This window comes from Gottfriedia sp. NPDC057948, from assembly GCF_042887255.1.
Lineage (GTDB): Bacteria > Bacillota > Bacilli > Bacillales > Bacillaceae_G > Gottfriedia.
On sequence record NZ_JBHVPN010000002.1, the window covers coordinates 120,566 to 178,236 of the forward strand.

Annotated in this window: 52 protein-coding genes (1 of these 52 cut by a window edge); 46 read left to right on the plus strand and 6 right to left on the minus strand. The window is 34.1% G+C overall.

All coding sequences use genetic code 11. From position 1 onward, the window contains the following. Nucleotides 1–719: 719 nt before the first annotated feature. A complete protein-coding gene (locus ACFVRR_RS04545; protein ID WP_387325227.1) occupies nucleotides 720–2,033 on the plus strand; it encodes an HD domain-containing protein in 1,314 nt (437 codons plus the stop codon). A gap of 129 nt (nucleotides 2,034–2,162) precedes the next feature. On the opposite strand, the gene ACFVRR_RS04550 is transcribed toward ACFVRR_RS04545, so the two are convergent. Next, complete coding sequence (locus ACFVRR_RS04550; protein WP_098232055.1) at nucleotides 2,163–2,348, minus strand: 2-hydroxymuconate tautomerase; 186 nt, start codon at nucleotides 2,346–2,348, stop codon at nucleotides 2,163–2,165. A 164-nt stretch (nucleotides 2,349–2,512) separates the two neighbouring features. Between ACFVRR_RS04550 and ACFVRR_RS04555 the strand changes: the two genes are divergently transcribed. Together ACFVRR_RS04555 and ACFVRR_RS04560 are read left to right on the plus strand one after the other, a co-directional pair. Beyond that, a complete protein-coding gene (locus tag ACFVRR_RS04555; RefSeq protein WP_387325231.1) occupies nucleotides 2,513–3,181 on the plus strand; it encodes a site-2 protease family protein in 669 nt (222 codons plus the stop codon). Between the two features lie 10 nt (nucleotides 3,182–3,191). Continuing rightward, the gene (locus tag ACFVRR_RS04560) at nucleotides 3,192–3,704 is read left to right on the plus strand and encodes a YwhD family protein (protein WP_387325234.1); all 513 of its coding nucleotides are present in this window, start codon (nucleotides 3,192–3,194) and stop codon (nucleotides 3,702–3,704) included. Between the two features lie 285 nt (nucleotides 3,705–3,989). Here ACFVRR_RS04560 and ACFVRR_RS04565 read toward each other — a convergent pair whose 3' ends face one another. Then, nucleotides 3,990–6,008: a transglycosylase domain-containing protein gene (locus tag ACFVRR_RS04565; protein WP_387325236.1), complete on the minus strand. Its 2,019-nt coding sequence runs from the start codon at nucleotides 6,006–6,008 to the stop codon at nucleotides 3,990–3,992. A 312-nt stretch (nucleotides 6,009–6,320) separates the two neighbouring features. Between ACFVRR_RS04565 and speE the strand changes: the two genes are divergently transcribed. The 5 genes from speE to ACFVRR_RS04590 all read left to right on the plus strand — a co-directional run bounded on the left by speE (nucleotide 6,321) and on the right by ACFVRR_RS04590 (nucleotide 11,291). Further along, nucleotides 6,321–7,148, plus strand: coding sequence for a spermidine synthase (speE, locus tag ACFVRR_RS04570; RefSeq protein ID WP_025671010.1), 828 nt, complete (start codon nucleotides 6,321–6,323; stop codon nucleotides 7,146–7,148). Between the two features lie 12 nt (nucleotides 7,149–7,160). After that, nucleotides 7,161–8,033 carry an agmatinase gene (gene speB, locus ACFVRR_RS04575; RefSeq protein ID WP_069033703.1) on the plus strand — a complete coding sequence of 291 codons (873 nt, stop codon included), beginning with the start codon at nucleotides 7,161–7,163 and terminating at the stop codon, nucleotides 8,031–8,033. 183 nt (nucleotides 8,034–8,216) lie between these two features. Beyond that, nucleotides 8,217–9,338, plus strand: a complete 1,122-nt coding sequence (locus ACFVRR_RS04580) for a PepSY-associated TM helix domain-containing protein (protein ID WP_387325240.1) — start codon at nucleotides 8,217–8,219, stop codon at nucleotides 9,336–9,338. Nucleotides 9,339–9,618: 280 nt separating this feature from the next. Next, nucleotides 9,619–10,041 (plus strand): MerR family transcriptional regulator, encoded by a 423-nt coding sequence (locus ACFVRR_RS04585; protein WP_097974833.1) that lies wholly within the window; start codon nucleotides 9,619–9,621, stop codon nucleotides 10,039–10,041. A 23-nt stretch (nucleotides 10,042–10,064) separates the two neighbouring features. Next, nucleotides 10,065–11,291 (plus strand): MFS transporter, encoded by a 1,227-nt coding sequence (locus tag ACFVRR_RS04590; RefSeq protein ID WP_387325242.1) that lies wholly within the window; start codon nucleotides 10,065–10,067, stop codon nucleotides 11,289–11,291. Between the two features lie 116 nt (nucleotides 11,292–11,407). On the opposite strand, the gene ACFVRR_RS04595 is transcribed toward ACFVRR_RS04590, so the two are convergent. Next, nucleotides 11,408–11,662 (minus strand): hypothetical protein, encoded by a 255-nt coding sequence (locus ACFVRR_RS04595; protein WP_387325244.1) that lies wholly within the window; start codon nucleotides 11,660–11,662, stop codon nucleotides 11,408–11,410. A 431-nt stretch (nucleotides 11,663–12,093) separates the two neighbouring features. Between ACFVRR_RS04595 and ACFVRR_RS04600 the strand changes: the two genes are divergently transcribed. From ACFVRR_RS04600 to ACFVRR_RS04620, 5 genes are all read left to right on the plus strand, one after another. Beyond that, the gene (locus ACFVRR_RS04600) at nucleotides 12,094–12,531 is read left to right on the plus strand and encodes a YwiB family protein (protein WP_165346951.1); all 438 of its coding nucleotides are present in this window, start codon (nucleotides 12,094–12,096) and stop codon (nucleotides 12,529–12,531) included. Then, complete coding sequence (gene argS / locus ACFVRR_RS04605; protein WP_387325247.1) at nucleotides 12,528–14,198, plus strand: arginine--tRNA ligase; 1,671 nt, start codon at nucleotides 12,528–12,530, stop codon at nucleotides 14,196–14,198. Before ACFVRR_RS04600 ends, argS begins: the two co-directional genes overlap by 4 nt. A 322-nt stretch (nucleotides 14,199–14,520) precedes the next feature. Further along, entirely contained in the window at nucleotides 14,521–15,867 is a 1,347-nt protein-coding gene (locus ACFVRR_RS04610; protein WP_387325249.1) for a DUF5667 domain-containing protein, read from the plus strand. Nucleotides 15,868–16,049: 182 nt separating this feature from the next. Then, nucleotides 16,050–16,778 (plus strand): RNA polymerase sigma-I factor, encoded by a 729-nt coding sequence (gene sigI / locus ACFVRR_RS04615; RefSeq protein WP_335477861.1) that lies wholly within the window; start codon nucleotides 16,050–16,052, stop codon nucleotides 16,776–16,778. A 2-nt stretch (nucleotides 16,779–16,780) separates the two neighbouring features. Next, on the plus strand, nucleotides 16,781–17,851 hold the full coding sequence (locus tag ACFVRR_RS04620) for an anti-sigma factor domain-containing protein (RefSeq protein WP_387325252.1): 1,071 nt from the start codon (nucleotides 16,781–16,783) through the stop codon (nucleotides 17,849–17,851). A 164-nt stretch (nucleotides 17,852–18,015) separates the two neighbouring features. Here ACFVRR_RS04620 and uvsE read toward each other — a convergent pair whose 3' ends face one another. Next, entirely contained in the window at nucleotides 18,016–18,972 is a 957-nt protein-coding gene (uvsE, locus tag ACFVRR_RS04625) for a UV DNA damage repair endonuclease UvsE (protein ID WP_387325254.1), read from the minus strand. Between the two features lie 43 nt (nucleotides 18,973–19,015). Further along, on the minus strand, nucleotides 19,016–20,209 hold the full coding sequence (gene cls, locus ACFVRR_RS04630) for a cardiolipin synthase (RefSeq protein ID WP_387325256.1): 1,194 nt from the start codon (nucleotides 20,207–20,209) through the stop codon (nucleotides 19,016–19,018). Nucleotides 20,210–20,423: 214 nt separating this feature from the next. Here cls and ACFVRR_RS04635 point away from each other — a divergent pair, with 214 nt between their 5' ends. The 6 genes from ACFVRR_RS04635 (at nucleotide 20,424) to ACFVRR_RS04660 (ending at nucleotide 31,519) form a co-directional block, all read left to right on the plus strand. Beyond that, nucleotides 20,424–22,532 carry a (Fe-S)-binding protein gene (locus tag ACFVRR_RS04635; protein WP_387325257.1) on the plus strand — a complete coding sequence of 703 codons (2,109 nt, stop codon included), beginning with the start codon at nucleotides 20,424–20,426 and terminating at the stop codon, nucleotides 22,530–22,532. 169 nt (nucleotides 22,533–22,701) lie between these two features. Continuing rightward, nucleotides 22,702–23,883 (plus strand): acetyl-CoA C-acetyltransferase, encoded by a 1,182-nt coding sequence (locus tag ACFVRR_RS04640; RefSeq protein ID WP_387325259.1) that lies wholly within the window; start codon nucleotides 22,702–22,704, stop codon nucleotides 23,881–23,883. Nucleotides 23,884–24,287: 404 nt separating this feature from the next. Beyond that, nucleotides 24,288–25,418 carry an acyl-CoA dehydrogenase gene (locus tag ACFVRR_RS04645; protein WP_387325261.1) on the plus strand — a complete coding sequence of 377 codons (1,131 nt, stop codon included), beginning with the start codon at nucleotides 24,288–24,290 and terminating at the stop codon, nucleotides 25,416–25,418. 129 nt (nucleotides 25,419–25,547) lie between these two features. Beyond that, nucleotides 25,548–28,787, plus strand: coding sequence for a fused isobutyryl-CoA mutase/GTPase IcmF (gene icmF, locus ACFVRR_RS04650; protein ID WP_387325263.1), 3,240 nt, complete (start codon nucleotides 25,548–25,550; stop codon nucleotides 28,785–28,787). A gap of 267 nt (nucleotides 28,788–29,054) precedes the next feature. Next, nucleotides 29,055–29,603 (plus strand): DNA-directed RNA polymerase subunit delta, encoded by a 549-nt coding sequence (gene rpoE / locus ACFVRR_RS04655; protein ID WP_387325264.1) that lies wholly within the window; start codon nucleotides 29,055–29,057, stop codon nucleotides 29,601–29,603. A 314-nt stretch (nucleotides 29,604–29,917) separates the two neighbouring features. Next, the gene (locus ACFVRR_RS04660) at nucleotides 29,918–31,519 is read left to right on the plus strand and encodes a CTP synthase (RefSeq protein WP_025671028.1); all 1,602 of its coding nucleotides are present in this window, start codon (nucleotides 29,918–29,920) and stop codon (nucleotides 31,517–31,519) included. 70 nt (nucleotides 31,520–31,589) lie between these two features. Here the strand turns inward: ACFVRR_RS04660 and ACFVRR_RS04665 are convergent, their stop codons facing one another. Continuing rightward, a complete protein-coding gene (locus ACFVRR_RS04665) occupies nucleotides 31,590–32,114 on the minus strand; it encodes a DUF2529 family protein (protein WP_387325267.1) in 525 nt (174 codons plus the stop codon). 201 nt (nucleotides 32,115–32,315) lie between these two features. On the opposite strand from ACFVRR_RS04665, the gene ACFVRR_RS04670 reads away from it, so the two are divergent. From ACFVRR_RS04670 to ACFVRR_RS04800, 27 genes are all read left to right on the plus strand, one after another. Next, a complete protein-coding gene (locus tag ACFVRR_RS04670; RefSeq protein WP_025671030.1) occupies nucleotides 32,316–32,693 on the plus strand; it encodes a response regulator in 378 nt (125 codons plus the stop codon). Between the two features lie 294 nt (nucleotides 32,694–32,987). Then, the gene (locus ACFVRR_RS04675; RefSeq protein WP_069033722.1) at nucleotides 32,988–33,842 is read left to right on the plus strand and encodes a class II fructose-bisphosphate aldolase; all 855 of its coding nucleotides are present in this window, start codon (nucleotides 32,988–32,990) and stop codon (nucleotides 33,840–33,842) included. Nucleotides 33,843–34,280: 438 nt separating this feature from the next. Further along, a complete protein-coding gene (locus ACFVRR_RS04680) occupies nucleotides 34,281–35,579 on the plus strand; it encodes a UDP-N-acetylglucosamine 1-carboxyvinyltransferase (protein ID WP_335448680.1) in 1,299 nt (432 codons plus the stop codon). A 72-nt stretch (nucleotides 35,580–35,651) separates the two neighbouring features. Continuing rightward, nucleotides 35,652–36,617: a class II fructose-bisphosphatase gene (glpX, locus tag ACFVRR_RS04685; RefSeq protein ID WP_056469239.1), complete on the plus strand. Its 966-nt coding sequence runs from the start codon at nucleotides 35,652–35,654 to the stop codon at nucleotides 36,615–36,617. A 354-nt stretch (nucleotides 36,618–36,971) separates the two neighbouring features. Further along, the gene (gene rho / locus ACFVRR_RS04690) at nucleotides 36,972–38,246 is read left to right on the plus strand and encodes a transcription termination factor Rho (RefSeq protein ID WP_387325271.1); all 1,275 of its coding nucleotides are present in this window, start codon (nucleotides 36,972–36,974) and stop codon (nucleotides 38,244–38,246) included. Nucleotides 38,247–38,405: 159 nt separating this feature from the next. Further along, entirely contained in the window at nucleotides 38,406–38,651 is a 246-nt protein-coding gene (locus ACFVRR_RS04695; RefSeq protein WP_025671035.1) for a type B 50S ribosomal protein L31, read from the plus strand. Nucleotides 38,652–38,861: 210 nt separating this feature from the next. Next, nucleotides 38,862–39,476, plus strand: a complete 615-nt coding sequence (locus tag ACFVRR_RS04700; protein WP_387325274.1) for a thymidine kinase — start codon at nucleotides 38,862–38,864, stop codon at nucleotides 39,474–39,476. 229 nt (nucleotides 39,477–39,705) lie between these two features. Beyond that, the gene (gene prfA, locus ACFVRR_RS04705; RefSeq protein WP_025671037.1) at nucleotides 39,706–40,773 is read left to right on the plus strand and encodes a peptide chain release factor 1; all 1,068 of its coding nucleotides are present in this window, start codon (nucleotides 39,706–39,708) and stop codon (nucleotides 40,771–40,773) included. After that, a complete protein-coding gene (prmC, locus tag ACFVRR_RS04710; protein WP_387325277.1) occupies nucleotides 40,773–41,633 on the plus strand; it encodes a peptide chain release factor N(5)-glutamine methyltransferase in 861 nt (286 codons plus the stop codon). The genes prfA and prmC overlap by 1 nt, the downstream gene beginning before the upstream one ends. 137 nt (nucleotides 41,634–41,770) lie before the next feature. Beyond that, complete coding sequence (locus ACFVRR_RS04715; protein ID WP_387325280.1) at nucleotides 41,771–42,676, plus strand: ATP-grasp domain-containing protein; 906 nt, start codon at nucleotides 41,771–41,773, stop codon at nucleotides 42,674–42,676. Next, nucleotides 42,673–43,530 carry an ATP-grasp domain-containing protein gene (locus ACFVRR_RS04720; protein WP_387325283.1) on the plus strand — a complete coding sequence of 286 codons (858 nt, stop codon included), beginning with the start codon at nucleotides 42,673–42,675 and terminating at the stop codon, nucleotides 43,528–43,530. Before ACFVRR_RS04715 ends, ACFVRR_RS04720 begins: the two co-directional genes overlap by 4 nt. A 183-nt stretch (nucleotides 43,531–43,713) precedes the next feature. Then, nucleotides 43,714–44,520: a stage II sporulation protein R gene (spoIIR, locus tag ACFVRR_RS04725; RefSeq protein WP_387325285.1), complete on the plus strand. Its 807-nt coding sequence runs from the start codon at nucleotides 43,714–43,716 to the stop codon at nucleotides 44,518–44,520. A 58-nt stretch (nucleotides 44,521–44,578) separates the two neighbouring features. Then, nucleotides 44,579–45,037: a GNAT family N-acetyltransferase gene (locus ACFVRR_RS04730; RefSeq protein ID WP_097974871.1), complete on the plus strand. Its 459-nt coding sequence runs from the start codon at nucleotides 44,579–44,581 to the stop codon at nucleotides 45,035–45,037. A 106-nt stretch (nucleotides 45,038–45,143) separates the two neighbouring features. Continuing rightward, on the plus strand, nucleotides 45,144–46,187 hold the full coding sequence (locus tag ACFVRR_RS04735) for an L-threonylcarbamoyladenylate synthase (RefSeq protein WP_387325288.1): 1,044 nt from the start codon (nucleotides 45,144–45,146) through the stop codon (nucleotides 46,185–46,187). Between the two features lie 185 nt (nucleotides 46,188–46,372). Continuing rightward, on the plus strand, nucleotides 46,373–46,930 hold the full coding sequence (locus ACFVRR_RS04740) for a manganese efflux pump MntP (protein ID WP_387325290.1): 558 nt from the start codon (nucleotides 46,373–46,375) through the stop codon (nucleotides 46,928–46,930). Between the two features lie 122 nt (nucleotides 46,931–47,052). Beyond that, nucleotides 47,053–47,487, plus strand: coding sequence for a low molecular weight protein arginine phosphatase (locus ACFVRR_RS04745; RefSeq protein ID WP_387325292.1), 435 nt, complete (start codon nucleotides 47,053–47,055; stop codon nucleotides 47,485–47,487). A 135-nt stretch (nucleotides 47,488–47,622) separates the two neighbouring features. Next, a complete protein-coding gene (gene rpiB, locus ACFVRR_RS04750) occupies nucleotides 47,623–48,072 on the plus strand; it encodes a ribose 5-phosphate isomerase B (protein ID WP_025568584.1) in 450 nt (149 codons plus the stop codon). Between the two features lie 84 nt (nucleotides 48,073–48,156). Then, entirely contained in the window at nucleotides 48,157–48,723 is a 567-nt protein-coding gene (locus tag ACFVRR_RS04755; protein WP_387325296.1) for a TIGR01440 family protein, read from the plus strand. A 167-nt stretch (nucleotides 48,724–48,890) separates the two neighbouring features. Further along, nucleotides 48,891–50,132: a serine hydroxymethyltransferase gene (gene glyA, locus ACFVRR_RS04760; protein WP_387325299.1), complete on the plus strand. Its 1,242-nt coding sequence runs from the start codon at nucleotides 48,891–48,893 to the stop codon at nucleotides 50,130–50,132. A 216-nt stretch (nucleotides 50,133–50,348) separates the two neighbouring features. Further along, nucleotides 50,349–50,867 (plus strand): DoxX family protein, encoded by a 519-nt coding sequence (locus ACFVRR_RS04765; RefSeq protein WP_387325301.1) that lies wholly within the window; start codon nucleotides 50,349–50,351, stop codon nucleotides 50,865–50,867. 271 nt (nucleotides 50,868–51,138) lie between these two features. Next, nucleotides 51,139–51,768 (plus strand): uracil phosphoribosyltransferase, encoded by a 630-nt coding sequence (upp, locus tag ACFVRR_RS04770; protein ID WP_097974886.1) that lies wholly within the window; start codon nucleotides 51,139–51,141, stop codon nucleotides 51,766–51,768. A gap of 236 nt (nucleotides 51,769–52,004) precedes the next feature. Then, the gene (locus tag ACFVRR_RS04775; protein WP_387325304.1) at nucleotides 52,005–52,946 is read left to right on the plus strand and encodes a DNA-binding transcriptional repressor DeoR; all 942 of its coding nucleotides are present in this window, start codon (nucleotides 52,005–52,007) and stop codon (nucleotides 52,944–52,946) included. Nucleotides 52,947–53,176: 230 nt separating this feature from the next. Continuing rightward, nucleotides 53,177–53,842, plus strand: coding sequence for a deoxyribose-phosphate aldolase (gene deoC, locus ACFVRR_RS04780; protein ID WP_097974890.1), 666 nt, complete (start codon nucleotides 53,177–53,179; stop codon nucleotides 53,840–53,842). 140 nt (nucleotides 53,843–53,982) lie between these two features. After that, entirely contained in the window at nucleotides 53,983–54,387 is a 405-nt protein-coding gene (locus tag ACFVRR_RS04785) for a cytidine deaminase (protein ID WP_097974891.1), read from the plus strand. A 120-nt stretch (nucleotides 54,388–54,507) separates the two neighbouring features. Next, on the plus strand, nucleotides 54,508–55,692 hold the full coding sequence (locus tag ACFVRR_RS04790) for a NupC/NupG family nucleoside CNT transporter (RefSeq protein ID WP_097974893.1): 1,185 nt from the start codon (nucleotides 54,508–54,510) through the stop codon (nucleotides 55,690–55,692). Nucleotides 55,693–55,805: 113 nt separating this feature from the next. Then, the gene (locus ACFVRR_RS04795) at nucleotides 55,806–56,438 is read left to right on the plus strand and encodes an AmiS/UreI family transporter (RefSeq protein ID WP_387325307.1); all 633 of its coding nucleotides are present in this window, start codon (nucleotides 55,806–55,808) and stop codon (nucleotides 56,436–56,438) included. A gap of 174 nt (nucleotides 56,439–56,612) precedes the next feature. Continuing rightward, nucleotides 56,613–57,671: the 5' portion of a S8 family serine peptidase gene (locus tag ACFVRR_RS04800; RefSeq protein ID WP_387325309.1), read on the plus strand. 1,146 nt of this gene lie beyond the right edge of the window; only the first 1,059 of its 2,205 coding nucleotides appear in the window; the start codon lies at nucleotides 56,613–56,615; its stop codon lies beyond the right edge, outside the window.

Below are 57,671 nucleotides of genomic sequence, written 5' to 3' on the forward strand. Positions count from 1 at the left end.
AGACACCATAAAATACCTATTTTAACTTTGATATCTAAGGGTTAAGGGATAAAAATTGATATATGTAGAAGGTTGGTTTTTAACCTTTATTGGGCTTTGGCTTATGACCTCGAGGGGCTAACGCCTGGAGCTAGACAGTATGAAATGTGGAGCTAGCTTTCGGAACTAGACACCATAAAATACTTATTTTAACTTTGATATCTAAGGGTTAAGGGATAAAAATTGATATATGTAGAAGATTGGTTTTTAACCTTTATTGGGCATTGGCTTATGACCTCGAGGGGCTAACGCCTGGGGCTAGACAGTATGAAATGTGGAGCTAGCTTTCGGAACTAGACACCATAAAATACCTATTTTAACTTTGATATCTAAGGGTTAAGGGATAAAAATTGATATATGTAGAAGGTTGGTTTTTAACCTTTATTGGGCATTGGCTTATGACCTCGAGGGGCTAACGCCTGGAGCTAGACAGTATGAAATGTGGAGCTAGCTTTCGGAACTAGACACCAAGAAATACCTATTTTAACTTTGGTATCTAAGGGTTGAGAGATAAAAATTGATATATGTAGAAGGTTGGTTTTTACCTTCTTTGGAATTTGGCTTATGACTCGATGGGTTAATGCCTTGAGCAACAAAAGGAAAGATAAAAGAGTCCTGTTCAGAAAGTAAATCAATTAGCATATAAAGAATTAGTATACATATTGAAAGGGGGCCAAGATATGTCATATCGTTTCCAAAAGCTTTATGAGGAAAAAGTATTTAAAGATCCTGTTCATCGTTATATTCACGTAAGAGATCAAGTTATTTGGGATTTAATCGGTACGAAAGAATTTCAGAGACTACGCAGAATTAAACAGCTTGGTACTACCTATCTGACGTTTCATGGGGCTGAGCATAGTCGATTTACTCACTCGCTTGGCGTTTATGAAATTATAAGACGTATGGTAGATGATGTTTTTTCTGGTCGTCCTGAATGGAATGATGATGATCGCTTATTAGCTCTTTGTGCTGGATTATTACATGATGTTGGTCATGGTCCTTTTTCGCATACATTTGAGAAGATATTTAATTTAGATCATGAGGAATTAACGAGAGAAATTATTGAGGGTTCAACAGAAATTAACGAAATCCTAAGAAAAGTAGGGGAAGACTTTCCTAAGCAAGTATCAGAAGTCATTGAGAAAACATCGGCGAATAAGTTAGTTACGAGCATGATTTCAAGCCAAATTGATGCAGATCGAATGGATTATCTCCTTAGAGATGCATACTACACTGGCGTAAGTTACGGCAATTTTGATATGGAACGTATTTTGAGAATTATGCGTCCTCGTCCTGATGGAGTTGTTATTAAACAATCAGGTATGCATGCTGTTGAGCACTACTTAATTAGTCGATTCCAGATGTACTGGCAAGTTTATTTTCATCCTGTGTCTAGAAGTGCGGAAGCCATTTTACAAAAAATATTACAAAGGGCTAAATATTTGCATGAAACAGGTTACCATTTTAATTATGTACCAGTGCATTTTGGACATTTATTTGAAGGGAAAGTTGATTTAGATGAATATATCAAATTAGATGAATCGGTCCTTTTGTATTATTTCCAAGTATGGCAGGAGGAATCTGACCAAATCTTGAGTGATCTATGTCAACGATTCTTAAATCGAAAATTATTTCAATATGTAGACTTTGATACACAAAAACATACTGAAAAGTTTGCTGTATTAAAAGAGTTATTTTTAGAAATAGAGATAGATCCGGAATACTATTTAGTTATCGATACAATTTCAGACGAGGCTTATGATTACTTTAGGTATGGTGAAGAAGGTGGGAAGAAGCCGATTTTACTATTACAAACGAACGGTGATTTAAAAGAAATCTCACGCAAATCAGAGCTAGTAGATGGAATAACTGGTAAAAAGTTATTCGATTCTAAGTTATATTTTCCTCACGATTTAATTTATAACGATCCTGATGAAAAGAAAAAGAAAGTAATCGAAATGATTGAAGAAATAGCAGGGGCTAAAAGAAGATAAAAAATAGTAAACGGAAGTTTTCCCCCGTTTACTCATTATTTAGACAAAGTACTAAAAACTTGATTTTCAGACTGATCGAAAGCGTTTGGCGGGCAGTCTGACGTTTACTATTAATGTATGTAAGGAATTCTATTCGTCACTAAGGCGTTTGCCTGCAACTGCATAATGATTTTTTGTCATTTCTTCAATGAAAACAACAATCTTATCAGTTGGAGCGCCTGTTGTTTCACTTACAGCATCAGTAACTTTTTCAACTAATGCTTTCTTTTGTTCTTCAGTGCGACCTTCTAGCATTTTTACTGTAACGTATGGCATGTTATGACCTCCTTCGTTTTATCTTTTTTATTATAACTCAGGAAGTCAGAATAATAACGATTAAATCAATTAACATTGAAGAAATCATAAAGAATAAATTAAACTATTAATAAATTAACTGTTCGGTTACATAAAACAGAAATATTTCTCGAAAGGAGCAAAGAATGGGATCATTTTTTCAATATCCATTAAAAGATATACCATTAATATTATTAGTTGTTGCAATTTCGTTATCAGTCCATGAATTTGCGCATGCTTATGTAGCTTATAAATTTGGAGATGACACGGCAAAGAGACAAGGTAGATTAACGCTTTCTCCATTTAGACATTTAGACATTTTCGGTACAATTGCGATTATTATTTTAGGCTTTGGTTGGGCAAGACCAGTTCCTGTAAATCGCCATAATTTTAAACATCCGAGAATAGCAGGAATCTTAACTACTGCAGCGGGTCCGATTAGTAATCTAATTCTAGCGACACTTGGTTTAATCGCTTATTCATTATTATATAAATTCGGATTTTTTCATTCTTTCCCACAAGCACTATCACTTACATTAGATTCTTTTTTTAATATTTTCGTTCAAATGAATATAGTATTATTTGTATTTAACTTAATTCCTCTTCCACCACTAGATGGATATCGAATTTTAGAGGATTTAGCTCCTAATGATCTTCGTGCAAAAATGTCACAATATGAGCAGTATGGAGCATTTGTATTTTTAGTTTTAGTATTAACTCCTTTAGATAACTATACAATTCAACCAATTTTCCAGGTTGCTATACCGTCAGTTTTCCACTGGATTAATTCAATCGTTACACCATTAATTTTTTAGGAGGGGCACAATGTCTGATCAACCAAAAAAGAAATCACTAGGTTTTAATATATTAAAAAATGATTCAACGAGTGGGCATGGCGGATTTGGTGTTGGAGCAATTAGTTTAGAAAATATTTCGCCAGTCTTTATTGATATACAAGAGAATGATGTTTTTGTAGATATCGGTGCAATGCACGCAAGAAGTTCAGTTGAAAAGGGGATCAAGTTTTTAACGAATGAGGATGAAGTTCCTAATGGAAAACCTTATTGGTTAGTGTGGGTCGCAACTGAGCGAACTGAAAGCGGTCCTTATTACGCTGGAGTAACAGGTTGCTACATGACTGTTGATCGTGAAGCTAGAAGGGGATATAAGCTTCTTCCTGACCACGTAAATAAAATGGATAAAGCGATGAAACGTAAAATAATGGTTGAACAGATGGATGAAAAGTCTCGTAAAGTATTAGCCAATTTCTTAAAATCGCACAATGAAGAGATGTGGAATAATTCATCTGAACAATTAAAAACTGAACTTTTAGGTTAGTATACTTTTTCGCACATTATATATGTATAAATTGGCAACGGAGAAGGAAAATCGACGAGGTTTCCAATTTTAGGTATTAAGAGTAAGTGCAACTACGTCTCTGTCTTCGCCCTAGGGCTCGCCAATCGACGAGTTTTCTTTAGGTAAATTATATAAAAAATTTGAAGAAATCGTCGAATAATCTTTTTACATTTAAGACTAAATAAAGTAAACTAATAATAGCTTGGACAAAGCTAGGACTAGGACAAACAAAAGACCTTACCAATTTGGTAAGGTCTTTTGTTTTTACAGTAAATATTGTGAATACCAAGGCTTACTGTCCTTATTTTCCTTTTTATGTTTTTGGTTTATTTTTTTATTTATACAAGGTTTTGTCGGTTGTGACCCCTTACGAAAATAAAGTGAAACTTTATCCCCGCAGCCTTCTTTATACAAAAGACCAGTCTTTTCATCTATAGCAACTTTAACTAGATCATTTGGTAATTTAGCGTCTATATTTTTATCCGATAAATTTGTCATAACTGATGCCCATACCTTCTTCGACAGTGTACCCTCCTCTACGGTTAAATTTTTTGAATGATCGTACCCAACCCATACCCCAACAATAAGATTTGAATGGAATCCAATCATCCAGCTGTCCGTTTTCGTAGTACCGGTTTTACCATAATAATCTTTTGATAGTTCAGGAATAATACTAGTACCTGTTACTGGTAAGTAGCTTGAAAAATTTGTGTTGAACATTCCGTTCATTAGTTGTTTCAGTATAATGGTTTGATCTTTATCTAATCTTTGTTTTTTATCAAACTTTTCTTTATAAATCGTCTTTCCATTTTGAGTCTTAATCTCTTTTACGAAATGAGGAATAACATCTTTACCATTATTCGCAATTAAAGCATATGCTCTTGTCATATCGAGCAATGAAGCATCTTGAGTGCCGAGTGCCATTGAAGGTAGTTTATTATTCGGTGTGGTTAAATGGAATAACTTCTGTGCTTTAATAAATTCGTCAGTACCGACTGCCTGTTGGGTTTTTACAGCGTATATATTGTCTGAAACAGCAATAGCTTTAGCTAGAGTAATTGAATCATGTGCGTATAGATTGCCACTATTTTTCGGGCTATATGAATCTCCATTTTCAAAGTGAAATATAGTAGGCTTACTTTGAAGTCTTGTTGATGGGGTATAACCATTTTCAAGTGCACTGTAATATAGAATTGGTTTTATTGTACTTCCTACTTGTCGTTTCGACGCTATTGCTCGATTAAATAAAAACTGTCCTTTCTCACGGCCTCCAGTCATCCCTAATACTTCACCAGTTTGACTATTTAATACGACTACACTAGCCTGTAAATCAGATTTTGGTCTAATATATTTATCAAATGCTTGATCAATATGCTTTTGAATAGCGGGATTAAATGTTGTATAAATTTGACTACCGTTATTATTGATTGATTGTCCAATTGAAGTTGTAATCTCTTTTTGAACGCTTTGTTGAAAATAGGATGTAAATGAAGAATTTGAAGTATGTTTAATCGGTTTTAACTTTATCGTTTCATCAATTGCATTTTTAACAGTTTTTGAGCTGATTAATTTATTCTGTTCTAGTGCTGATAAAATTCGTTGCTGCCTTTTCTTTAAAGATGAAAAATGAACGTAAGGATCATATGTTGAAGGATTAGCCGGAATACTTAATAAAAATGTAGATTCACCAATTGTAAGCTCGTTTGTCTCTTTTCCTAAGAAGGTATTTGCCGCAGTTTCTAGACCATAAATACCATGTCCGAAATAGATAGTGTTTAAATATGCTTCTAATATTTTATTTTTACTGTAGGCTGACTCAAGTCTCATCGTTAAATAAGCCTCTTTTAATTTACGATTAATCGTTTTCTCTTGTGAAAGAAATAAATTTTTTGCAAGTTGCTGAGTTATTGTACTTCCGCCTTGAGCGTAATGTCCCTTCGTTATATTAATTAAGATAGCAGAACCCAACCTTTTTAGGTCGAAGCCATGGTGATGAAAAAAATTACGATCCTCAGAAACTAAAATACTATTGATCGCAATTGGAGGCACATCTGCAATTTTAAGTGTTTTACGATTTTGAAGTAACTTAGTTTTACTAATTAGCTTTTGAGTGTGATCATAATAACTGGAATTTGACTCAATAAATAACGAAGGTTTTGTAGACGTAACTGCAAACAGATAGACACAAGATAAAAATAGTGTACCTGAAATTGAAATAATCGTAAGCAAAATACCGACCTTTTGAAGTGTACGCCAATGATAAAAGTAGTTGATATTATACAAAAACGTATCCTCCTCTCGATTCGTTTCTCAAATTTAATACTAGTATGGTAGATTAGGAGAAATTTTATACAAATTACCGTAGTAAAAAATATCAAAAAATTTAGCTTTAAAAATCTTGCATTTCACAAAAATTACTCTATACTTTTCTTTTGTACGGCAAAAAATTGTCGTAACAACACAAATCCGATAGGAATTAGGAAGAGTGGGGATAATACGAAACATACTCGAAAAGTGGAGGCGCCTTGGTCAGCCCCGACAAAACGATCCTTATGTTTCAAACTAAATCTTGATAAAGAAGGGTAGATGCATTAAATGGAATTATGGTTTACTGAAAAACAAACAAAAAACTTTGGAATTACTGCTAAAATTAATAAAACTTTACATACAGAGCAAACTGAGTTTCAAAAGCTTGACATGGTAGAGACAGAAGAGTTCGGAAACATGCTTATTTTAGATGGTATGGTTATGACAACTCAAAAAGATGAGTTTGTTTACCACGAAATGGTCGCGCATGTACCTTTATTCACACACCCAAATCCTGAAAACGTATTAGTTGTAGGTGGCGGTGACGGTGGTGTTATTCGTGAAGTATTAAAACACCCAAGTGTAAAGAAAGCAACTCTAGTTGAAATCGATGGAAAAGTAATTGAGTACTCTAAAATATACTTACCTGAAATTGCAGGGAAATTAGAAGATCCACGTGTAGAAGTAAAAGTAGACGATGGATTTATGCATATTGCAAATAGTGAAAATGTATACGATGTAATTATGGTAGACTCAACTGAACCAGTTGGTCCTGCAGTTAACTTATTTACAAAAGGCTTCTATGCTGGTATCTCTAAAGCATTAAAAGAAGATGGTATTTTTGTAGCTCAAACGGACAATCCATGGTTTACTCCTGAGTTAATCACACAAGTTCAACGTGATGTAAGAGAAATCTTCCCAATCACTCGTTTATACATTGCAAACATTCCAACATATCCAAGTGGAATGTGGACATTTACAATCGGTTCGAAAAAACATGATCCACTTGAAGTAGAAGAGAATCGTTTCTTCGATATTGAGACAAAATATTATACTAAAGAGCTACACAAAGCAGCGTTCGTATTACCAAAATTTGTAGCAGATCTTACTAAATAAGGGGGCTTTATTATGCGTTTTGATGAAGCTTATTCTGGAAATGTATTCATAAAGAGTCATCCAAGCTTTGAAGAAAGTAAAGCAGTTATTTATGGTATGCCTATGGATTGGACTGTAAGTTTCAGACCAGGCTCTCGTTTTGGTCCTGCGCGTATTCGTGAAGTTTCAATTGGACTAGAGGAATATAGTCCATATCAAGATAAAGAACTTGAAGAAGTTAAGTATTTTGACGCAGGGGATATTCCATTACCATTTGGTAATGCTCAAAGAAGCCTTGATATGATTGAAGATTATATTGACGGTTTATTAGCTGAAGGCAAATTTCCACTAGGAATGGGTGGAGAGCATCTTGTATCATGGCCAGTAATGAAAGCTATGTATAAGAAATACCCAGATTTAGCTATAATTCACTTTGATGCTCATACTGATTTACGTGATTCATATGAAGGTGAGCCATTATCTCACTCAACACCAATTAAAAAAGTTTGTGATTTAATTGGACCAAAAAATGTTTATTCATTTGGAATCCGTTCTGGTATGAAGGAAGAATTTGAATGGGCTAAAGAAGTTGGAATGAATTTATTCAAATTCGAAGTGCTTGAGCCGTTAAAGAAAGTACTTCCAACGCTTGCTGGACGTCCAGTATATGTAACGATTGATATCGATGTATTAGATCCTGCACATGCTCCTGGAACAGGAACTCTTGAAGCAGGTGGTATTACATCAAAAGAAATGCTTGATAGCATCTTAGCAATCGCGAACAGTGATATTAACGTTGTTGGGGCAGACTTAGTAGAAGTAGCTCCAGTTTACGATCATGCAGAGCAAACTCAAGTTGCGGCAAGTAAATTTATTCGTGAAATCTTATTAGGTTGGGTAAAATAATAAGATTTGTTAAAGGCGATTTTTCGTTCGTTAGGACGAGAATCGCCTTTTTATATTGAATTTGAAACAATTGAGGCCACTAAAATAATATTTACTAAAAATGTAAAAAAGTTATTGATAATGATAATCATTACCTTTATAATTGAGAACGATTATTATTATCATAATATGGGAGAAGAGAAGATGAAAATGAAAAAAGGGGTAAGAAAATTTATTTTAACTCTACATTTGGTGTGCAGCTTAGCTTTTGGCCTTTTTATTATTGCTGTTTGTGCAACGGGTAGTGTATTAGTGTTTGGGAATCAGATTGAACATGTATTAAATCCGCAGTATTTTAAGCCTGCAAGTAGTGAAAAAAATATTGGAATTAAAGAAGCAGAAAAGATTTTTCTTCAACATTACAAAGGTTTTCAAATTTCGAGGATGGATGTGCCTTCAAAGTTAACAGACGTATATCATGCAAGTATGTCAAAAGGACATAATGAAATTGATGCATATGTTGATCCTAGCAATGGCAAATTATTAGGCAATTTCGATAGAGAGAAATCAGTCGTTTCTTTTTTTAAAGAGTTACATACACATTTATTATTAGATGATATTGGTGAAACAATTATTGGTATCGTTGCAATTGCATTTATTATCATTCTTATTACAGGTATTTATTTATGGTATCCAGGTATTAAGCGAATGTTTAAAAGCCTAAAAATTAAATGGAATAAAAGTCAAATGGCAAAAAATCTATCATTACATAATTTTATAGGGGTTATAACTTTACCATTTTTGCTTGTTGTAGCAATAACAGGAATGCTATTTCCATTCCAAGAAAAGATTGAAGAATCTTTGAAATTGAAATTTACATCGAATTTTCCTGAAGAACTTAAATCAGTTGATAATGGTAAACAACAAATAGAATTGGATACGATCGTTGCCCAAATTAATAAATTACACCCGGAAGGTGAGTTATACAAGTTAAGACTTCCATCGGATAAAGAAGGGGTTATAGAAGCCCAATTAAGTGATGGCAGTTACGACCCTGAAGGTAAAGGAAATACAAGCGAATTTTTCGATCAATTTTCTGGAAAGCATGTAGGAACTTTTTCGAAAAATACAGAAACAGTCTATGATAAATTCTTTATTTGGCGAGAAAGTTTACATAGAGGCACCTTTGGTGGTGTGTTCGTAAAAATAATTTATGCCTTAGTTGGAATAGCTCCACTCGGTTTAGGAATAACTGGCATTACAATGTGGGCGTTAAAACGAAAAAATAAAGTTAAAAAAATGAGTAAATTACAGCAAACAGCATAAGAAGAACAAGACTTTATATGGAAGTATGATTTAACGACATTGGTTGAATCATTTGTTAGAACCCGAAAGAAAATGCGCTAAAAGACGTATTTATCTTTCGGGTTTTTTGTATAGGGCAAAAATATGATTATTTGTACTGTCTTTATAGTAAAACAACAATTTTGTAGAAAGATAAAAATAGAAATATGTACAAAGTTAACGTTGACGTTAACGATACATTAGGAGTAAGATAAATAGGTGGTATAAAAAAGTTAAATTCATTTCGAAAGGAGGCAATGATTTGCTTTACAAGATAGATGAAGTAGCGAAAGAATGTGGATTAACCAAGCGATCGATTCGTTATTATGAAGAAATTGGTTTAATTTCCCCACCTGAAAGAAGTGAAGGAGGATTTCGACTTTATTCAGACCTGCATATCGAACGATTGAAGAAAATAATGAATGTTCGGGATGTTCTTGGTTTTTCTTTGCAGGAGGTACAGGAATATATGGCAATTGGTGAGGCGTTTGAAGAATTCCGATTGCAGTATAGAGAAAACAAAGAAAAGATGAATGATGATGAAAGAAAAGAAAATCTTTTAGGAGCAGAAGCGATACTTGCTCAACAATTAAAAATGATTGATGAGAAACTTAAAAAAATGAACGATATTCGAGATGAAATGAATGAGATGTATCAGAGGGTGAAAAATGCATTAGAACAATAAATAAAATGGGAGATGGATGAAATATGTCAAACTTGGCAGATCGTAAAAATCAAAAGACACATGCAAATCAAAAATCTGGTCTTTTGAATCAGCCAAAAGCTATTTGGGCTGTTGGCTTTGCTTGTATTATCGCATTCATGGGAATTGGATTAGTTGACCCAATTTTACCAGCAATTGCTGAAAAAATGCATGCCACTAAAAGTGATGTAACGCTTCTTTTTACAAGTTACAATTTAGTAATGGCATTCGCGATGTTAATAACAGGTTTTATCTCCTCACGTATCGGAATTAAATGGACACTTCTTTTAGGCATACTGATTATTGCAGTCTTCGCTGGTCTTGGAGGAAGCTCAAGCAGTATATGGGAATTAGTATGGTTACGTGGAGGTTGGGGTCTAGGTAACGCATTATTCGTTGCAACTGCATTATCTGCTATTGTTTCATTATCTAGATCAGGTGTTGCACAATCGATTATTTTATACGAAACTGCGATTGGTCTTGGGATATCAGTTGGTCCATTATTAGGTGGAGAATTAGGTTCAATCTCTTGGAGAGGTCCATTTTTTGGCGTAGCTTGTTTAATGGTTATTGCATTTTTATCTCTATCCTTTATGATGCCAAAAACACCTATTACACAAAGTACGAAAAAAGCATCGTTTCTTGATCCATTCCGTGCTCTTAAACATAGATCATTATTAACATTAGGGATTACAGCATTTTTATATAACTTTGGATTCTTTACTTTATTAGCATTCTCACCGTTCTATATGGGATTAAAGGAACATGGTTTAGGATTCGTATTTTTAGGATGGGGACTTTTATTAGCAATTACATCTGTATTTATGGCTCCAAAATTACAAAAAAAATTCGGTACACTTAAATCGATGTATGCTATGTTAGCACTTTTCGCTATTACACTTATCGTAATGGGAATTGGAACTGATACGAATAGTGTAATTATTGTTTGTGTAATAATTGCTGGTGCATTTTTAGGAAATAACAATACATTAATTACAACAGCAGTAATGCAAGCCGCTCCAGTTGAACGTTCAACAGCATCAGCTGCATATAGCTTTTTACGTTTCCTTGGTGGAGCAATTGCACCATATTTAGCAGGTAAACTAGCTGAATGGTATAATCCACATGTACCTTTCTATGTAGGTGGATGTTTTGTATTACTATCGGTACTTTTCTTATTTATTAATAAAAAGCATTTAATTCATATTGATAAAGCAGAATCTGCACATTAATATGATCGGGTATTTCTCGAACTATGGTGAAAACCCGCTAGGAATTACATATTCCTAGCGGTTTTTTTGTTTATTGAATATAAACAAACAAAAACCAGCCCTTTACGAGCTGGTTTTCATGGTCCGAAATGACCGAACATCATCAGATAAACGATGAAGCCGATCAGTGCGAGTAATCCGATTAATGCTGCTGTAAAACTGCCGAACATGATTGCTTTTCGTTTGAAAATGAACCACAAAATGAATCCAACTACAAATGGCACGAAAAAGGCGTACAAATAAATGAGAAAAATACTTGATAACGAAATGATTCCAATGCCTAGTCCAATGAAAAATAGTTTGCTAGATGAAAGTTGTGCGATTGTTTTCATAAAATCCCCTTTTATTCTTCATATGTTCTTTATTGTCTCACAAACAGTTTTCAATTGAAAACAAAAATCCTCCTTACTTCACGGCAAGATTATTTCGTTAGTATGTTGATACAATTGAAATCGGATGACGTTCAATGAGTAATAGCTCCTGCATTTTTAGATTTGGTGAGTCGAAATAAATATGGCCGAAATTCATCATTATAAAGAACGAAGCTACAGATTTTATGAAAAAAAAGCCCTATGAAATATTTTAGAATCAAGAAAGTACCCCAATTTTTCAGATAGCCATATTATTTCGTTCATTTTAATGAATATTTTTCACAATTTTTTTGTTACCTATTTTATTTTTTTTATTAGATTATGCTAAAATGGGAAAAGATGATTTTTGGATGTGATTCGTTACGTTCATGGGGAGAAAAGGACGTGTAAAAGTGAAAGGACAACAAGGCATACCTGTCTCAATTGACTTTGAGACTTTGATAAAAGATCCACACGGGCGTGATAAAATCAGTTTTCAAGCAAATGGCCTATATTATAAAAAAGATGATGTTTCATATTTATTATTTGATGAAAATCACGAGGACCGAAAAGTAAAGGCTACTATGAAAATAGGTAAAGGGGAAGTAACAATTATTCGTAATGGCGGAGTTATGATGCGTCATCAATATCGAGTAAATGAAACAACTGAAGGTACTTTCTCAAATGAATTAGGCGTATTTCAAACTAAGGCATATACAAAAAAACTACAATTTCTAGTATCTGAAGGCCCTTTAAAAGGGGTACTTCAATTAGGATATAAGTTATTCGTAGGAGATGAAAATGCTGGGTCGTATAACATTACGGTATCAATTAAGGAGGCAACGATATGAATACATTAGAACAAGTGAAAAGTCGTTTGAAAAATGAAATCGAAGCTGCTGTATTAAAAGCAGGATTAGCAACGGAGGAACAATTACCACAAGTCATATTAGAATCACCAAAAGATAAAGCGCACGGAGATTTTTCAACAAATATGGCAATGCAATTAGCACGTGTTGCTAAAAAAGCTCCTAGAATGATTGCAGAGGAGTTAATTAATTCTTTTGACCAAAGTAAAGCAAGCATTAAAAAAGTAGAAATTGCGGGACCAGGTTTCATCAATTTTTATATGGATAATAGTTATCTTACTGATTTAATTCCAACGATTATTAAATCGGGAAATGAATATGGCCAAACAAACTTTGGTAACGGTGAAAAGATTTTAGTTGAGTTTGTTTCAGCAAATCCGACTGGAGATTTACATTTAGGTCATGCTCGTGGAGCTGCATTTGGAGATTCATTGTGCAATGTTTTAGATAAAGCAGGTTATGAAGTAACTCGTGAATATTATATTAATGATGCTGGAAACCAAATTAATAATTTAACACTTTCGGTAGAAGCTCGTTATATGCAAGCACTTGGAATGGATAAAGAAATGCCAGCAGATGGCTATCATGGCTCAGACATTATTGAGATTGGTAAAACTTTAGCTGCTGAATTCGGTGACCGTTATGTGAATGAACCAGAAGAGGCTCGTTACAAGTTCTTCCGTGAGTACGGTTTAAAATTAGAAATGGAAAAACTACAACGAGATCTACGTAATTTCAGAGTCGAATTTGATGTATGGTATTCAGAAACTTCATTATATCAAAATGGCAAAGTGTTAGAGGCTCTTGATGATTTAAACCAACGTGGTGAAACATATGAAGAAGAAGGAGCGACTTGGTTCCGTTCTACAACATATGGCGATGACAAAAACCGTGTATTAATTAAAAGCGATGGCTCGTATACTTATTTAACTCCGGATATCGCTTACCACCGAGACAAGCTTAGTCGTGGTGCAGATAAATTAATTGATATTCTTGGGGCTGACCATCACGGATACATTCCTCGAATGAAAGCAGCAATTCAAGCATTAGGTTATAATGCTGATACGCTTGAAGTAGAAATTATTCAAATGGTTCAGTTATATCAAGATGGTGAAAAAGTTAAAATGAGTAAACGTACAGGTAAAGCTGTAACGTTACGTGATTTAATGGAAGAAGTAGGTACTGATGCAACTCGTTACTTCTTTGCAATGCGCGGTTGTGATTCACATTTAGACTTTGATATGGACTTAGCTGTTTCTAAATCAAATGAAAACCCTGTGTATTATTCACAATACGCTCACGCTCGTGTATGTAGTATTCTTCGTCAAGGTGAAGAAATGGGTATCGTTTACAATGGTGAAGCGGATTACAGCCTTGTTTCGTCTGAAAAAGAATATGAGTTATTAAAGAAATTAGGAGAATTCCCAGCAGCGGTTTCATTAGCTGCTTCAAAACGTACTCCTCATCATATTACAAACTATGTGTTTGAATTAGCGGGTACATTCCACAGCTTCTATAATGCAGAAAAAGTATTAGATGCTGAAAATGTTGAAAAGTCAAAAGCTAGACTAGCTTTAATGAAGGCAGTTCAAGTTACATTAAAAAATGCATTAGCTTTAGTTGGAGTTTCTGCACCAGAAAAAATGTAAGTAATCAGACTGTTGACAAGCGCTTGCAATCAGTCTGATAATCAAATTTTTTGAACTTTATCTACACAATAAGTACCATGCCCTAATTTAGGGTATGGTACTTTTTTGTTAACTTAATCAAATTTCCAAAGTATTATTTTGTATTTTTTTAGTATGTTATTTTATAAAACTTTGTCGGTAAATAGGGAAAAACAACAAGTTTCACCATTTTTTTATTATTTTTTTAAATTTTTTAAAAACGACCCCCTAAAAAATGAAAGTCTCTACGAATAGTTATAGTGAGAATAATTTAAGAAATTTTTTATAAAGGGGAAAAAAATTAATGAAAAAATTATTAGTACATACGACTGCTACAGCGCTATTATTATCTCAGTTAGGATTCTCTAGTTCAGTACTTGCTGCTGAAAATGATACAGTTTCACCAACTGATCAAAAGGAAGAAGCACCTGCATTAGTTAAAGGCGATTTCTTCTATTTTGTAAAAACAACAGTAGAAAAAATTCAACTATTACTAACTACAGACAAAGTTAAAGAAGCAGAACTTTTAGCACAATTTGCTCAAGAGCGCATTCATGAAGCAAGAGAATTAATTAAAGAAGGTAAAGAAGATTTAGCAAAAGAAACATTAAAAGAAGCTTTAAGTCAAATGGACAATGCTCAAGGCCAAATTGAGGGTAAACTTCCAACTGTTACTGAGCCCACGACTTCAGAAACTACAACAGAAGGTACTGTTACTACGAAACCGGCAGAAGATTCAACTGAAGTAGAAAAAGAAGACACAGAAAAAGTTGAGACAGACAAACAAGATACAGACAAACAAGAAGTAGAAAAAGAAGACACAGAAAAAGTTGAGACAGACAAACAAGATACAGACAAACAAGAAGTAGAAAAAGAAGACCAAGATAAAGCTGAGACAGACAAACAAGAAACAGAAAAAGAAGACCAAGATAAAGCTGAAACAGACAAGCATGAAAAACAAAAATTAACAAAAGAGCAAAAAGAAATTGCAAAAATTCAGCATCATTTAAATAACAATTTACTTGTTTTAGCAAATGTTTTAGATCAAGTTAAAAATCCAAAAGCAAAAGCTGCGATCGCTAAAAATATTGAAAAGAGCTTTAACAAAATTTCTGAAAGATTAGAGAAAGTCTTAAAGCATACAGAACAGGATTCAACTGCTCTAAAACCAGTTATTACAGTTCAATACCCGGATTCAACTACAGATCAGTCAGCTACGCCAGAAGTTATTACAACAGTGACTAAAATTGAAGACGTAAATGATACAGACGTGAAAAATGTTAATGAAGATAATCAAGGTGAAAATGATGACAAAGATAATGCTGCTGAGGTTGCTACAAAACCTGTAACAGTAGAACATAAGGAAGATCAAAATAAACCTGAACATAAGTTAAAAGAAGTAAAACCAGTTAAAGTTAAAAAAGTAAAAGTTAAAAAAGAAGAAAAAGAAGAGAAACATGTAGTGAAGCATGAAGTAAAACACGAAAATGGTACAGCTCACAGAAACCAAGGTCACCAAGGTCACCAAGAAAACCAAGGTGAACACGAAAATCGTGAAAAACATAAGGGAAATGAAAAGCAAGAGTGGAAAAAGAATGAGAATTCAAATGACCAAGGTGAAAACCACGGAAATGGACATGATGAAGATTAATAAGTAATTATTTCCACTGACCTTTCAATAAAATGACATGAAACATTTCATAAGATGCGATATGCTTAAGTTTAACCGCTTAAATTAAAATGGTGCCTCTGACATTCATTTGATTATATAATGAGTGGAGGCGCCTTCTATTTTAATAGCCAAGCAATCCTCTTTTGAAAGGAGATGGGGTCTTGTTACTTACAATTTTTCAGACGCTTTATAAAAGAAAAGAAAAAATTGAAGATATTGTATTAACAATACAGCAATCTTCATCAAAAGAACTAGATGATTTTATAGTTCAATATACTCCTTTTATAAACAAAACTGTTTCCACTATTTGTGGAAGATATATTACAAATCAAGAAGATGAATTTAGTATAGGGTTAACTGCGTTTCATGAGGCTATTAAACTATATTCATATAAAAAAGGTTCGTCATTTCTATCTTTTGCAAAGTTGATCATAAAACGAGAATTAATCGATTATTTTCGCAAGGAATCTAAATACCAATTATTAACGTCAGAACAAACTGGGTCAGAGGACGTGCATAAACATTACGACGACCATGTATATAGCACTTATATTAAAAACTTTGATGAAATAAATCGTAAAGAGGAAATTATTCATTTCAGTGAAATGCTTAAACAATTTGGAATTTCATTAGAAACTCTAGTGGAGGTTTCACCTAAACATGAAGATACAAGGGAGCATGTTTTTTCAGTTGTAGACAGTATTACGTCTGATGAAGAAATGTTAACTTTTCTATATAAAAAGAAAAAATTGCCGATGAGTAAGCTAGAATCTAAAGTTAATATAAGTCGAAAATCGCTCGAAAAACATAGAAAATATATTATTGCGATGTGTATTATTAGTGTCAATGATTATATCTATTTACAAAACTATTTAAAAAGGGGGAACTGAAGATGAACAATGGTATTGTATTAAAAGTAAATCGCTCATCCGTAGTTGTACTAACTGCTAACGGAGAGTATTTAAAATGTAAAAAATTATTGTCATCCTATTCAGTTGGTGAAGAAATTCAGTTCCCTAGTAATGCAATTATTTTAAATAAAAAAGTGAAAATAAGTATTCCAAAATTGATACCTGTCGTAATTGCCTGTGGTTTAATTCTTTTCTCATTTACATTTGTAAATTTGAACGACGAAGAAGCATTTGCTGAAGCTGGAAAGGTAAGAATTGACTCAGAGGCAAAAGTGTCATTAACTTTGGACAAACAGTTAAAGGTTATTTCATTAAAAGGTCACAATGAACAAGGTAAAAAAGTGATTGATAAAATGGATAACTGGCAACATAAGTCTTTAAACTCAGTTATGAATGATATAGTTGGTGAAATGGAGAAATCGAAAGTAATTGAACCAGATGAAAAAATCAAATTAACTGGCAAGATGAATAAAGAGTTTAAAGATAAACAAAGTGAGCTAAATCATGAATTGAAGGATATTCAAGATAGCAACAACCACTTTATTATCCCAAATGCTAAGGATTTAGATCAGCCTAAGGTTAAAAATCAAAACCAAAGCCATAGCCAAAATCCAAATAAACAAGAAAATGGTTTAAATTCTCATAAAGTGACTAGTGGTGATAATAATTACAAAGTTAAATCTAATTTTAAGTCACCTACTGTCGAAAAGAACAATGTTAATGATAATGGTCACTCAAAAGAAGTTAAGAATAATAGACATCAAGAAGAGCACTGGGGAAATAAGCAAAGTCAATCGAATCATAGACATCAAGAAGAAGAACATAAAGAATTAACGAAGCAAAATCAAAAGAAACAAAATAACAACAATGAAAAGCATCAAGTCAAAAAAAAAAATGACTATAATGATGACAGCGAATTAAGAAGAAGTAATAATGTTCAACGAAGAAATGAAAATAATGAAGGCTGCCATGGTTGCAATAATCGTTATAAAAACAATCAAAACAAGAACGATAATGGTTGGCAAAATGGTGATGAAAAACACTCAGATTAAAATCTGAGTGTTTTTAATACGAATAACATTACTAATCCCATGGAAGAATAAAGGCTTAGGACATACTGCTCAAATGCTCATGAAGGGCTGCGTTAGTATAAATGAACTTTTTAGATGCTTTCATAACCTCTTTATTGCCAGCTGCTATGTCTTTGGTACTCAACTTAAGTAACTTCGATCATCCCACCACTTATTCGCTTATAACCTCTCCATTTCGACATATCTTCCATTAATTGCAATAGAGCTAAATCCTTTTTTTTCGATTCAATCATTATATCGATATCTTTTCCAATTGATCTGACGATGTCAAAAAAGGGCTTAATAAAATCAAGGTCAATTAAATCTGAATGCGCTCTAAACTCTTTATCGGATTTTGGAGATGAAATATGAATTTTAGGTTTCAAATATGTATGCTCCCAAGTAGTAAATATATGGGGTAATAATTTCTCTAACGGTTCTTCACATAAGTTTGCCATATGATGATGATAGTCAAATACGAGCGGAATACCTTCTTTTTTACAAACCATTAGTGTTTCAGAGGTATTATACGTTTTATCGTCATTTTCTAATGTCATTTGTTTTTTAATGTGAGTAGGGAGCTTTTTTATATTTTCATAAAAACGTTGGATCGCAAGCTCTTTATTGCCATATGCTCCTCCAATATGTATATTAATGACGCTTTGGTCTGAAATACCCATTGCTTCAAGAACTTTATAATGATACTCCATATCAATCACAGCATTATCAGTAATATGAGGTTTATCACTTGTAAAAAGCGTGAATTGGTTGGGATGAAAACTAACTCTTAATTCATGCTTTTTGATAAAATCGCCTATTTCTTTAAATTGTTTGTGAAAAATATTTATATAATCGAATTCTACATCTGGATGAGTCGCCAAAGGGACCATTGAAGAGGACATTCTATATAAGGGAATTTGCTGTCCCACATTATAATGAAGTGCTCTATACGTATTTTCAATATTTTGCGATGTAACATAAATTAATTTCTCTAAACGTTCGTCCAGGTCAAGGGCTTTATAACGTGTATATGTAAGAGTTTTTGCAGGTGAACAATTATATAATGATAATGCATGTGATACGTACCCAAATCGAATGATCATATTTTGTTCACCTCTACCTTGATTTTTGTATACGTACAAAGGACTACATTAATGGAGAAAGAAGCTTAGATAAAAGCTTACGACACTTCCATAAGAATGTTGTATTTTTATAATGCTGGGTAGGATAAGTTTTTGAGCGTTCTAAGTCCTTTGTAAATATTTCTTTAATCTTCATTATGAAAGATTCACTCGAAAAAATACAGCTCCATTCATCATTTATGCAAAGACTTCTACGATCAAAGTTAACGGAACCTACATCACAGTAATGATCATCGATTAGTAGTACTTTGGCATGAAAGAACCCTTTCTGATAATGAAAAACTTCTCCACCACCTTCTAAAATTAAAAGGAGATGTGGAAAACTCGCCTCTTTAACTAGTCTGTGATCTTCTTTTTCCGGCACCATTACGCATATGTGGACGCCTCGATTAAGAGCTGCAAGAAGTGCGTTCATCAATTTTTTTGTTGGAATAAAATAAGGTGTACCAATGTAAATATGTTTTTTGGCCTGATCTATTAAATCTTTATATAGGTTCTCAATGCGTACAAAGTCCGACGAATAGAAGTGGTGCTCGATTTCTCCTTTTACTAATTCATCGTCATTAATTAGCGCAAAGGATTCTCCGCCACTTCTAACCCAGTCTATTAAAAATTGAAGGTGTAAATCTTTTACACCTTCACCTGTCATTCGAATATGATAATCTCTCCAATAACCTAAGTCTTCATCAAAGCCAATATATTCTTTGCCAATATTAAAACCACCAAAATAGCCGATTTTTTGATCTATTACTGTAATCTTACGATGGTTACGATGTTGAAACCGATAGAGAGTATATGGAAATCCAATTCTCCGATTAAAAAGTACTTCCACGTTATTTTCTTTTAGTTTTTTTATTCTTTTACGCTTTAGTCTAAAGCTTCCGATCCAATCAACAAGCAAGCGTACTTCTAATCCTTCCCGAGCTTTTCTTTCAAGTAATGATAAAAATTTTTCGGATGTATCATCATTTCGAACAATATAAAAAAGCATAGAAATGCTACTACTTGCTTCTGTTATGTCGTCTAGGAGATGCTTGTACAAATCATTACCATCTGTTATTAACATTGTTTCGCTATATCTTTTTTTAAATGGACAAGTTTTATCATATTTATGAAAGGCTTTATAGCCAAAATAAAGATCTAAGCTAGCAAGGAGTATAAGAAAGAGTAGAGCAATTAAGCAAATGCAAAGAATCATATAATTAAACTCCTTTACCTTTTACGTGTTGATAGTATGACCATTTCCATTGAAGAATATGAAAAAGAGCCAATTTATTATTAAAAAGTATTTGACTGAATAGTCATTCATAATATAATTAAATTATATATTTTCTGAATATTATTATGGTTATAAATTTTTAAACAGTAAGCGTTTTCTTTTATAGCCGGGAAAATTGGGGGAGGAATACATCATGAATCATGCACTTTTGTATTTGAACGCACTAGGGTTTGTGGCAATTACAGTTTATGCAATTTATTTATTCATTTACCTGATTCAAACAAGACTTGCCTACATCAAATTAGGTAAAAAAGAAGAATTTGAAAGAAATTTGAAAGAACGTCTTCGAAAAATTTGGGTCAATGTTTTTGGACAAAAAAAGCTATTGAAGGATAAGAAAAGTGGATTTATTCATTTGTTATTCTTTTATGGATTCATTTTAGTTCAAGCAGGGGCTTTAGACTTTATTATAAGAGGTCTTGTTCCTAGCGCACATTTACCTCTTGGACCTTTGTATGGTGCATTTACATTTTTTGAAGAAATCATTGCGTTACTAATATTGGTGGCAGTTGTTTGGGCCTTCCATAGACGATATATTGAAAAGTTAGTTCGACTAAAAAGAGGTTGGAAAAGCGGTTTAGTTCTTATTTTTATTGGTTTATTAATGTTATCAACACTATTTGGTAATGGCATGGGAATCATTTGGCATGGTGAAGCAACGAGCTTCCACGAACCAATCGCATCATTAATTGCAACGATTTTTAATGGTATTAGTAAGCCTTTATCCATTTCGTTATTTTATGTTGCTTGGTGGACTCACTTAATTTCACTTTTAACGTTCTTAGTATATGTACCTCAATCAAAACACGCACACTTACTTGCTGGTCCAGCGAACGTGTATTTTAATCGTTTAACGAAAGCAGGAAAATTAGAAAAAATAGATTTTGAAGATGAAACACAAGAGACATTTGGTGTTGGAAAAATCAGCGACTTCCGTCAATCACAGTTAATTGACTTATACGCTTGTGTAGAATGTGGTCGTTGTACGAATGTATGTCCAGCTACTGCAACTGGAAAAATGCTGTCACCGATGGATTTAATTTTAAAACTTCGTGATCATTTAACTGAAACAGGGGCTGTTGTAACGTCTCGTGCACCTTGGGTTCCAACAGTTGCATTTTCTAAAACAAAAGGAAATCAATTAGCATTTGCTTCACAAGGAAAACAAGAATCAGCAGCAACATTAGAATATAGTCCAAGTTTAATTGGTGACGTAATTACTGAGGAAGAGATTTGGGCATGTACAACTTGTCGTAACTGTGAAGATCAATGTCCAGTAATGAATGAGCATGTTGAAAAGGTAATTGATTTACGTCGTTATTTAGTTTTAACAGAAGGTAAGATGCAACCTGATGCTCAACGTGCAATGACAAATATCGAACGTCAAGGAAACCCATGGGGATTAAATCGTAAAGACCGTGAAAACTGGAGAGAACTTGACGAAAGTATCCATATTCCAACTGTAAAAGAAGCTCAGAAAGCTGGAGAAGAAATTGAGTACTTATTCTGGGTTGGTGCAATGGGTTCATATGATAACCGTAGCCAAAAAATCGCATTAGCATTTGCGAAACTAATGAATGAAGCTGGAGTTAAGTTTGCAATTTTAGGTAATAAAGAGAAAAATTCTGGCGATACACCTAGACGATTAGGCCAAGAATTCTTATTCCAAGAGTTAGCAAGTAATAATATCGCAGAAATTGAAAAAGCGGGAGTAACTAAATTAGTAACAATTGACCCACATGCTTATAACACATTTAAAAATGAATATCCTGATTTTGGTTTATCAATAGAAGTTTATCATCATACAGAATTATTATCTCAATTGGTTAAAGAAGGTAAGTTAAAGCCGGTTCATCAAGTAAATGAAGTGATTACTTACCATGATTCATGCTATTTAGGTCGATACAATGAAGTTTATGAAGCTCCTAGGGATATTCTTCGTGCCATTCCTGGTGTCAAACTAGTTGAAATGGAGCGTAAGCGTGAAACAGGTATGTGCTGTGGAGCGGGTGGAGGATTAATGTGGATGGAAGAGCATGTTGGTAATCGTATTAATGTAACACGTACTGAACAAGCACTTGCAGTTAGTCCAAATGTAATTGGAACAGGTTGTCCGTATTGCTTAACAATGCTATCAGATGGAACAAAAGCAAAAGAAGTAGAAGAGAATGTTAAAACACTAGATATAGCAGAGCTTTTAGAGTTATCGATTTTTGGTGACAAACAAAACCAAGCTTCATAAAAGTTCTATAACTTTTCAATCTTCATAAAATAGCAATGAAAGGTGTGCAACTTGTACACCTTTCAGACTGCCTGGCAACGTTTTAAACCGCCTTTTATTTAGTGAATTGATTGATTATAGGATTTTATTATAGAGGAGAAATAGATCAAACTTTAAGGGGGAAAATGGGATGAGTAAAACAGTTATAGTAAGTGCAGTTCGTACACCAATCGGACGTTTTGGAGGTGCTTTAAAGGGCTTTACTGCTGCCCAGTTAGGTGGTATCGCAATTAAAGAGTCATTGAACCGTGTTAACCATCCATTAGAAATGATTGATGATGTAATAATGGGAACAGTTTTACAAGGTGGACAAGGACAATTACCTTCAAGACAAGCACTTCGTAATGCAGGATTACCTTGGGAAACAAGATCAGAAACAATAAATAAAGTATGTGCATCTGGTATGCGTAGTGTTATGCTTTCTGATTTATTGATTCGATCTGGCGAAAGTAAACGGATTGTTGCAGGTGGAATGGAATCCATGAGTAATACACCTTATTATCAAACCTCTATAAGATGGGGAAATAAAATGGGGAATACAGAGTTAAAAGATGGTCTTCTAGTAGATGGTTTAACTTGTTCATTTACTGGTGTTCATATGGGTACATATGGAAGTGAAGTTGCTAAAATTGAAGACATATCTCGTGAGCAACAAGACGAGTGGGCACTTCGTAGTCAACAACTTGCGGTTGAATCAATTAAAACAGGTAAATTTGAAGAAGAGATTGTATCGATTGAGTCCGTTGGTAAAAAAGGAGTCGTAACCAAAATAGAAGTAGACGAGTGTCCAAGGGAAGATACTACGATTGAAAAACTAGCTAAGCTATCACCAGCATTTGATCGCGACGGAACAATCACAGCTGGAAATGCACCTGGATTAAATGACGCAGGTGCAGCACTTTTATTAATGAGTGAGGAAGAAGCAAAACTAAATGGCTACTTACCTTTAGCTACAATCGTTGCAACAGAATCAATGGCTGTAGAAGCAAAGGACTTCCCTAGAACTCCAGCATATGTCATTCAAAAATTATTACAAAAAACAAATAAAAAGATGTCAGATATAGACTTATTTGAAATTAACGAAGCATTTGCAGCAGTAGTTTTAGCAAGTGCGAAAATAGCGGATATACCTTTAGAAAAAATAAATGTAAATGGTGGAGCTATTGCTCTAGGGCATCCAATTGGAGCAAGTGGTGCAAGAATCATCGTAACTTTAATTAATGCTTTAAAAGCAAGAGGCGGAGGCCTAGGAATTGCTGCAATCTGCAGCGGCGGTGGTCAAGGAGATGCAGTCTTAGTAGAAGTACGATAAGAGGGGAAAGTAAGAATAGCAGGGTATGGGAAGAGCAGGAAAGGTATGAAGGGAAATATATCCTTCTGTCTAAGTACTGCCTCCCTTAAGCTGTTATTTTTTTTGCTTTTCTACTTTTGCCTTTTAACTTGATCTTGTTTTTCCTTCCTTCCAGACTTAAAAATTTTTCTACAAAAAATAACAGGAATTTTCAGATTTTTGTCTAATATTATACGAAGTAGACTATCTTTTTAGTTAAAGTACAAAATATTTTGTTAACGCTTACAAAAATCGACAAAAACAACATGGCAGTGATCAGGGAGCAATTTTGTTAAGGGGAATAGGATATAAAATAATTATCTTTAATTAAAACCTCTTATTTGATTGTGCTCCTTGTCCTAGCAAAAAATCGGGGGAAATGATCTATGCAATTTCGTTTAAGTGAAGAACATGAAATGATTCGTAAAATGGTAAGAGATTTTGCTAGAAATGAGGTTGCTCCGTCAGCTGCTGAGCGTGATGAGCATGAAAAATTTGATCGTTCAATTTTTGATCAAATGGCTGAGTTGGGATTAACAGGTATTCCATTCCCAGAGGAATATGGTGGAATCGGTAGTGATTATTTAGCTTACGTTATCGCGGTTGAAGAGCTTTCTAGAGTTTGTGCTTCAACGGGTGTAACTTTATCGGCTCACACTTCATTAGCTAGTTGGCCGATATATAAATTTGGTACGGAAGAACAAAAACAAAAATTCTTAAAACCGTTAGCACAAGGTACAAAAATTGGTGCTTATGGATTAACTGAACCAGGATCTGGATCAGATGCTGGTGGTATGAGAACGACTGCTAGAAAAGAAGGTAACGAATATATATTAAATGGTTCAAAAATATTTATTACTAACGGTGGAGAAGCGGAAATTTACGTAGTATTTGCGGTGACTGATCCTACAAATAAACACGGTGTTTCTGCATTTATCGTTGAAAGTGATACACCAGGTTTTTCAGTTGGTAAGAAAGAAAGTAAATTAGGTATTCGTTCATCACCAACAACTGAAATTATCTTTGAAGAATGCCGTATCCCAGCAAAAAACCTATTAGGTGAAGAAGGTAAAGGATTTAAAGTTGCGATGCAAACTCTTGATGGTGGTAGAAATGGAATCGCTGCTCAAGCAGTAGGTATTGCACAAGGTGCTTTAGATGCGTCAGTTGATTATGCTAAAGAGCGTGTTCAATTTGGTAAACCAATTATTGCTCAACAAGGTGTCTCATTTAAACTTGCTGATATGGCTACAAGTATCGAAGCTTCTCGTCTATTAACTTATCAAGCTGCATGGTTAGAATCTAATGGACTTCCATATGGTAAGGAATCTGCTATGTCTAAATTACTTGCAGGAGATACTGCGATGAAGGTTACAACAGAGGCAGTACAAGTTTTTGGTGGTTATGGATATACGAAGGATTATCCGGTGGAACGATTTATGAGAGACGCTAAAATCACTCAAATCTATGAAGGAACACAAGAAATTCAAAGACTAGTAATCTCAAGAATGCTATAAAAAATAGTATTTATTCTTCTATTCGCATTACGAATGATTAGGATCGCGCTTGGTACAAGGAATAGGGTAGCCCTTTACCAAGTTTTCTTTTACAAAAAAAGGCAATTATAATTCTGGGGGATGATTAGTATGGTAGAAAAGTATCAAGCTAAGCACAAGATTCGTTTCGTTACTGCATCAAGCTTATTTGATGGCCATGACGTGTCAATCAATATGATTAGAAGATTATTGCAAGAAAATGGTGTTGAAGTTGTTCATTTAGGCCATAACCGCTCTGTTGAAGAAATTATTAACGCAGCAATTCAAGAGGATGTACAAGGTATTTCAATTTCTTCCTACCAAGGTGGACATATGGAGTACTTTAAATATATGTACGACTTGCTTCAAGAAAGAGGCGCTTCTCACATCAAGTTATTTGGAGGCGGCGGTGGCGTAATTCTGCCGAAAGAGCAAGAGGAGCTAGAAGAATACGGGATTACTAAAATCTATTCACCTGAAGATGGCCGTATAATGGGACTTCAAGGAATGATTAATCATATGTTACAAAGCACAGATTTTCTTCCGCCATTGAAGGACTTAGAAAACGTTCAAAAACTAACTGCTACAAATCATAAAGAAATTGCTAGATTTATTACATTAGCTGAAAATAAAGGTTCTCTAGATTCAAGCTTAGAGATGGCCGCAACATTAGAAAAATCAGAAACTAGTAAAAGTGTAGTAATTGGTATGACTGGTACTGGTGGAGCGGGTAAGAGTTCATTAACAGATGAGCTAGTACGCCGTTTTATTCAAGAGTTTCCAGAAAAAACAATCGGTATTGTTTCAATTGACCCAACAAAACGTAAAACAGGTGGGGCATTATTAGGTGATCGTATTCGTATGAATTCAATTCACCATCCAAATGTGTATATGAGAAGTTTAGCTACTCGAGATAGTCAATCTGAAATCTCAAATGCATTAGAGGATACTATTTCAATCTTAAAATCAGCTGATTTTGACGTTATTTTTGTTGAGACAAGTGGTATAGGTCAAGGTGACGCTGCAATTACTCAGTACAGTGATATTCATCTGTATGTTATGACTAGTGAATTTGGAGCACCTTCTCAATTAGAAAAAATTGATATGATTGACTTTGCTGATTTGATTGCAATTAATAAATTTGAACGTCAAGGCTCAGAAGATGCATTACGTCTTGTTCAAAAACAATATCAACGTAGTCGCCATCTTTTCCATGATGATATCGCTACAATGCCTGTATACGGAACAATAGCTAGCCAATTCAATGATGCAGGAACTAATAATTTATTTTTAGCTTTAACAAAATCAATTGAAAAACACACTACAAATGAGTGGAATACGACATATATTAAGCCGGGTAACGTGGAGAAACAACATGTCATTATTCCAAGTAATCGTCGTTTCTATTTAAGAGAAATTGCAGAAACTGTAAGAAACTATCACGAAAATACTGAAGTTGAGGCAGCAAAAGCTTCAAAGCTTTATCAAATTGAAGGAACACTGTCTGAAATAGAGTCACTAAATATTGAAGATGCAAAAAATACACTAGTAGATTTGAAAAATAAATTTGAAGAATCTCTTGCTCCATCTACAAAACAAGCTCTTAATCATTTTAAATTGATTAAGGAAGCATATTCACAAGATCAACTAATTCAAAAAATTAGAGATAAAGAAATTAAAATTGAATTAACAACGACAACTTTATCGGGTACAAAAATACCGAAAGTATCTGTACCTACTTATCGAGATTATGGAGATTTATTAAGATGGATAGCGAAAGAAAACGTGCCTGGATATTTCCCATTTACAGCGGGAGTATTCCCATTCAAGCGTCAAGATGAAGATCCGAAGAGACAATTTGCTGGTGAGGGACCTCCAAGCAGAACGAATAAACGATTCCACTATCTATGTGAGAATGACCCAGCTAAACGTTTAAGTACAGCATTTGATTCAGTAACTCTATATGGAGAAGACCCAGCAATTCGTCCTGATATTTTTGGGAAAATTGGTGAGAGTGGAGTAAATGTATGTACTTTAGATAATATGATTGAACTTTATAATGGTTTTGACTTATGTAGTCCTTCAACATCTGTTTCTATGACAATTAATGGTCCAGCACCAATTATTTTAGCTATGTTTTTAAATACTGCTATCCATCAACAAGTTGAAATAAAAGAAAAAGAATTTGGCCGAATTTTAACTGTTGAAGAATTCACAGAAATCAAGCGAGTAACTTTACAAAAAGTTCGTGGTACTGTTCAAGCTGATATTTTAAAAGAGGATCAAGGGCAAAATACATGTATTTTCTCAACAGAATTCGCTTTAAAAATGATGGGCGATATTCAACAGTATTTTATTGATAATAGTGTTCGTAATTATTATTCAGTTTCTATTTCTGGATACCATATTGCTGAAGCTGGAGCAAATCCAATTTCACAACTTGCATTCACTTTATCAAATGGATTCACTTACGTTGAATATTATTTAAGTCGAGGAATGATAATTGATGATTTTGCACATAATTTATCGTTCTTCTTTAGTAATGGACTTGATGCAGAGTACTCAGTAATAGGCCGTGTAGCGAGAAGAATTTGGGCTGTTACGATGAAAGAAAAATATGGTGCATCTGAACGTAGTCAAAAACTTAAATACCATGTCCAAACATCTGGTCGCTCATTACATGCTCAAGAGATGGCATTTAATGATATCCGTACAACGTTACAAGCATTACTGGCTTTATATGATAACTGTAACTCACTTCATACAAATGCATATGATGAGGCTGTTACAACTCCTACTGAGGAATCTGTGCGTCGTGCAATGGCGATTCAGCTTATTATTCAAAAGGAAAATGGTCTATCGAAAAATGAAAATCCAATCCAAGGATCATTTATCATTGAGCAGCTGACAGATTTAGTAGAAGAAGCAGTCTTAAAAGAGTTTGAGAGAATCAGTGACCGTGGTGGCGTATTAGGTGCGATGGAGCTTCAATATCAACGTGGCAAAATTCAAGAAGAGTCACTTTATTATGAAACACTTAAACATAATGGTGATCTTCCAATTATAGGAGTAAACTCTTACATCAATCCGAACGAACAAATGGAATCAATTAATACAATGGAAATCGCTAGATCAAGCTACGAAGAAAAACAATCGCAAATTGATCATGTCGAACAATTCCAAGTGAAACATAAATCAGAAGCACAGGTTGCTTTAGAACAATTAAAACAGGTTGCTCGTCAAAATGGCAATTTATTCGAAGAGCTAATGAATACTGTTCGCGTTGCTAGTTTAGGGCAAATTACTCAAGCATTATATGAAGTAGGCGGACAATACCGTAGAAATATGTAAAAAGAATTTTTAAAAGCCGTTTGTCCTGCTTTAAGACAGCAAAAGCGGCATGTGACTGAAGTTAGGTAGAATGGGCGTCTTTTAGGCGCTCATTTTACTATTTTCGCGAAAAATTAATCTAATATTGAAAAATATAGACAAGGTGCTAGCATATTTAACTTAGTTTTGTTTATAATGAAAGATATGTATTTTATAGCTAACTAGTAAAATTTATACATAATGTTATTAAATTATGGTGAAAATATTATTTTTAAAGGAGTGCTTACCTTGAGTTTAAAGCAATACTCGGAAGAGCAATTAAAAGAATTATCGCTTATTGAAATGGCATATGAACTATTTTCTGAAACAAAGGAACCTATTTCTTTTTATGATTTAGTTGACCAAATGGCAACAGTTTTAGGTGTAACTAGAGAGGCACTATTAGAAAAACTTCCTCAATTTTATACAGAATTAAATATTGATGGCCGTTTCGTATGTTTAGGTGAAACTCGTTGGGGATTACGTGCTTGGTATCCATATGATCAAGCTGAAGAAGAAGTATTACCTGTTGCAAAACCTAAGAAGAAACGTAAACAATTGGAAGAAGAAGATGAGTTCGAAGATTATGACGCATCTGAAGAAGATGAGTTTGAAGAAGAAGAACTTGAATTAGACGAGATAGATGAAGATCTAGTTGATGATGATGAAACTGATGAGTTTGATGACGAAGAAATCGATGAAGACGATGAAGACATTGAAATCGATGATGAAGATTTAGAGCTAGAAGATGAAGAAGAAGAAGAATTAGATGAATTTGAAGAGGAAGAAGAACGATAAGTTCTTGACTTTTAAGTACTGAATGAGTAGAATTCTTATTGGGCTCTTTAAAAAGAACGAAATATATTTTGACGCTCCCTATTTTAATAGGGGGCGTCTTTGTTTTTTTACAAATAATTAATGTAATAAAACAATAAATGAAATGTTTGCTTTAGATTCAAATGTTAAAAATTTGCATGAAACAACCCAATTTTGGATGACAATAAAGCATGCATACAAAATGTTATTAAATTAATTTTTTATAAAGGTTTAGCTTTGTAATTTCTTGTAAGGAAAAATAAAATACGAATGCTAAAAATGAAAGGGGCTCAATTATGACAAAGTATATTTTTGTAACAGGTGGCGTAGTTTCTTCTCTTGGTAAAGGGATTGTTGCAGCATCTTTAGGACGACTTCTAAAAAACCGAGGATTAAATGTAACGATTCAAAAATTCGATCCGTACATTAACTTAGATCCAGGAACAATGAGTCCTTACCAACATGGTGAAGTTTTCGTTACAGATGACGGTGCAGAAACAGACTTAGACTTAGGTCATTATGAAAGATTCGTTGATATTAACGTTACTAAATTCAACAATGTAACTTGTGGTAAAGTTTATTCTACGGTATTACAAAAAGAACGTCGTGGAGATTACTTAGGAGGAACTGTACAAGTTATCCCACATATTACAAATGAGATTAAGGATAAAGTTTTCCGTGCGGGTCGCGAAACGAATGCTGATGTTGTTATCACTGAGATCGGTGGAACAGTTGGTGATATCGAGTCATTACCTTTTATCGAAGCTATTCGTCAAATTAAAGGCGACGTAGGTCGTGACAACGTAATGTATGTTCACTGTACACTTCTACCTTATATTAAAGCTGCTGGTGAGTTAAAAACAAAACCAACACAACACAGTGTAAAAGAACTTCGTAGTATTGGTATTCAACCAAATGTGATCGTATTACGTTCAGAAACATCTGTACCACAAGAAATGAAAGATAAAATTGCTCAATTCTGTGATGTAGATGCTAAAGATGTAATTGAATGTGTAGATGCAGATACTCTTTACGAAATCCCATTAGCATTACAAGCTCAAGGATTAGACAGTATCGCATGTAATCATTTAAAACTACAAACAAATGAAGCAGATATGACAGAGTGGATTTCATTAGTGGACAAAGTTAAAAACTTAACTAAATCAACAAAAATCGCTCTTGTTGGTAAATATGTAGAATTACAAGATGCTTATATTTCAGTAGCAGAAGCATTAAAGCACGCAGGTTATGCTTTTGATAGCGAAATTGAAATTAAATGGATTAATGCAGAAGAAGTTACATCAGCTAATGTAAATGAACTTTTAAGCGATGTAGATGGAATTCTTGTACCAGGTGGATTCGGTGACCGTGGTGTAGAAGGAAAAATCTTAACTGCACAATTTGCTCGTGAAAATAACGTACCATTCTTAGGAATTTGTTTAGGTATGCAAATTGCGTCAATTGAATTTGCTAGAAATGTTCTAGGTTTGAAAGGTGCTCACTCGGCTGAAATCGATCCTACTACTAACTATCCAATTATTGATCTATTACCAGAACAAAAAGATGTAGAAGATTTAGGTGGAACATTACGATTAGGCTTATATCCATGTAAATTAGTTGAAGGTTCAAAAGCATATGAAGCTTACGGAGATGAAGTTGTTTACGAACGTCACCGTCATCGTTATGAGTTCAATAATGAATACCGTCAACAAATGGAACAAGAAGGATTTATCTTCTCAGGTACTAGCCCTGATGGTCGTTTAGTAGAAATTATTGAGTTGCCAAATCATCCATGGTTTGTAGCTTCTCAATTCCACCCAGAGTTTATTTCTCGTCCAAATAGACCACAACCATTATTCAGAGATTTTGTAGGAGCATCACTACAAAACCGAGGTTAAGGAAATAAAAAACACCCAACAGATTTTATTAAAATCGTGTTGGGTGTTTTTGTTATTTTAGAATTATTTTTCAGTCGAAATCTGATAGGATTTCACTCATTGTAAGTAGTAAGCAATGATAAATAAATAATCCTGTAAGTAGGGTAGGTAAACAGATTCGGTCTCCCTCGTCAGTTGGAACAAGCTTTCTTGTTAATTCATAGTTAATAAATACATCAGCTAGTTCTGATAAATGGTCTTCTCCATTGATCGTGGTAGAGACGATCACTAATCCGATGTTTGATTCTGATAGTTTCTTTGCAAGAAAAATAGCCTCTTGGTCATCCGTCTGTCTTGTAAATAATAGTACTCGATCTACTGGAGATAATGACTGGATATCGCCGTTAATTAACAAAGGTTTAATGGAGTCGTTTCGTTCTGCTCCATCAGTTATTTCTGAAACGATACCAGCGAATTCTTTAGTGCCATGAACATATACGCATCCTTCGCCTATAACTGCCTGAGCTAGAAAGCGTGAAGCATCTTCAAATACTTCCTCTTTGTTAACTATTTTTTGAAATACTCCATTCAATTGTGTCGAAAAAATTTTTAACATTAAGTAATATCCCCTCTTATAAAAGTATGGTCTAACCATTATACTGTAATTTAGATAGATACAAAAAATTTAAAAAAGTAATTTTTTGTAAATTTTTTCAAACGTATGCAGGAAAAAAGGTTTTTAAGTAGAATGTAAAAATTTAGGGGAATTTGTATTTTTTTAAGTAAGGTTATCTGGTTTAGAAAGGTGGTACTATTTTTGGGAAGTAAATTACTTATAGTAGACGATCAGTACGGAATTCGTTTGCTTTTACACGAAATTTTCAAAAAAGAAGGCTATGAGGTATTTCAGGCAGCTAATGGTTTTCAAGCAATTGATATTGTAGTGAAGGATTGTCCCGACTTAGTTATTCTTGATATGAAAATACCAGGTATGGACGGAGTGGAGATTCTTAAGCGAATCAAAGAAATTAATAAAGATATTAAAGTTATTTTGATGACGGCTTATGGTGAACTCGATATTATCGAAGAAGCTAAAAAATTAGGAGCACTACAGTATTTTCCAAAACCATTTGATATTGATGAAATTAAAAAGGTTGTTAGAGAACATACTTCACAACCACAATCTCAGCAGTAAAATAGCAGATGGGTAGCGGACCATCTGCTTTTATTTTTCTTTTAAAAATGTAAGCGTTTTCGGAAATTGTGGATAAAATCGGTTGAAATATCTTATGAATGTCCAAAATGTTACGAAAAAACGAACATTAGATGATATTTGTTGTGTTTTCATTTCATTTTTTGTATTCTTAGGTTGTGATAAAAATACCTTATAATTTACATAATATAGAACAATTTGTAGCATTATATTCTTGTTAGTAAAATTATGGGTGCAGATTAATTTTCATAAAAGAGTATATAAGGAGGGCTTAAAATGCCTTTAGTATCTATGACTGAAATGCTTAATAAAGCAAAAGAAGGTAAATACGCTGTTGGTCAATACAATATTAATAACTTAGAGTGGACTTTTGCTATTCTTACTGCAGCTGAAAAAGAACAATCACCTGTAATTCTTGGTGTTTCTGAAGGTGCAGCTAAATACATGGGTGGATTTAATACTGTTGTAAAGATGGTAGAAGGTTTATTAATCGATTTAAAAATTACTGTACCTGTAGCAATTCATCTTGATCACGGTTCAAGCTTCGAAGCATGTAAAGCTGCAATCGACGCTGGATTTACTTCAGTTATGATTGATGCTTCTCACGATCCATTTGAACAAAACGTTGAAACAACTAAAAAAGTTGTAGACTACGCTCACTCTCATGGTGTATCTGTAGAAGCTGAATTAGGAACTGTAGGTGGACAAGAAGATCACGTTGTTGGAGACATTATTTATGCAGACCCAGCAGAGTGTAAAGAACTAGTTGAGCGTACTGGCATTGATTGCTTAGCTCCAGCTTTAGGTTCTGTTCATGGACCATACAAAGGTGAACCGAAATTAGGTTTCGACGAAATGGAACAAATCGGTAACGAGACTAATGTACCATTAGTTTTACACGGTGGAACTGGAATCCCAACTGAACAAATTCAAAAAGCAATCGCTCGTGGTACTGCAAAAATTAACGTAAACACTGAGAACCAAATTGCTTTCAATAAAGCTGTACGTGAATTTGTTGCAAATGATCAAAAACAATACGATCCACGTAAAGTTCTTGGACCAGGTCGCGAAGCAATTATCGCAACAGTAGCTGGCAAAATCCGTGAGTTCGGTACTAGCAACAAAGCGTAATATTTTAAGTTTTTTAGCTTAAAATATGATATATTATAATAAATTAAGCCGTCTAAATTATGTTTAGACGGTTTTCTTGTTTAACAAAGCCGTTTTTAGCAATAAATTTATAAGTTTTTTCATTTAGACTTGAAGATATAAGCTAATAATGATTAGAATTAGTATAGGTCTAGTTAAGAATTTACCAAATATCTATTTCTACTTTATTAACTAATTAAGATTTATTTAAAGGTTTTACTGAACTTTTATTGAAATTCAAGATATTGTAATTAACCAATCCGAAGCAAAAGTCTTTATATTAGACTGTGGCTCTCGTATAAACTAAGATTAGAGAAGTAGAATTTTGGAGAAAATAGGTAGATACTATTCGACGGTTGAGAAGTTTTAAAACTTTACTTCTCTACTATTTTCTTCTGCTCATTTAGAAGGGAGTATACTATGGAAAAGCTTGTATTAGAAGGCGGTATACCTTTAAAAGGAACAATTCGTGTTAGCGGTGCCAAAAATAGTGCAGTGGCTTTAATCCCAGCAACTATCTTAGCAAGCTCACCTGTAACACTTGAAGGAGTTCCTTCTATTTCAGATGTTCAAACACTATGTGACCTTTTAGAGGAAATAGGTGGTCAAGTTGAAATATCTGATGAAAAAATAATGATTGATCCAACAAATATGGTTGCAATGCCACTTCCAAGTGGGAAGGTAAAAAAATTGCGAGCGTCTTATTATTTAATGGGTGCAATGTTAGGTAGATTTAAGCAAGCGGTTATAGGCTTACCAGGTGGATGTTACCTTGGACCAAGACCTATTGATCAACACATAAAAGGTTTTGAAGCTTTAGGTGCAAAAGTAACAAATGAGCAAGGTGCAATTTATTTAAGGGCAGAAGAACTAAAGGGTGCACGTATATACTTAGATGTAGTGAGTGTTGGTGCAACGATTAATATCATGTTAGCAGCTGTTTTAGCAAATGGTAGAACCGTTATTGAAAACGCTGCAAAAGAGCCTGAGATTGTCGATGTAGCTACTTTATTAACAAGTATGGGTGCTAAAATTAAAGGTGCAGGTACTGATGTAATTCGAATAGATGGAGTAGAATCACTATCTGGCTGCACACATACAATTATCCCTGATCGCATTGAAGCAGGAACTTATGCAATATTAGCTGCTGCAACTGTGCAAGAAGGGGACAAGGTTATTGTAGATAATGTTATTCCACACCATTTGGAATCACTTATAGCGAAAATGAGAGAAATGAATATAGATATTGATACGAATGACGATCAAATTATCGTTTCAGGATCAAATAGAGAACTAAAATCAGTAGATATCAAAACTTTAGTTTATCCAGGGTTTCCAACTGACTTACAGCAGCCGTTTTCAGTGCTGTTAACGAAGGCAAATGGGACAGCCGTTATTACTGATACAATTTATGGTGCAAGATTTAAGCATATTGATGAGCTTAGAAGAATGAGTGCAACGATTAAAGTCGAAGGTAGTACAGCTATTATTTCCGGACCTTCACAGTTACAAGGCGGCCGTGTTAAAGCAAGTGATTTACGTGCTGGAGCAGCTTTAGTTATAGCAGGCCTAATTGCAGAAGGTAAAACAGAACTAACTGGATTAGAGCATGTTGATAGGGGATATGAGGATTTAGTAGAAAAGCTTTTAGGATTAGGAGCTAATGTATGGCGTGTTCAACTAACTAGTCAAGAAGTTGAACAATTGAAAAATGCGTAAGATTGGGTGTCTATATACTCCAGTTTAACATAATTAAGATAGTTTTCATTTACATCAAAGGGGGAGTTTTGAATGGAAAGAAGTTTATCAATGGAGTTAGTACGTGTTACTGAGGCAGCGGCACTAGCATCTGCAAAATGGATGGGTTTAGGTAAAAAGGATGAAGCAGACGATGCTGCTACAACAGCAATGCGTGACGTATTTGATACGATTCCTATGAAGGGAACAGTTGTAATTGGAGAAGGGGAAATGGACGAGGCTCCAATGCTTTATATCGGTGAGAAGCTTGGTAATGGTTATGGTCCAAGAGTAGACGTAGCAGTTGATCCACTTGAAGGTACTAATATCGTGGCATCTGGTGGATGGAATGCTTTAGCAGTTATTGCAATTGCTGACCATGGTAATTTATTGCATGCTCCTGATATGTACATGGAGAAACTTGCAGTAGGACCTGAAGCGGTTGGTAAAGTTGATATCAATGCATCTGTTCTTGAGAACTTAACAGCTGTAGCAAAAGCAAAAGGAAAAAATATTAATGAAGTCGTTGCAACAGTATTAAATAGAGAACGTCATGCGAAGTTAATTGAAGAAATTCGCTCAGCAGGTGCTCGAATTAAACTAATTAACGATGGTGATGTTGCGGGTGCAATTAACACAGCTTTTGATCACACAGGTGTTGATATTTTATTTGGAAGCGGTGGAGCGCCAGAAGGAGTTATCGCTGCAGTTGCTTTAAAATGCTTAGGTGGAGAACTTCAAGGGAAGTTATTACCTCAAAATGAAGAAGAAATCGAACGTTGCAAACGCATGGGTATAGAAGATCCAAACCGTATATTATATATGGACGATTTAGTTAAGGGTGACGACGCAATTTTTGCTGCAACTGGTGTAACTGATGGAGAATTACTAAAAGGTGTACAATACAAAGGGAATGTAGGTTCTACGCAATCATTAGTTATGCGTGCTAAATCAGGAACTGTTCGTTTTGTAGATGGACGTCACAGCCTAAACAAAAAACCAAATCTAGTTATTAAATAATCAAACGGCTTAAAAGCTTGGTTTTGATGAGGGTTAGTAATGAATTAAATTCTTTGTTAACGAAATCAAAATCTAGATATTAATTTAGTAGAATAATGACTCTTCCCTTTATTTACCAAGGGGAAGAGTCATTAAATAGTTTAGTCGAAAAATAGTTGGCATAAAAAACTCTTTCGAATTATAATCTCAATAGATAGTAAACCTATTAATTCTAATTACTTAGAATATTTTTAGGGGAAAAGGTTACACTAAAGAGTAATACTTTATGTAAGTTTCCTTCAAAAAACCTTCTAAATAACCTTCCGAATTAAGAAAACCCTAATTTGAACGAATAAAAGTAAAGAGTGGTGTTATATGAGTTTAACAATCTCTGCATTAGAAAACATGAAATTAAAAGATTTGTATGAACACGCGAAGGTAATGAAAATTTCGTATTACAGCAAATTAACGAAAAAAGAACTTATTTTTGCAATCCTAAAAGCGCAAGCGGAAAAAGATGGATTAATGTTCATGGAAGGTGTACTAGAAATTATCCCTTCAGAAGGATATGGATTCTTACGTCCAATTAATTATTCACCTAGTTCAGAAGATATTTATATTTCTGCATCTCAAATTCGTCGTTTTGATATGCGAAATGGTGATAAGGTATCAGGAAAAGTACGCCCACCGAAGGAAAATGAAAGATACTTTGGTCTACTTCAAGTAGAAGCAGTTAATGGAGACGATCCTGAGAATGCTAAAGAACGTGTTCACTTCCCGGGATTAACTGCATTATATCCAAATAGACAAATGAAGCTTGAAACATCTCCTGCTAAGTTTTCTACAAGAATTATTGATATGATCGCCCCAGTAGGATTTGGTCAACGTGGTTTAATTGTTGCCCCTCCAAAAGCCGGTAAGACTGAGTTATTAAAAGAAATTGCAAATAGCATCACAACAAATCACCCAGAAGCTGAACTAATTGTATTGCTAATTGATGAGCGACCAGAAGAGGTAACGGACATTGAACGTTCTGTAAAAGGAGATGTTGTAAGTTCGACTTTCGACGAAACTCCTGATAGTCATATAAAGGTTGCTGAATTAGTATTAGAACGCGCTATGAGACTAGTAGAGCACAAGAAAGATGTAATTATTTTAATGGATAGTATTACTAGGCTTGCTCGTGCGTATAATTTAGTTATTCCACCAAGTGGTCGTACGTTATCAGGTGGTATTGATCCTGCTGCATTCCATAGACCAAAACGTTTCTTCGGTGCTGCACGTAATATCGAAGAAGGTGGAAGTTTAACGATTTTAGCAACAGCTCTAATCGACACTGGCTCACGTATGGATGATGTTATTTATGAGGAATTTAAAGGTACAGGTAATATGGAGCTTCACTTAGATCGTTCATTAGCTGAACGCCGTATCTTCCCAGCAATTGACATTCGTCGTTCTGGAACACGTAAAGAAGATCTATTAATACCAAAAGATCATCTGGACAAGCTATGGTTAATGCGAAAAACAATGTCAGATATTCCAGACTTTGTTGAACGTTATTTCAGAATGATGCGTCAAACGAAAACAAATGAAGATTTCTTCAATACGATGACTGAAGAAAGTAGAAAAACGCCAGTCTCTAATAAATAGTTGGAAGATATAAGCAATCTCAAAGAGAAATAGTGGGTTGCATTCTCCCGGGTTAGTTGCTATAATTTCATTTGTATGTGAAATGTAAATTATGTGGTATACACATGGTTTCTTATAACTCTGATTTCAAGGATTTCAGGGCGGAAGGAGATGAAAGACATGAAAGCGAATATTCATCCTAATTACAAGAAAGTAGTGTTTATGGATATTAACACTGGTTTCAAATTCTTAAGCGGATCAACAAAATATTCTAACGAAACAATCGAATGGGAAGATGGCGAAACGTACCCTCTAATCAAAGTTGAGGTTTCTTCTGATTCTCACCCATTCTACACTGGACGTCAGAAATTTGCTAACGCTGCAGGACGTGTTGAACGTTTCAACAAAAAATACGGCCTTAAGTAATATTGATGAAAAGCAGGCGAGTTATTGCTACTTTGCCTGCTTTTTTTACGCATTTATAGTCAAATAACATATAACTCTAATTCAATTTAGTGAATTTTTATATAAATACTAAAAGATACTTACATGAATTATAAATACTGCTGAATTAACAGCCGTTTAAAATAAATAATAAAATAGTCTTCGTACTGATCTAGAAAGGTGAGACACATAATGTTCTTTATGATGAAAAAAAATGGTTGGATTGAAATGATTTGCGGAAGTATGTTTTCTGGAAAATCAGAGGAACTAATTCGCCGTGTTCGTCGTACGCAGTTTGCTAAACAAAGCTGTGTTACATTCAAGCCATCAATTGATAATCGATACAGTGAAGTAGAAGTGGTGTCTCACACAGGAATGAAAGTACCTGCTTATGCAGTAACACACTCATCACATATTCTTAAATACGTAACAGAAGAAGTTGAAGTTGTTGCAATCGACGAGATTCAATTCTTTGATGATGAAATAGTTATGGTAGTTCAACAACTTGCTAACTCTGGAAAACGTGTGATTTGTGCAGGTTTAGACCAGGATTTTAGAGGCTTACCATTTGGTAGAGTACCAGAAATATTATCAATTGCAGAACATGTAACAAAATTAAACGCAGTTTGCGCTTCATGCGGCTCACCTGCAAGTAGAACTCAAAGATTAATAAATAATAAACCAGCTTTATTTGAAGACCCTATTATTTTAGTAGGTGCATCTGAATCATACGAACCAAGATGTCGTCACTGTCACGAAGTACCAACGAAAACAGTTCAACCAGCACTTCAAAGTCAGAACGATTAATTTTATAGTAGGTTGAAAATTAGCTATTAAGACCATATACTAAGAAATGTGGAGAAAGCTTGCTCAGCTCTAAATGGAATATGATCGAAAAGCTAGTTTCGGAAAAAGATAATTATAATTGTGGATAAAGTGTTTTAGGCGCTTTTACCTTAGAATTTAGAATTAAAGAAGCGATTCAGAATCGCTTCTTTCGATATATATTTAAGACGAAAATGTCGAGGTGAAAATTATGTTTGATCGATTACAAGCTGTAGAGGATCGCTATGATAGATTAAACGATTTACTTAGTGACCCGGAAATTATAAACGATTCAAAAAAGTTACGTGAATACTCAAAAGAACAGTCAGACATACAAGAAACAGTTGATGTATACCGTCAATACAAATCAGTTAAAGAGCAAATTAAAGATGCAAAAGCTATGCTTGAAGAGAAGCTTGATGCTGATATGCGCGAAATGGTTAAAGAAGAATTAAATGATTTGGAAAACGAATCAAAGGATCTAGAAGAACGTTTAAAAATCCTTTTAATTCCAAAAGATCCTAACGATGATAAAAACGTTATCGTTGAGATTCGTGGTGCTGCGGGCGGTGACGAAGCTGCATTATTTGCTGCTACATTATATCGTATGTACAGCCGTTTTGCTGAGGTTAACGGATGGAAAACAGAAATCATTGAAGGTAACTATACAGAACTAGGTGGATTTAAAGAGGTTATCTTTATGATCAATGGTAAAGGTGCATATTCAAAACTAAAATTTGAAAATGGTGCACACCGTGTTCAACGTGTTCCTGAAACAGAATCAGGTGGTCGAATTCATACTTCAACTGCAACTGTAGCAGTTTTACCTGAAGCTGAAGAAGTTGAAATTGAAATTCATGAAAAAGATATTCGTGTAGATACATTTGCATCAAGTGGTCCTGGTGGTCAATCAGTAAATACAACGATGTCTGCAGTGCGTTTAACTCATATTCCTACAAATACTGTTGTATCATGTCAGGATGAAAAATCACAAATTAAGAATAAAGAAAAAGCGATGAAGGTTCTTCGCGCTAGGGTTTACGATAAATTCCAAAGAGAAGTACAAGCAGAATACGATCAAAATCGTAAGCAAGCTGTAGGTACAGGTGATCGTTCTGAACGTATCCGTACGTATAACTACCCACAAAACCGTGTAACTGACCACCGAATTGGATTAACAATTCAAAAGCTTGATCAAATCGTTGAAGGTAAAATCGACGAAATTATTAATGCGTTAATTATGGATGATCAAGCAAAACGCATGGAACAAAGTCAATAATGACAACAAAGATATATGAAGCCCTAAAATGGGCTTCTTCTTTTTTACAAGAACACGGTCGTGATGAAAATGTGGGTGAAATTGTATTAAAACATATTTTGGACTACAATCGAACAGAATTATTGCTAAATATGAGAGAAGATTTAGAAGAGCATCATTGGATGGAGTTTAAAGAATTGGTCCATAAGCACATAGATGGCCAACCAATCCAATATTTAATAGGATATGAATACTTTTATGGCCGAAAGTTCTTCGTTAATGAAGAAGTACTAATTCCAAGACCAGAAACAGAGGAGTTAGTGGAAGGGGTACTGCATCGTATTCAAAAGCATTGGAAAAATACAGACCAACTTGAACTAGTAGATGTAGGTACTGGCAGTGGGGCGATTGCAATCTCACTTGCGCTTGAAAATAAACAATTAACAGTTCATACAGTTGATATTGCAGAAGAATCTATCCAAGTTGCTAAACAAAATGCACAAGAGTTACAGGCGAATGTCCACTTTATTCACAATGATTTACTGAATTACTTTATCGATGAAAATAAGACAGTTGATATTGTTGTATCAAATCCGCCGTATATTCCGCATGAGGATTGGTTGGGTTTAGATGAAGTAGTTAAGGATCATGAACCATACCGTGCTTTAGTAGGTGGCGAAGATGGTCTTGATTTTTACCGTCGTTTTGCAAATGACTTACCTAAAGTATTAAAAGAAAAATCACTGGTTGCATTTGAAGTAGGTGTCAATCAAGGTGAACAGGTTGCAGACATTTTAAGGAAAGCTTATCCGAATTCAAATGTTGAAGTAGTTTTCGATATTAATGGCAAAGACCGTATGGTTTATATGGTAAATGGCTAATTTAAATAGTGAATCGTAATGATATGACTAGAAAAAGTCTATGTATTACGATTCTTTTTTTTGTGTTAAAGTTGTAAAAGATGAGGGGAAATTTCAATCAAGAAAAAATAAAAACATTACGAAAGAAGATAGTTAGAATGAAAAAGTTTAAAGGATGGATTGTATTTAATGGTCATATTACAGCTACAAAATTTACTGAACTTTTCGAATGGTTACAAGATACAGCAATCGTAAAAGGAATAGATGTTTCTTTAGTTAAACATTATGAACTAATCCCAGTAATCGAAAAGGGTCAAGCGATTTTAAAAGGGAAATTCGCGAATGAGAAACCTGATTTTGTAATTTTTTGGGACAAGGATGTTCATTTAGCAAGGCATTTAGAAAATATGGGGCTAAAATTATATAATTCTGCGAGAACAATTGAAGTTTGTGATGATAAGGCATTAACTTTTCAGGCATTATCGAACTTCGATATACCTATGCCAAAAACAATTACGGCTCCGCTATTGTTCCCTAATTGTGATTTAACAAACTATGATTTTTACGATGAAGTCATACAGGAATTAGGTTTTCCTTTAATTATAAAAGAGTCATTTGGTTCATTCGGTAGACAAGTTTATTTAGTTGAGAATAGAGAAGATTTTTTTAAGAAGGTAGACGAACTAAAGCACAAACCACATATTTATCAAGAGTTTATAGAATCAAGTAGAGGGACTGATATTCGCATCCAAGTAGTAGGTAAACAAGTAGTAACAGCAGTGTTAAGAAAATCAGAATCAGATTTTCGTGCAAATGTTACAAACGGTGGAAAAATGTATAAGTATGAGCCGACAGAAGACCAAATCAATTTAGCACTTAAATGCTCTGAAATAGTAGGAGCAGATTTTGCAGGGATTGACTTATTGTTTGGAGAAGACGGAAAAACATATATATGCGAGGTTAACTCAAACGCACATTTCAAAAATATTTATCTATGTACAGACGTGGATACAACGAAATATATTATTGATTATATTATCTGGGATTTGGAGAAAAACATATGATTGGTTGGCTAATTTATTCCGAAGCAGATGCAAAAAGAAACAGAACGTATATCGACTGGCTAGTAAGCGGAGCATTGGAAAATGGATTTGAGCTAAAGTTACTATATACAGAAGATATTGTAATAGGTATTCGAAACGGTGTTAATATACTTTACGATCAAGGTAAAGAATTAAGCAAACCGGCCTTTGTAATCATGAGGGCCATATCACAAATATTATCTTCTCACTTTGAAGAAATGGGGATCAGAACATTTAATAACCAGACGATTGCAACAATGGCCAACCACAAGTTTCTAACATACCAGAAGCTTTCTAGTCTAGGTATTCCAATGCTAGACACTTTGTATTATAAAAAAAGTACTATGACAAAATCCTTAGATACAGTCCAATTCCCTTGTGTGCTTAAGAATTGCACAGGAAGAGGGGGAAGCGAAGTATATTTTATAAATAATCAAGAAGAGTTACAGGAGATTGTGCAGAACTCAAATTTTGATGAACTATTAATTCAAAATGTTGCAGAGCAATTAGGTAAGGACTTACGAGTTTTCATTATCGGTAAAGAAATTATTGCAGCTGTTTTACGATATTCAGAAAAAGACTTTCGAGCGAATTTTTCTCTTGGTGGAGGCGCAATGCTTTACGAACTTTCCCAAAAGGAAAAAGAACTTATTCAGAAAATAGTCGATCACTTTGATTTCGACTTCGTGGGAATTGACTTCATGTTTGGTGCAAACAACCAATTGATCCTAAATGAAATTGAGGACGTAGTAGGAAGTAGAACATTATATACAGTATCAGATATAGATATTGTTTCGTTGTATATGGATTATATTAAAAAGCAGATAAACTGCTAGTGAAAAAAGATTTGTAAGATATCTTGGAAATAAAGAAAGCTTATTAGAAAACGAGTACCTTAAACTGGAAATCATCGTTTACTATCTAGTCTAATAACGAAGAATCTATTGAAAAAAATAGAATACTAGTGTTTAAGAAATAATCAAATTGTCTACACTGTTCCTAGAGGGATGGTGGAGAGAATGAAAACTAAAAATAAAACGAAAATAACATATAAAATTATTTCTTTATTTATCATATTATTGATTAGTTCATCAGTGTTACTGCCACTTAGAGATACAAATGCAAAAGGTAATGAAATGGTCGTAATTCCTAAGAAAGCTGTAAGACTACGAATTCTAGCAAATAGCGATTCTAGTGAAGATCAAGCTCTTAAACGTAAGGTTAGAGATGAAGTTAATGCTCAAATTAATACTTGGGTAAAAGATTTAACAACTTTCGAAGAGGGACAAAAGGTTATTAAAAGTCATATTCCTGACTTACAAAAAACGGTTGCACGTGTTATTAAAGAAGAAGGCTCAAATCAATCATTTACTATTAATTACTCAAAAAAAGTTAAATTCCCTACAAAATTATATGGTAGTTTCTTATATCCTGCAGGTGATTACGAAGCGGTTTTAATTAAACTTGGTGCAGGCCAAGGAGCAAACTGGTGGTGCGTATTGTTCCCACCATTATGTTTCCTAGATTTTTCAAACGGTGATGCAACTTTAAGTAAAGAGTCACTACAATCGCAACAAAAGGTAGAGCATGATACAAAAATCGAAAATGAACCAAAAACAGAGTTTAAAAAACAAGAAGCATTACGTTTAAGCAATGATGATTCTAATATTGCAACAAAACAAAACAATGAATCCTCTTTAGAGGATGATACTGAGGACAAGAGCAGTGAAGATGCGGTTGTGGCTTCTACTCTACCTGGTGATGAACCAAAAGATGAGATTAAGGTAGAGAGCTTCTTTGTACAAATGTTAAAGCAATTATTTTAGTTCTAGCAATCTCCCTATGCGCATAAAGTATTACAAGCATACTAGGGAGGTTTTTTTTATGAAAATACGTTCAGCGATTCAGGAAGACTTTGAAACAATTTTTTCATTCTTGGGACAAGCAGGATTATCTACAAACGGACTTGAGGAGCAACAAGAATCATTTTTCATAATGGAAGATGAGTTTGGGAAAGCACAAGCTGTAATAGGGTATGAACAAGATGGAGAAGAAGCGTTATTAAGATCACTAGTAGTTGCACCTACCATTTACTCACAGCATATGGTACTCTTTTTACAAAGTGTTCTTGATAAACTAAAAGAAGAAATGATTAGTAAAGTATATTTACTAACAAGACAGCATGTAGTTCAAGACTTATTCCTTTTACTAGGTTTTGGGCAAGTCGAACAGGAAAATGTTTCGAACAGTATTAAAGAAATGAAGCATTACCAAACTACTATTACGAATGAAGAAGTATTAGTTTACCAAAAAGAACTATACACAAAGTTATCCACAAATTAGCAAGTTTTGTCCACAATTTGTGGATAAAACTTGCTTTTCATTCTTTGGATAATGTCTAAATTTGTAAAATATACACTATTATTCACTCTAGAGAGAGGTGCTACGGATGGAAACGAAAATATGGTATGTGGATAATCCTGTGAATAAAGAAGAAGTTTACCCACAGATTGTGGATGCAGCAAAAAATTTACAGTTAGGACAAGTTGTCGCTTTTCCAACAGAAACGGTTTATGGGTTAGGGGCAAATGCTCTTTCAGATGAGGCGGTTCAACGAATCTTCCAAGCAAAAGGTAGACCAAGTGATAATCCCCTTATTGTACATATTGCCAACAAAGAACAGTTAGATAATCTAGTTGAAGAAATTCCATTAGATGCAAGAAAACTAATGGATGCTTTTTGGCCAGGACCATTAACGCTAATTTTAAAAAGTAAAAAACATATTTCAAAATATGTAACTGCAGGGTTATCCACTGTTGGAATAAGAATGCCTGATCATCCAGTTGCACTAGCGTTAATTGAGGCTTGTAATTTGCCAATAGCAGCACCAAGCGCAAATACTTCAGGCAAGCCTAGTCCAACTTCTGCTAAGCATGTATTTGAAGATTTAAATGGACGAATTGTAGGCATTGTAGATGGTGGTAGTACAGGAGTCGGAGTGGAATCGACAGTTATTGACTGTTCCCAAGATATTTTTACAATATTAAGACCAGGTAGTATTACGCCAGAAATGATCAAAGAAATAATTCCTACGGTGGAAGTAGATCCAGCAACTATGAAGGAAAATGAAGCACCAAAATCACCAGGGATGAAATATAAACATTATGCACCAGATGCTCAAATGCATCTTGTAAATGGAAGTATTGAATTTATGCACAAACTTATACACAATTCCAAAACAGAAGGAAAAAGAGTAGGGATATTAACAACCGAAGAAAATGCAACCAAATATAATGCAGATGTTGTTCTTATATGTGGAAAACGTAGTGACTTATCAACCGTAGCGGCAGCATTATATGATTGTATTCGTCAATTTAATGAAGAACATGTTGATATCATTTATTGTGAAACCTTCCCATATGAAGGAATTGGAATTGCCATTATGAATCGTCTGTGGAAAGCTTGTGGACATTCAGTTATACAGGAAAAATAATAGAACGGGCTTCTATTGTTTTCAGGTTAAACAAAGCCCAAAAAACTTGATTTTCAGACTGATTGCAAGCGCTTGTCTTTAGAGGCGCCAAGCTTGGCGAGCAGTCTCGAAAAATTTTATTAATTTCCCTCATATCATTTCTAGGACGTGCATATCTTTTAATAGCAAGTCCTAGGGGGGAAAGCATGAGTAGCTCATTAATCAATGAACTAATTACATTAACTATTATGGGATCTGCGCTAGGTTTAGATGCATTCTCAGTTGGGTTAGGAATGGGAGTTATACAACTAAAATTTAAACAGATCATTAATATCGGTATTGTAATCGGACTTTTTCATGTAATAATGCCTTTATTAGGAATGATCATTGGATATGAGTTATCCGAAAATCTGGGACGATTTGCTGTATTACTCGGCGGTTTTTTATTAATGGGAATAGGCTTTCACATGATTTATGCAACTTTATTTGGTAAAGAAGAAAATAAATATTCACCGTCAGGAGTAGGTTTACTTCTTTTTGCATTTAGTGTAAGTGTGGACAGCTTTTCGGTTGGAATTAGCTTAGGAACATTCGGTGCTAAAACATGGCTAACCATTTTATTATTTGGTATTATCAGTACAATTTTAACTTGGGCTGGATTACTCTTAGGAAGAAGAGTAGAACAGGAACTTGGTAAATTTGGTGAACTATTAGGTGGTTCGTTCTTATTGATTTTTGGAATAAAACTATTATTTTTTTCTTAAAAGATACATAAGGTGAATAAGAGCTAAGGATGGAGAAAATTGGAGACAATTGCCCCATCCTTTTATTTTTTAGTAAAATAGATAAAATAAAACGTTCAGATAAATGAGGGTGAGGTATTAAGATGGAAAATATATTATTTGTTTGTACCGGAAATACATGTAGAAGCCCAATGGCAGAAGCACTATTAAGACATCATGGTAATGAGCTCTTTCAGGTCAAGTCTGCTGGAGTATTTGCTATGTCAGGCGACCCTGCTTCTCAAAATGCAATATTGGCACTAAAAAATAAAGGGATCGAAACAAATCATTCCTCGCAGCAAGTAAATGATGACCTTTTGGAATGGTCTTCGAAAGTCTTATCAATGACATTGAGCCATAAACAAATGTTAGTTTCTAGGTTTCCTCAATATAAGGATAGAATCTTTACATTTTATGAATATATAAATGGTCAAGCTAAAGATATTTCTGACCCTTATGGAGGGTCATTAACAACTTATGAAAATACGTTGAGTGAATTAGAAGAGTTGGTAAAACAGATTGTACAAAAAACCGAATGAATATTAATTTAATCAGTGGTTAGATGTTAATTAGATGCCCTAAATCTGAACATAATAGTGTAAGATAGAAATTGAAGTTAATTCAATACAAAAAAAAGAAAATTAAATCAAAGAGATCAATACGGGGGTTATCTAATGAAAGTAGCAATAGCATCTGATCATGGTGGATTAAATATTCGTCAAGAAATCATGAATTTAATGGATGAAATGGGTATTGAATACGAAGATTATGGTTGTGAATGTGGTACATCTGTAGACTATCCAGATTATGCATTCCCAGTTGCACAAAAAGTTGCAAATGGAGAAGTAGACCGTGGAATATTAATTTGTGGGACAGGAATTGGTATGTCAATTGCCGCAAATAAAGTTGAAGGCATTCGATGTGCATTAGTACATGATACTTTCAGTGCAAAAGCAACTCGTGAACATAATGATACGAATATTCTAGCTATGGGTGAACGAGTAATCGGACCTGGTTTGGCAAGAGACATTGCAAAAATATGGTTAACGACTGAGTTTGAAGGCGGTCGACATGAAAATAGAGTAAACAAAATTAAAGACTACGAAAAAAATCATCAATTATAAAACCTAAAACGAAAAGCCGTTAATCCAAAACATAATGTGAAGATTATCGGCTTTTTTAATGATGAGTCGAAAGGAGCAAAACAAATGAATGAAGAGTTAAGGTTAGTTGCCGAGCAAATAAAATCATTATTAAACGAGCTAAATGATCATGTGAATTTTACAAGTGACCATGTTTTAGTCATTGGATGTAGCACTAGTGAGGTTAGTGGACAAAGAATTGGAACTTCAGGAACAATAGAAGTAGCGGAAGTTTTATTTAATGAGATTAAGGCTTTTCAAGATGAAACAGGGGTACAATTAGCATTTCAATGCTGTGAACATTTGAACAGAGCACTAGTTGTTCAAAGCAAGACGGCAAAAAGTTTACAACTCGACGAAGTAACTGTGATACCAGTTCGTACTGCAGGAGGAGCTCTTGCTTCATTTGCATTTAGACACTTAGATCATGCTGTAATTGTTGAACACATTAAGGCGGATGCAGGGATTGATATTGGCGATACTCTAATCGGTATGCATTTAAAGCACGTGGCAGTTCCTTTAAGAACGAGTATAAAACAAGTTGGACAAGCTCACATAACGGCGGCAAAGACTCGTCCAAAGTTGATTGGTGGAGCCCGTGCAGTTTACTCAATAGATGAAGACTTAAAATAAAACGGTTTTTATTATAATAGAATAATTAAATGTTAGTTATTTGAAAGATTATCTTTCATTTTTAATGTAAAACATGGTAAAATAGAAAGGAATTCGGTCGTTTTATCGAATAATATAGTAAATTTATACTAGTAATGTTCGTGTTTTACAAAAAGGGGGATATAACTGTGGAAAATTTAAAAAAGCAAGATCCATCATTGTATGAGGCAATACAGTTAGAGTTAGGAAGACAACGTACTAAAATCGAGTTAATTGCTTCTGAAAACTTTGTAAGCGAAGCAGTAATGGAAGCCCAAGGTTCAGTATTAACAAATAAATATGCTGAAGGATATCCAAGCAAACGATACTATGGCGGTTGTGAATATGTTGATATCACAGAAAACATTGCAAGAGACCGTGCAAAAGAAATTTTCGGAGCAGAACACGTAAATGTTCAACCTCATTCAGGTGCTCAAGCGAATATGGCAGTTTATTTCACTATTTTAAAACATGGTGATACAGTATTAGGTATGAATTTATCACATGGTGGTCATTTAACTCACGGAAGTCCAGTAAACTTCAGTGGGGTACAATATAACTTCGTTGAGTATGGAGTAGATCCAGAAACTCAAGTAATTAACTATGAAGATGTATTAGAAAAAGCTAAAGCAAATAAGCCTAAATTAATTGTAGCTGGTGCAAGTGCTTATCCAAGAGCAATTGACTTTAAAAAATTCAGAGAAATTGCAGATGAAGTTGGAGCTTACTTAATGGTTGATATGGCACATATCGCTGGTTTAGTAGCAACAGGTCTTCATCAAAATCCAGTTCCATATGCTGATTTTGTTACAACAACTACTCATAAAACATTACGTGGACCACGTGGTGGTATGATCTTATGTAAAGAAGAATTCGCAAAAGCGATTGATAAATCAATATTCCCTGGAATTCAAGGTGGACCATTAATGCACGTAATTGCAGCAAAAGCTGTAGCATTTGGTGAAGCATTACAAGAAGATTTTAAAAATTACGCAAAAGCGATCATCGATAACGCTGCTCGTTTAGCAGAAGGCTTAAAATCTAACGGCTTAAACCTAGTATCTGGTGGCACAGATAATCACTTAATTTTAATTGACGTTCGCTCATTAGAATTAACTGGTAAAGTTGCTGAGCACGTATTAGATGAGGTTGGTATTACATGTAACAAAAATACAATTCCATTTGATCCAGCAAGTCCATTTGTAACAAGTGGTATCCGTATCGGTACTGCTGCAGTAACTTCAAGAGGATTTACTCTAGAAGATATGGATGAAATTGCATCAATCATTGCTGAAACATTAAAAAACCACGAAAATCAAGAAGTACTAGAAGCATCTCGTAATCGAGTTAATGCTTTATCTAGTAAATATGAATTATATCCTACGTTTTAATAAATAAAGGTTAAAATAAGCTATCTTTAGAACTGTATCTTCAACATTGAAGGTGCAGTAATACTAAAGATAGCTTTATTTTTTGAAAGTTTGTGAGAAAGTTCACAAAAAGTTCGTTTAAACTTGTGAAAAACTTCACATTAAACATTAGGAATGAAGTACAATAATTCATGTAAACAGCAATTAAAAATATTAACCAAACGGAGGCAAAAAATTATGTTTATTAATTTTTTAAGAACTAATAAAATTGCATCTGGTTTCTTAACTATTATTCGTCTTTATTTAGGATATGAGTGGATCCATGCAGGTTGGGGTAAGTTATCAGCTGGTGGATTCGATGCTTCAGGATTTTTAGGATTTGCAGTTAAAAGTGCTTCAGGAGAACATCCAGCAGTTCAAGGCTGGTGGGCAGACTTCCTTACAAACTTTGCAATACCAAACATCGACTTATTTAACTTTTTAGTTCCTATTGGAGAATTCGCAATTGGACTTGGACTTATTCTTGGCTGTTTTACAAAAACAGCAATGTTCTTTGGTTTAATGATGAACTTCGCATTTATGTTTAGTGGTACAACTAGCACAAATCCTCAAATGGTATTATTAGGAATCTTTATTATAATTGCAGGTTCAAATGCAGGACGTATCGGATTAGATCATTATATTAGCAAGTTTTTTAATAGAAAAACATTTTTCGCTCCAAAAGTACCAGATCATAATTTAAGTAAAGCATCTTAACTATACACACCAAAGAGGGAACCAATAGGTTCTCTTTTTGCGTATAAGATAAAAACTTCTCTGACTTTTAATAATGAGGAGGAGGAGTTTTTAATTCAAAATGGGTCAAAATAGTAATTAGATTAGTAAAAAAAGGAAATATTGAAGTTTGATTGTAAAAAGATCTAAATTAATTCTAAGCGATTGCATGATGTGGCTTGAATTATTTAACCGCTTTCGGTATTCTTTTTAAGAATAATAAATTAATAAGTATTTGCAAGGAGCGATAAAAGTGAGTAAAGTATACGTTTTTGATCATCCGTTAATTCAGCATAAAGTTTCTTTAATTCGTAAAAAAGACACTGGAACAAAAGAATTTCGTGCACTAGTTGATGAGGTTGCAGGTTTAATGGCATTCGAAATCACACGCGATCTACCACTACAAGAAGTGGAAATCGAAACACCAGTAGCAACTGCAAAGTCAAAAGTTATTGCTGGTAAAAAATTAGGGATTGTACCAATTTTACGTGCAGGTTTAGGGATGGTTGATGGATTCCTTCAATTAGTTCCTGCAGCTAAAGTTGGACATGTTGGATTATACCGCGATCCAGAGACTTTAAAACCGGTTGAATATTATGTTAAACTTCCTACGGATGTAGAAGAGCGTGACTTCATTGTGATTGATCCAATGCTTGCGACAGGTGGATCAGCAGTTGAAGCGATCAACTCTTTAAAAACACGAGGTGCTAAAAATATTAAGTTTATGTGCTTAATTGCAGCTCCAGAAGGTGTTGAAGTTTTACAAAAAGCACACCCAGATGTAGATATTTACATAGCTGCCCTTGATGAAAAATTAAACGATCATGGTTATATTGTTCCTGGTCTTGGCGACGCTGGAGATCGTTTATTCGGTACAAAGTAATTACATTTTAAAAGCTTTCCTAGCGTAGGAGAGCTTTTTTCACTTTAAAAAAGTATAAATTGGCAGCTAGGTAGCTTATTCGACGAAGTCACCAATTTTAGGAATTAAGTTTAAGTGCAACTATGCCTCTGCCTAAAAGGCTCGTCAGTCTACGAGTTTTCTTTATATTAAAAGGGGTATAATAATTAAAAATTTGAACGTGAAATAAGGATTGGTAAGTTAAAGGGGATTAGGGAATGTCACTCGAAAAACAAAGGTTAATAATAGATGCCGCAAGACTATACTATGATTCTGACTTTAGTCAACAAGAGATTGCGACACAATTAGGAATCTCTCGTCCAACTGTTTCAAGATTACTCCAACAGGCTAAGGAATTGGGATATGTACGCATTGAAATTATTGACCCCCTTGAAGGCAATCAAGATTTAGCCCGAGAGTTAAAGAAGAAATATAATTTACAATCTGTTGAGGTTTGCTATTCACCAATTGATGACTACAATGAAGTTTTGCAAACGATCACTAAAAAAGCTGCGGATGTGTTAGTAGATTTAGTCAATGATGGTGACGTTGTAGGAGTAACTTGGGGAACAACGATGTATCATATTGCAACGAAGTTAAGTAATAAACAAGTAAAGGGTGTTGAAGTAATTCAGCTAAACGGTGGAGTAAGTTATTCTAAAACGAATACTTATGCATCTGAAACGGTCAATTTGTTTGCCGAAGCATTTAACACCGTTCCAAGATATTTACCTCTACCCGTTATATTTGATAATCCACAAGTAAAACAAATGGTCGAGGAAGATCGCCATATTGGTCGATTAATTGATTTGGGAAAACAATCAAATGTCGCAATTTTTACTGTAGGAACTGTTAAAAAAGATGCTCTGTTATTTAGAGTTGGCTACTTAAACGAGAAAGAAGAACAGGATTTACAAACATTTGCTGTTGGAGACATTTGCTCACGTTTTTTTGATAAAGAAGGAAATATTTATTCTGAACTTCTTGATCGACGAACGATTGGAATTGAGTTAGATGAGCTAAGAAGTAAAGAGAAATCTATTTTAGTCGCAGGTGGAGAAAGAAAAATAAACGCTATTCACGGTGCTTTAATGGGTAAATATGCAAACGTATTAATAACTGATCAATTTACAGCAAAAAGATTGCTAGAGCAGGAATAAGCAAGAGAAAATCAGATATTTTTAAAATTAAAAAGGAGGCGTCTATAGTGTCAGTTAATCTGACTTAAGAGATAGCCTTTTTTAAAATTTAATAGGAAAAATTATCCTTGAACATAAGTTCAATTTGTGTTTTACAAAATTTCATAGCGATGTTATAGTATAGACATATTCAAAGTAACTTAGTAAATAAACATTTTTTTATAATAAAACCATTAAGGGAGCGACTATATATGAATTACGCAAAATTAGTAGATCACACATTATTACGAGCTGACGCAAAAAGAGAAGAAATTGCAAAACTAGCTGAAGAAGCAAAAGAGTTTAGCTTTGCATCAGTTTGTATCAATCCTACTTGGGTTTCTTATGCAAGTGAATTATTAAAGGATTCTTCTGTAAAGGTTTGTACGGTTATTGGTTTCCCTCTAGGAGCAAACACTCCTGAAGTAAAAGCATTCGAAACTACAAACGCAATTGAAAATGGTGCTGAAGAAGTTGATATGGTTATCAATATTTCTGCATTAAAAGAAAAAAATGATGAATTAGTTGAAAGAGATGTACGTGCAGTTGTTGAAGCTGCTAAAGGTAAAGCTTTAGTAAAAGTTATTATTGAGACTTGTCTTCTAACTGATGAAGAAAAAGTTAGAGCATGTGAATTATCAGTTAAAGCTGGTGCTGACTTTGTAAAAACATCAACAGGATTCTCAACTGGTGGAGCAACTGTAGAAGACGTTGCATTAATGCGTAAAACTGTTGGGGAAAACGTTGGCGTTAAAGCTTCTGGTGGTGTTCGTAACTTAAAAGACGTAGAAAATGTAGTAGCTGCTGGTGCAAACCGTATCGGTACAAGTTCAGGTGTTAAAATTGTTCAAGGTGAAGAAGCTAACACAGCTTATTAATTTCAAAATAATTTTAAAATAAAAAAAAGTGAGTGAGTTATTGCTCTTTAGCTCTTACGTTGGTAATATGGTAAAGCGAAGACAAAACTCACACACTTTAATAAAGAATTACCTAACTTATTCGTTAAAGGGTGATAAATATGAATACAAAATCATTAATCAACGAAGCCTTAAAGGCTCGTGAAAACGCATACGCTCCTTACTCAAAGTTTAAAGTAGGTGCAGCAATTTTATTGAATAACCAAACAGTCTACACAGGTTGTAATGTTGAAAATGCTTCTTATGGACTAACAAATTGTGCAGAAAGAACTGCTATATTTAGTGCAGTCGCTGCGGGTAACGGTTCAGCAAAGATTGAATCAATTGCAATAGTAGGGGATACTGAAGGACCGATTTCACCATGTGGTGCATGTAGACAAGTTATCGCAGAATTTAGTGATGAAAATACAAAAGTATACTTAACTAACTTAAAAGGTGACATCGCTGAAACAACTGTTAAGGAATTACTTCCAGGGTCATTTAGTTCAAAAGATTTACAAGGTTAATCCTTGTCTGACATCTAACTTCTATAGGATGTCTGACATCCAACAAATGAAAAGTTGTGTTCGTTTTGAAAGCGCTTATATTAAATAAAAATAAATTTATTGGATTTTCGGGGGAGAAACATGAAATATATTATAGCTCTTGTTGGATTACTAGTCGTTTTCGGTCTAGCTTTCATCGCTAGTAGTGATCGTAAAAACATTAAATATCGTCCAGTTGTAATCATGGTCGTTGTTCAAATCATTTTAGCGTTCTTATTATTAAATACAGAAGTAGGCTTAATTTTAATTAAAGGAATTTCTAACGGATTTGGAAAGTTATTAGAATATGCTGGTGAAGGTGTTAATTTCGTTTTTGGTGGAATGGCAAATGAAGGTGCTTTCCCATTCTTCACAGGAGTATTATTACCAATCGTATTTATTTCTGCATTAATTGGTATTTTACAATTCACAAAGATTTTACCGTTTTTTATTAAATACATTGGTTTAATCTTAAGTAAAATCAATGGTATGGGTAAATTAGAGTCTTACAATGCAGTAGCATCTGCAATTTTAGGACAATCTGAAGTTTTCATTTCAGTAAAAAAACAATTAGGTCATTTACCTAAAAATCGTTTATATACACTTTGTGCATCAGCAATGTCAACAGTATCTATGTCGATCGTAGGTGCATATATGACAATGGTTGAACCAAAATATGTAGTAACAGCAATTGTCTTAAACTTATTTGGTGGCTTTATTATTTCATCAATCATCAATCCGTACACTGTTTCAGCTGAAGAGGATATTTTAACTGTACAAGAAGAAGAAAAACAAACTTTCTTCGAGATGCTTGGTGAGTATATTTTAGATGGTTTCAAAGTAGCAATCATCGTTGCAGCAATGTTAATTGGATTTGTTGCATTAATTGGTGCAATTAATAATATCTTTGATATGATTTTTGGAATCTCATTCCAAGGAATTTTAGGTTATGTATTTGCTCCATTCGCATTCATTATGGGTGTACCATTTAAAGAAGCGGTTGACGCAGGTAGTATTATGGCAACAAAACTTGTTTCAAATGAGTTCGTTGCAATGATGGATTTAGCAAAACATGGTAAAGAGTTCTCAACTCGTACCTTAGGAATTGTGTCAGTATTCCTTGTGTCATTTGCTAACTTCTCATCAATTGGTATTATTGCAGGTGCGGTTAAAGGTTTACATGAGAAACAAGGTAATGTTGTCGCTCGTTTCGGTTTAAAATTATTATTTGGTGCAACATTAGTAAGTGTATTAACGGCGATTATCGTAGGGATCGTTTTAAAATAATTTAATCCAAGCGTTTGACTTAGATCAGGCGCTTGTATTTTTTTTCTAATCTTAAAGTAGGAGGGTTGAGTTAAAAAGTGAATTTTTAACAATTTTCTTTTTAACAAGTCACTATGGGAGCTGTAGGTTTACTTTTATCTGGTGCAACTCTGTTTTTAAATAGTCTTGTTTTATTAAATAAGGCGAATGCTAAAAGTGCAGCATTATTAAACTTATTTGTTGGTACTTTACAAATCGTTTTTCCTATTTACTTATTAATGCATTTAGGTGCTGGTAAGTGGGAATTATTTAATACGGCGAGTATTTTCTTTTTTGGTATTACTTATTTATATAATGGATTTACAAATCTTAAAGGTTTTAATGGAACAGGCTTAGGCTGGTTCTCCCTTTGGGTATCCATCATGTCTGTCCTTTGGGCTTTCGTGAACTTTGCTATTATTCATGATGTAGTAGACGGATTATTATGGGTTATGTGGGCATATTTATGGTATCTATTCTTTGCTGGCCTAGTATTAGGTAAGAAAATAGAACGATATACAGGAATCGTTGCAATGATTCAATCTTGGACTACAATTACTCTTCCTGCATTTTTTATGCTTTTAGGTATTTGGCAGGAGACAGTAATTTCAAATGCATGGATTGTAGTTTTAGGAGCGTCCATATTGTATTTTGTGATCCATGAAGTGAAAGCGTATGTTACAAATAAAAAATTCCAGTTGTTTAACCAACCCGAATTAAAAAATTAATGATAAGACTAAAAGACTAACTTTTTAGGGAAGCTTAATGCTTTACCTAGAGTTAGTCTTTTTTTATTTTGAAAACTTTGTAGGTTCTAGAGAAAATTACCTTTTTATACATGAATGAACGATTAGTGAGAAAGCTAAAAGAAAATATCTTATATAAAGGAGAACCTGCATTGAATGAAAAATTACTTTCTTAAAATAATTATTTGTCTAGTTTTTTTACTAATTCCATTTAAAGAAGTTTATGTAAATGCACATGAACAACAAAAACAAGTTGCTTTAATTTCGATTAAAGATGGAATGATTACACAGGCCATAAAAAATATTGCTGAACGTTTCCCAAACGTAACTGTAAGGCAACAATACACTGAGACGTACTATGGTTTTTCAGTATCGGGTTCTCTTGAAGAGTTATCACAGTTAGCTAAAATGCCGTTAGTAAAGGACATGCATTTTGTTACAACTTATAGAGCTCATTTAGAAGATAGCATCCCCTTTATTGGAGCAGACGAAGCTCAATTATATAAGGATCAAAGGGGAAGAAAGATTACGGGTGAAGGCGTTAAGGTAGGAGTAATCGATACTGGTGTAGATTACAGACATCCTGATTTGAAATCAAATTATGGTGGCGGGTACGATACGATTGATTTAGATAAAGACCCAATGGAAACTAAACTTGAAGAAAAAAGTACATTTCATGGTACTCATGTAGCTGGAGTAATAGCGGCTAATGGAAAAAGAAAAGGCGTTGCACCTAAGGCAACAATCTATGCATACCGTGCCCTTGGCCCTGGTGGCGTTGGTACATCTGAAACGGTTATGGCTGCAATTGAGCGAGCAGTGAAGGATAAAGTAGATATTATTAATTTATCACTTGGTAATGATGTCAACGGACCAGACTGGCCGACAAGTATTGCGTTAGATAAGGCAGTAGAGAAGGGGGTACTTGCAATTACAGCTGCAGGAAACTCTGGACCAGGACTATGGACTGTTGGTTCTCCTGCAACTGCATCAAAGGCTTTAACAGTTGGCGCGAGCTATCCTCCTGTTCTTTTCCCATCTATACATGTGCAAAATAAAGAGACAATTATTAGTCCTATGATTGGATCTGCTAAATGGGGTAAAGGTTTAAATGGGCGATTTGTATTTAAGAAATATGGGGAAAAGCGTGATTTAAAAAGAGTGAAAGACAAAATTGTCTTGCTTGAAAGAGGAAAAATCACATTCACTGATAAA

Bases quoted from the DNA above. Each gene is read 5' to 3' on its own strand.
- ACFVRR_RS04555 (WP_387325231.1), top strand. From the start codon at position 2,513: ATGGGATCATTTTTTCAATATCCATTAAAAGATATACCATTAATATTA.
- ACFVRR_RS04590 (WP_387325242.1), top strand. From the start codon at position 10,065: ATGTCAAACTTGGCAGATCGTAAAAATCAAAAGACACATGCAAATCAA.
- ACFVRR_RS04735 (WP_387325288.1), top strand. From the start codon at position 45,144: ATGGAAACGAAAATATGGTATGTGGATAATCCTGTGAATAAAGAAGAA.
- ACFVRR_RS04675 (WP_069033722.1), top strand. From the start codon at position 32,988: ATGCCTTTAGTATCTATGACTGAAATGCTTAATAAAGCAAAAGAAGGT.
- prfA (WP_025671037.1), top strand. From the start codon at position 39,706: ATGTTTGATCGATTACAAGCTGTAGAGGATCGCTATGATAGATTAAAC.
- prmC (WP_387325277.1), top strand. From the start codon at position 40,773: ATGACAACAAAGATATATGAAGCCCTAAAATGGGCTTCTTCTTTTTTA.
- rpiB (WP_025568584.1), top strand. From the start codon at position 47,623: ATGAAAGTAGCAATAGCATCTGATCATGGTGGATTAAATATTCGTCAA.
- ACFVRR_RS04660 (WP_025671028.1), top strand. From the start codon at position 29,918: ATGACAAAGTATATTTTTGTAACAGGTGGCGTAGTTTCTTCTCTTGGT.
- speE (WP_025671010.1), top strand. From the start codon at position 6,321: ATGGAATTATGGTTTACTGAAAAACAAACAAAAAACTTTGGAATTACT.
- speB (WP_069033703.1), top strand. From the start codon at position 7,161: ATGCGTTTTGATGAAGCTTATTCTGGAAATGTATTCATAAAGAGTCAT.
- glpX (WP_056469239.1), top strand. From the start codon at position 35,652: ATGGAAAGAAGTTTATCAATGGAGTTAGTACGTGTTACTGAGGCAGCG.
- ACFVRR_RS04645 (WP_387325261.1), top strand. From the start codon at position 24,288: ATGCAATTTCGTTTAAGTGAAGAACATGAAATGATTCGTAAAATGGTA.
- spoIIR (WP_387325285.1), top strand. From the start codon at position 43,714: ATGAAAACTAAAAATAAAACGAAAATAACATATAAAATTATTTCTTTA.
- ACFVRR_RS04790 (WP_097974893.1), top strand. From the start codon at position 54,508: ATGAAATATATTATAGCTCTTGTTGGATTACTAGTCGTTTTCGGTCTA.
- cls (WP_387325256.1), bottom strand. From the start codon at position 20,209: ATGATTCTTTGCATTTGCTTAATTGCTCTACTCTTTCTTATACTCCTT.
- ACFVRR_RS04635 (WP_387325257.1), top strand. From the start codon at position 20,424: ATGAATCATGCACTTTTGTATTTGAACGCACTAGGGTTTGTGGCAATT.
- argS (WP_387325247.1), top strand. From the start codon at position 12,528: ATGAATACATTAGAACAAGTGAAAAGTCGTTTGAAAAATGAAATCGAA.
- ACFVRR_RS04560 (WP_387325234.1), top strand. From the start codon at position 3,192: ATGTCTGATCAACCAAAAAAGAAATCACTAGGTTTTAATATATTAAAA.
- ACFVRR_RS04755 (WP_387325296.1), top strand. From the start codon at position 48,157: ATGAATGAAGAGTTAAGGTTAGTTGCCGAGCAAATAAAATCATTATTA.
- ACFVRR_RS04745 (WP_387325292.1), top strand. From the start codon at position 47,053: ATGGAAAATATATTATTTGTTTGTACCGGAAATACATGTAGAAGCCCA.
- ACFVRR_RS04765 (WP_387325301.1), top strand. From the start codon at position 50,349: ATGTTTATTAATTTTTTAAGAACTAATAAAATTGCATCTGGTTTCTTA.
- ACFVRR_RS04720 (WP_387325283.1), top strand. From the start codon at position 42,673: ATGATTGGTTGGCTAATTTATTCCGAAGCAGATGCAAAAAGAAACAGA.
- ACFVRR_RS04700 (WP_387325274.1), top strand. From the start codon at position 38,862: ATGTTCTTTATGATGAAAAAAAATGGTTGGATTGAAATGATTTGCGGA.
- ACFVRR_RS04715 (WP_387325280.1), top strand. From the start codon at position 41,771: ATGAAAAAGTTTAAAGGATGGATTGTATTTAATGGTCATATTACAGCT.
- ACFVRR_RS04730 (WP_097974871.1), top strand. From the start codon at position 44,579: ATGAAAATACGTTCAGCGATTCAGGAAGACTTTGAAACAATTTTTTCA.
- ACFVRR_RS04680 (WP_335448680.1), top strand. From the start codon at position 34,281: ATGGAAAAGCTTGTATTAGAAGGCGGTATACCTTTAAAAGGAACAATT.
- ACFVRR_RS04610 (WP_387325249.1), top strand. From the start codon at position 14,521: ATGAAAAAATTATTAGTACATACGACTGCTACAGCGCTATTATTATCT.
- ACFVRR_RS04740 (WP_387325290.1), top strand. From the start codon at position 46,373: ATGAGTAGCTCATTAATCAATGAACTAATTACATTAACTATTATGGGA.
- ACFVRR_RS04695 (WP_025671035.1), top strand. From the start codon at position 38,406: ATGAAAGCGAATATTCATCCTAATTACAAGAAAGTAGTGTTTATGGAT.
- ACFVRR_RS04595 (WP_387325244.1), bottom strand. From the start codon at position 11,662: ATGAAAACAATCGCACAACTTTCATCTAGCAAACTATTTTTCATTGGA.
- deoC (WP_097974890.1), top strand. From the start codon at position 53,177: ATGAATTACGCAAAATTAGTAGATCACACATTATTACGAGCTGACGCA.
- ACFVRR_RS04550 (WP_098232055.1), bottom strand. From the start codon at position 2,348: ATGCCATACGTTACAGTAAAAATGCTAGAAGGTCGCACTGAAGAACAA.
- rho (WP_387325271.1), top strand. From the start codon at position 36,972: ATGAGTTTAACAATCTCTGCATTAGAAAACATGAAATTAAAAGATTTG.
- ACFVRR_RS04665 (WP_387325267.1), bottom strand. From the start codon at position 32,114: ATGTTAAAAATTTTTTCGACACAATTGAATGGAGTATTTCAAAAAATA.
- ACFVRR_RS04580 (WP_387325240.1), top strand. From the start codon at position 8,217: ATGAAAATGAAAAAAGGGGTAAGAAAATTTATTTTAACTCTACATTTG.
- ACFVRR_RS04640 (WP_387325259.1), top strand. From the start codon at position 22,702: ATGAGTAAAACAGTTATAGTAAGTGCAGTTCGTACACCAATCGGACGT.
- ACFVRR_RS04785 (WP_097974891.1), top strand. From the start codon at position 53,983: ATGAATACAAAATCATTAATCAACGAAGCCTTAAAGGCTCGTGAAAAC.
- ACFVRR_RS04620 (WP_387325252.1), top strand. From the start codon at position 16,781: ATGAACAATGGTATTGTATTAAAAGTAAATCGCTCATCCGTAGTTGTA.
- ACFVRR_RS04545 (WP_387325227.1), top strand. From the start codon at position 720: ATGTCATATCGTTTCCAAAAGCTTTATGAGGAAAAAGTATTTAAAGAT.
- ACFVRR_RS04775 (WP_387325304.1), top strand. From the start codon at position 52,005: ATGTCACTCGAAAAACAAAGGTTAATAATAGATGCCGCAAGACTATAC.
- ACFVRR_RS04795 (WP_387325307.1), top strand. From the start codon at position 55,806: ATGGGAGCTGTAGGTTTACTTTTATCTGGTGCAACTCTGTTTTTAAAT.
- uvsE (WP_387325254.1), bottom strand. From the start codon at position 18,972: ATGATCATTCGATTTGGGTACGTATCACATGCATTATCATTATATAAT.
- icmF (WP_387325263.1), top strand. From the start codon at position 25,548: ATGGTAGAAAAGTATCAAGCTAAGCACAAGATTCGTTTCGTTACTGCA.